51 protein-coding genes and 3 tRNA genes (1 of these 54 running past the window's edge) are annotated in these 57,671 nt (G+C 42.7%); 36 read left to right on the top strand and 18 right to left on the bottom strand.

Annotation, left to right across the window (positions count from 1 at the left end):
- The 3 genes in view from AM629_RS09625 to AM629_RS09615 are tightly spaced (at most 14 nt apart) and all read right to left on the bottom strand, a layout consistent with a single transcriptional unit that may run on beyond the window.
- A protein-coding gene (locus AM629_RS09625) for a DUF4123 domain-containing protein (protein ID WP_054478395.1) crosses the window boundary here: on the bottom strand, positions 1–615 show its 5' portion. 609 nt of this gene lie to the left of the window's left edge; only the first 615 of its 1,224 coding nucleotides appear in the window; the start codon lies at positions 613–615; the stop codon falls past the left edge of the window.
- Between the two features lie 2 nt (positions 616–617).
- The gene (gene tssI / locus AM629_RS09620) at positions 618–2,630 is read right to left on the bottom strand and encodes a type VI secretion system tip protein TssI/VgrG (RefSeq protein ID WP_054478393.1); all 2,013 of its coding nucleotides are present in this window, start codon (positions 2,628–2,630) and stop codon (positions 618–620) included.
- A gap of 14 nt (positions 2,631–2,644) precedes the next feature.
- A complete protein-coding gene (locus AM629_RS09615; protein WP_054478391.1) occupies positions 2,645–4,378 on the bottom strand; it encodes a type VI secretion system baseplate subunit TssF in 1,734 nt (577 codons plus the stop codon).
- A gap of 277 nt (positions 4,379–4,655) precedes the next feature.
- On the opposite strand from AM629_RS09615, the gene AM629_RS09610 reads away from it, so the two are divergent.
- The gene (locus tag AM629_RS09610; protein WP_054478389.1) at positions 4,656–4,919 is read left to right on the top strand and encodes a PAAR domain-containing protein; all 264 of its coding nucleotides are present in this window, start codon (positions 4,656–4,658) and stop codon (positions 4,917–4,919) included.
- 79 nt (positions 4,920–4,998) lie between these two features.
- Here AM629_RS09610 and mscM read toward each other — a convergent pair whose 3' ends face one another.
- The 3 genes from mscM to rsgA form a co-directional block, all read right to left on the bottom strand.
- Positions 4,999–8,331 carry a miniconductance mechanosensitive channel MscM gene (gene mscM, locus AM629_RS09605; protein ID WP_054478387.1) on the bottom strand — a complete coding sequence of 1,111 codons (3,333 nt, stop codon included), beginning with the start codon at positions 8,329–8,331 and terminating at the stop codon, positions 4,999–5,001.
- Positions 8,332–8,357: 26 nt separating this feature from the next.
- Positions 8,358–9,251 carry an archaetidylserine decarboxylase gene (gene asd, locus AM629_RS09600; RefSeq protein WP_054478383.1) on the bottom strand — a complete coding sequence of 298 codons (894 nt, stop codon included), beginning with the start codon at positions 9,249–9,251 and terminating at the stop codon, positions 8,358–8,360.
- A gap of 76 nt (positions 9,252–9,327) precedes the next feature.
- Positions 9,328–10,383, bottom strand: a complete 1,056-nt coding sequence (gene rsgA, locus AM629_RS09595) for a small ribosomal subunit biogenesis GTPase RsgA (RefSeq protein ID WP_054478381.1) — start codon at positions 10,381–10,383, stop codon at positions 9,328–9,330.
- Between the two features lie 94 nt (positions 10,384–10,477).
- On the opposite strand from rsgA, the gene orn reads away from it, so the two are divergent.
- From orn to AM629_RS09575, 4 genes are all read left to right on the top strand, one after another.
- Positions 10,478–11,023 carry an oligoribonuclease gene (orn, locus tag AM629_RS09590; protein ID WP_054478379.1) on the top strand — a complete coding sequence of 182 codons (546 nt, stop codon included), beginning with the start codon at positions 10,478–10,480 and terminating at the stop codon, positions 11,021–11,023.
- Positions 11,024–11,234: 211 nt separating this feature from the next.
- Positions 11,235–11,310 (top strand) — tRNA-Gly (locus AM629_RS09585).
- Between the two features lie 50 nt (positions 11,311–11,360).
- A tRNA-Gly gene (locus tag AM629_RS09580) sits at positions 11,361–11,436 on the top strand.
- A gap of 69 nt (positions 11,437–11,505) precedes the next feature.
- Positions 11,506–11,581 (top strand) — tRNA-Gly (locus AM629_RS09575).
- A 12-nt stretch (positions 11,582–11,593) separates the two neighbouring features.
- Here the strand turns inward: AM629_RS09575 and AM629_RS09570 are convergent.
- The 4 genes from AM629_RS09570 to AM629_RS09555 form a co-directional block, all read right to left on the bottom strand.
- On the bottom strand, positions 11,594–11,926 hold the full coding sequence (locus AM629_RS09570) for a type II toxin-antitoxin system RelE/ParE family toxin (protein ID WP_054478377.1): 333 nt from the start codon (positions 11,924–11,926) through the stop codon (positions 11,594–11,596).
- Entirely contained in the window at positions 11,926–12,201 is a 276-nt protein-coding gene (locus tag AM629_RS09565) for a type II toxin-antitoxin system Phd/YefM family antitoxin (protein ID WP_054478375.1), read from the bottom strand. The genes AM629_RS09570 and AM629_RS09565 overlap by 1 nt, the downstream gene beginning before the upstream one ends.
- A 333-nt stretch (positions 12,202–12,534) precedes the next feature.
- Positions 12,535–13,530 (bottom strand): DMT family transporter, encoded by a 996-nt coding sequence (locus AM629_RS09560; protein WP_054478373.1) that lies wholly within the window; start codon positions 13,528–13,530, stop codon positions 12,535–12,537.
- Positions 13,531–13,548: 18 nt separating this feature from the next.
- The gene (locus tag AM629_RS09555; RefSeq protein ID WP_054478371.1) at positions 13,549–14,739 is read right to left on the bottom strand and encodes a tetratricopeptide repeat protein; all 1,191 of its coding nucleotides are present in this window, start codon (positions 14,737–14,739) and stop codon (positions 13,549–13,551) included.
- A 145-nt stretch (positions 14,740–14,884) separates the two neighbouring features.
- Here AM629_RS09555 and AM629_RS09550 point away from each other — a divergent pair, with 145 nt between their 5' ends.
- The 3 genes from AM629_RS09550 to AM629_RS09545 all read left to right on the top strand — a co-directional run bounded on the left by AM629_RS09550 (position 14,885) and on the right by AM629_RS09545 (position 16,758).
- Entirely contained in the window at positions 14,885–15,802 is a 918-nt protein-coding gene (locus AM629_RS09550) for a LysR family transcriptional regulator (RefSeq protein WP_054478368.1), read from the top strand.
- Between the two features lie 239 nt (positions 15,803–16,041).
- Positions 16,042–16,497, top strand: coding sequence for a hypothetical protein (locus tag AM629_RS23385; protein ID WP_149617177.1), 456 nt, complete (start codon positions 16,042–16,044; stop codon positions 16,495–16,497).
- Between the two features lie 72 nt (positions 16,498–16,569).
- Positions 16,570–16,758 (top strand): hypothetical protein, encoded by a 189-nt coding sequence (locus tag AM629_RS09545; protein WP_054478366.1) that lies wholly within the window; start codon positions 16,570–16,572, stop codon positions 16,756–16,758.
- A 382-nt stretch (positions 16,759–17,140) separates the two neighbouring features.
- Here AM629_RS09545 and queG read toward each other — a convergent pair whose 3' ends face one another.
- A complete protein-coding gene (gene queG, locus AM629_RS09540; protein WP_054478412.1) occupies positions 17,141–18,298 on the bottom strand; it encodes a tRNA epoxyqueuosine(34) reductase QueG in 1,158 nt (385 codons plus the stop codon).
- A gap of 171 nt (positions 18,299–18,469) precedes the next feature.
- On the opposite strand from queG, the gene tsaE reads away from it, so the two are divergent.
- From tsaE to AM629_RS24545, 20 genes are all read left to right on the top strand, one after another.
- The gene (gene tsaE / locus AM629_RS09535; RefSeq protein ID WP_054478364.1) at positions 18,470–18,934 is read left to right on the top strand and encodes a tRNA (adenosine(37)-N6)-threonylcarbamoyltransferase complex ATPase subunit type 1 TsaE; all 465 of its coding nucleotides are present in this window, start codon (positions 18,470–18,472) and stop codon (positions 18,932–18,934) included.
- Positions 18,931–20,232, top strand: a complete 1,302-nt coding sequence (gene amiB / locus AM629_RS09530; protein ID WP_235525439.1) for an N-acetylmuramoyl-L-alanine amidase AmiB — start codon at positions 18,931–18,933, stop codon at positions 20,230–20,232. The genes tsaE and amiB overlap by 4 nt, the downstream gene beginning before the upstream one ends.
- 11 nt (positions 20,233–20,243) lie before the next feature.
- On the top strand, positions 20,244–22,145 hold the full coding sequence (gene mutL, locus AM629_RS09525) for a DNA mismatch repair endonuclease MutL (RefSeq protein ID WP_054478362.1): 1,902 nt from the start codon (positions 20,244–20,246) through the stop codon (positions 22,143–22,145).
- The gene (miaA, locus tag AM629_RS09520; protein WP_054478360.1) at positions 22,138–23,079 is read left to right on the top strand and encodes a tRNA (adenosine(37)-N6)-dimethylallyltransferase MiaA; all 942 of its coding nucleotides are present in this window, start codon (positions 22,138–22,140) and stop codon (positions 23,077–23,079) included. Before mutL ends, miaA begins: the two co-directional genes overlap by 8 nt.
- A gap of 110 nt (positions 23,080–23,189) precedes the next feature.
- Positions 23,190–23,498 carry an RNA chaperone Hfq gene (gene hfq / locus AM629_RS09515; protein WP_054478358.1) on the top strand — a complete coding sequence of 103 codons (309 nt, stop codon included), beginning with the start codon at positions 23,190–23,192 and terminating at the stop codon, positions 23,496–23,498.
- A 97-nt stretch (positions 23,499–23,595) separates the two neighbouring features.
- Complete coding sequence (gene hflX, locus AM629_RS09510) at positions 23,596–24,876, top strand: ribosome rescue GTPase HflX (RefSeq protein WP_054478356.1); 1,281 nt, start codon at positions 23,596–23,598, stop codon at positions 24,874–24,876.
- 105 nt (positions 24,877–24,981) lie between these two features.
- Positions 24,982–26,196, top strand: coding sequence for an FtsH protease activity modulator HflK (hflK, locus tag AM629_RS09505; RefSeq protein WP_054478355.1), 1,215 nt, complete (start codon positions 24,982–24,984; stop codon positions 26,194–26,196).
- A gap of 2 nt (positions 26,197–26,198) precedes the next feature.
- Positions 26,199–27,209 (top strand): protease modulator HflC, encoded by a 1,011-nt coding sequence (hflC, locus tag AM629_RS09500; RefSeq protein ID WP_054478353.1) that lies wholly within the window; start codon positions 26,199–26,201, stop codon positions 27,207–27,209.
- A 148-nt stretch (positions 27,210–27,357) separates the two neighbouring features.
- Positions 27,358–28,656 (top strand): adenylosuccinate synthase, encoded by a 1,299-nt coding sequence (locus AM629_RS09495; RefSeq protein WP_054478407.1) that lies wholly within the window; start codon positions 27,358–27,360, stop codon positions 28,654–28,656.
- Positions 28,657–28,847: 191 nt separating this feature from the next.
- Positions 28,848–29,273, top strand: a complete 426-nt coding sequence (nsrR, locus tag AM629_RS09490; RefSeq protein WP_054478350.1) for a nitric oxide-sensing transcriptional repressor NsrR — start codon at positions 28,848–28,850, stop codon at positions 29,271–29,273.
- Positions 29,274–29,320: 47 nt separating this feature from the next.
- A complete protein-coding gene (rnr, locus tag AM629_RS09485; RefSeq protein WP_054478405.1) occupies positions 29,321–31,762 on the top strand; it encodes a ribonuclease R in 2,442 nt (813 codons plus the stop codon).
- Positions 31,763–31,878: 116 nt separating this feature from the next.
- On the top strand, positions 31,879–32,616 hold the full coding sequence (gene rlmB, locus AM629_RS09480) for a 23S rRNA (guanosine(2251)-2'-O)-methyltransferase RlmB (protein WP_054478347.1): 738 nt from the start codon (positions 31,879–31,881) through the stop codon (positions 32,614–32,616).
- A 156-nt stretch (positions 32,617–32,772) separates the two neighbouring features.
- The gene (gene rpsF, locus AM629_RS09475) at positions 32,773–33,168 is read left to right on the top strand and encodes a 30S ribosomal protein S6 (RefSeq protein ID WP_015836147.1); all 396 of its coding nucleotides are present in this window, start codon (positions 32,773–32,775) and stop codon (positions 33,166–33,168) included.
- Between the two features lie 5 nt (positions 33,169–33,173).
- A complete protein-coding gene (gene priB, locus AM629_RS22115; protein WP_072161856.1) occupies positions 33,174–33,491 on the top strand; it encodes a primosomal replication protein N in 318 nt (105 codons plus the stop codon).
- Between the two features lie 4 nt (positions 33,492–33,495).
- Entirely contained in the window at positions 33,496–33,723 is a 228-nt protein-coding gene (gene rpsR, locus AM629_RS09465; RefSeq protein ID WP_000135199.1) for a 30S ribosomal protein S18, read from the top strand.
- A 38-nt stretch (positions 33,724–33,761) separates the two neighbouring features.
- Positions 33,762–34,214 (top strand): 50S ribosomal protein L9, encoded by a 453-nt coding sequence (gene rplI / locus AM629_RS09460; RefSeq protein WP_054478344.1) that lies wholly within the window; start codon positions 33,762–33,764, stop codon positions 34,212–34,214.
- 756 nt (positions 34,215–34,970) lie between these two features.
- A complete protein-coding gene (locus tag AM629_RS09455; protein WP_235525438.1) occupies positions 34,971–35,642 on the top strand; it encodes a pyridoxal-phosphate dependent enzyme in 672 nt (223 codons plus the stop codon).
- A complete protein-coding gene (locus AM629_RS09450) occupies positions 35,632–36,822 on the top strand; it encodes an argininosuccinate synthase (RefSeq protein WP_054478342.1) in 1,191 nt (396 codons plus the stop codon). Before AM629_RS09455 ends, AM629_RS09450 begins: the two co-directional genes overlap by 11 nt.
- Before the next feature lie 511 nt (positions 36,823–37,333).
- Entirely contained in the window at positions 37,334–39,031 is a 1,698-nt protein-coding gene (locus tag AM629_RS09445) for a carbamoyltransferase family protein (protein WP_054478341.1), read from the top strand.
- Positions 39,032–39,362: 331 nt separating this feature from the next.
- Positions 39,363–39,533, top strand: a complete 171-nt coding sequence (locus AM629_RS24545) for a hypothetical protein (protein WP_235525437.1) — start codon at positions 39,363–39,365, stop codon at positions 39,531–39,533.
- Positions 39,534–39,765: 232 nt separating this feature from the next.
- Here AM629_RS24545 and AM629_RS09440 read toward each other — a convergent pair whose 3' ends face one another.
- A complete protein-coding gene (locus AM629_RS09440; protein ID WP_054478339.1) occupies positions 39,766–40,476 on the bottom strand; it encodes a helix-turn-helix domain-containing protein in 711 nt (236 codons plus the stop codon).
- 324 nt (positions 40,477–40,800) lie between these two features.
- On the opposite strand from AM629_RS09440, the gene AM629_RS09435 reads away from it, so the two are divergent.
- Together AM629_RS09435 and cysQ are read left to right on the top strand one after the other, a co-directional pair.
- Positions 40,801–41,421 (top strand): BamJ family beta-barrel-assembly machinery protein, encoded by a 621-nt coding sequence (locus AM629_RS09435; RefSeq protein ID WP_054478337.1) that lies wholly within the window; start codon positions 40,801–40,803, stop codon positions 41,419–41,421.
- A 264-nt stretch (positions 41,422–41,685) separates the two neighbouring features.
- Positions 41,686–42,429 (top strand): 3'(2'),5'-bisphosphate nucleotidase CysQ, encoded by a 744-nt coding sequence (gene cysQ / locus AM629_RS09430; RefSeq protein WP_054478335.1) that lies wholly within the window; start codon positions 41,686–41,688, stop codon positions 42,427–42,429.
- 81 nt (positions 42,430–42,510) lie between these two features.
- Here cysQ and AM629_RS09425 read toward each other — a convergent pair whose 3' ends face one another.
- Complete coding sequence (locus AM629_RS09425) at positions 42,511–43,065, bottom strand: YtfJ family protein (protein WP_054478334.1); 555 nt, start codon at positions 43,063–43,065, stop codon at positions 42,511–42,513.
- A 289-nt stretch (positions 43,066–43,354) separates the two neighbouring features.
- On the opposite strand from AM629_RS09425, the gene AM629_RS09420 reads away from it, so the two are divergent.
- The gene (locus AM629_RS09420) at positions 43,355–43,561 is read left to right on the top strand and encodes a DUF1107 domain-containing protein (protein WP_015836134.1); all 207 of its coding nucleotides are present in this window, start codon (positions 43,355–43,357) and stop codon (positions 43,559–43,561) included.
- A 116-nt stretch (positions 43,562–43,677) separates the two neighbouring features.
- Here AM629_RS09420 and paeA read toward each other — a convergent pair whose 3' ends face one another.
- Positions 43,678–45,000 carry a polyamine export protein PaeA gene (paeA, locus tag AM629_RS09415; RefSeq protein WP_054478333.1) on the bottom strand — a complete coding sequence of 441 codons (1,323 nt, stop codon included), beginning with the start codon at positions 44,998–45,000 and terminating at the stop codon, positions 43,678–43,680.
- 156 nt (positions 45,001–45,156) lie between these two features.
- On the bottom strand, positions 45,157–45,804 hold the full coding sequence (msrA, locus tag AM629_RS09410) for a peptide-methionine (S)-S-oxide reductase MsrA (protein WP_054478331.1): 648 nt from the start codon (positions 45,802–45,804) through the stop codon (positions 45,157–45,159).
- Positions 45,805–45,919: 115 nt separating this feature from the next.
- Here msrA and tamA point away from each other — a divergent pair, with 115 nt between their 5' ends.
- The 3 genes from tamA to AM629_RS09395 are packed head-to-tail and all read left to right on the top strand — an operon-like array spanning position 45,920 to position 51,782.
- Positions 45,920–47,662, top strand: coding sequence for an autotransporter assembly complex protein TamA (gene tamA, locus AM629_RS09405; RefSeq protein ID WP_054478329.1), 1,743 nt, complete (start codon positions 45,920–45,922; stop codon positions 47,660–47,662).
- Positions 47,659–51,432, top strand: a complete 3,774-nt coding sequence (gene tamB, locus AM629_RS09400) for an autotransporter assembly complex protein TamB (RefSeq protein ID WP_054478328.1) — start codon at positions 47,659–47,661, stop codon at positions 51,430–51,432. The genes tamA and tamB overlap by 4 nt, the downstream gene beginning before the upstream one ends.
- Positions 51,433–51,434: 2 nt before the next feature.
- Positions 51,435–51,782: a gamma-glutamylcyclotransferase family protein gene (locus AM629_RS09395; RefSeq protein WP_054478325.1), complete on the top strand. Its 348-nt coding sequence runs from the start codon at positions 51,435–51,437 to the stop codon at positions 51,780–51,782.
- A 102-nt stretch (positions 51,783–51,884) separates the two neighbouring features.
- Here AM629_RS09395 and ppa read toward each other — a convergent pair whose 3' ends face one another.
- Together ppa and fbp are read right to left on the bottom strand one after the other, a co-directional pair.
- The gene (gene ppa, locus AM629_RS09390; RefSeq protein WP_054478323.1) at positions 51,885–52,415 is read right to left on the bottom strand and encodes an inorganic diphosphatase; all 531 of its coding nucleotides are present in this window, start codon (positions 52,413–52,415) and stop codon (positions 51,885–51,887) included.
- Positions 52,416–53,204: 789 nt separating this feature from the next.
- Positions 53,205–54,209, bottom strand: coding sequence for a class 1 fructose-bisphosphatase (fbp, locus tag AM629_RS09385; RefSeq protein ID WP_054478320.1), 1,005 nt, complete (start codon positions 54,207–54,209; stop codon positions 53,205–53,207).
- 165 nt (positions 54,210–54,374) lie between these two features.
- Between fbp and mpl the strand changes: the two genes are divergently transcribed.
- Entirely contained in the window at positions 54,375–55,745 is a 1,371-nt protein-coding gene (mpl, locus tag AM629_RS09380) for a UDP-N-acetylmuramate:L-alanyl-gamma-D-glutamyl-meso-diaminopimelate ligase (protein ID WP_054478318.1), read from the top strand.
- Positions 55,746–55,789: 44 nt separating this feature from the next.
- Here the strand turns inward: mpl and argR are convergent, their stop codons facing one another.
- A complete protein-coding gene (gene argR / locus AM629_RS09375; RefSeq protein ID WP_054478317.1) occupies positions 55,790–56,260 on the bottom strand; it encodes a transcriptional regulator ArgR in 471 nt (156 codons plus the stop codon).
- A gap of 456 nt (positions 56,261–56,716) precedes the next feature.
- Between argR and mdh the strand changes: the two genes are divergently transcribed.
- Entirely contained in the window at positions 56,717–57,655 is a 939-nt protein-coding gene (mdh, locus tag AM629_RS09370; protein ID WP_054478315.1) for a malate dehydrogenase, read from the top strand.
- The last annotated feature ends 16 nt before the right edge of the window (positions 57,656–57,671 follow it).

Here is a 57,671-nt window from a genome sequence, read left to right as displayed (position 1 = left end):
CAGGCTCAGTTCCGACCGGTTATCGGCATTCATAATGTATCGCTGCAGTTCTGGCTGATTGTCGTTGTTTTTGCTCAGTTCAATCAGATAAGGTGCGCTATCTTCCAGTGAAACCTGGGTTTCACCTTTAAATAACCCTTGCCAGCGTAAAGAAGAGGCGAGTAGATCAGGAATGATAAATCGCCCTGCTTGTTGATATACCGCGGCATCAATAACTGCGTAGAGATGTTCATTATCTTCACAAACTGGCGCGTCAGTGGTTTGTGTCAATATCAGATCGCCACGAGCAGCGGGTAGCGACGAATCTATATTTTCCTGTTGTATCAGTACCACAGCTTGCTGATCACTTATCTGTTGAAGATAACGAACTAACCGTAATTCAGGTTGGGTACTTTCTTCCAGATAGGTTTGTAAGGAGGTAATCTCCTGGTATTGGCCGTTTGTTATTCCCCGACCAATCATGTCATTGCTGAGATGAGTTAACGCCTCATGTTGAGTTAGGGCATGGATTAATACTCTGGCTGAATAGTGTCCGGCAGAATGCTGCTCATCACCTGTAGTTTGATAGGTGTAATTGGCAACCCAGTAACGATATAAATCAAGGGAAGATGGCATGCTCACTTTGATGTTTCCTTCTGTGTATCGGCTTTTCCTCGACAATCTTGAGCAATAGGCTGGCCTTCATTGGCTGCGCCGGTCAGTGTTGGTACGGTACCTGCACTGCCGCCTTGCACTGTCACCGGACCTTTTAGAAAGATGTTGCCGCTTAATGTGATGCCTTGAGCGTCTAGCGTGATGCTGCCGGCTTTACCTCTGAGGATCACGGTATCACTGGCTTGCAGGGTGTGTATTTTGGTGTGTGAGTGAATACCTTTAACCACATTTAACTGGTAATTGCCTTTGATATCACTCTGTTTGTTTTCACCAATTTGTTGGAAATGAGAGGCGTAGATCTCTTCTTTCCAGCTATTGTTGATCCGCGTAATTTTGTCTTTCTCAATGGTTTCGAACTGATTTTTATCCACCTGAATATGTTGTTCATTCATGATACGGATAAATTCATCATTGCCGATTTTATGCCGACGGTCGTTCATGACGGTGTGGCTTTCATCGTGTTCTACTCGCTGTGTTTTGTCGTGGTTAATTTGGATCAATTGGTCACGTTGAGCGTGGATGTAAATTTCCTCCCGATTTTTCTCGTCCTCAAAACGTAATTTGTTAAAACCATGACCTTTATGTGTTTTGGTTCTAAACGTAGTACGGGTTTTTTCCGCCGGTAAATTCAGCGGTGGGCGGTTAAGGCCGTTGTACGTGCATCCGGTAATAATCGGACGGTCAATATCCCCGTTGAGGTAGGAAATAATCACTTCCTGACCGACTCGCGGTGTCGCCAGAAAGCCAAATCCGTTACCATTCCAACCTTGTGCCACCCGAACCCAGCAAGACGCTTGATCGTTGGGGGCATCATACCGGTTCCAGTGGAAGTGAACACGAACCGCGCCATCTTTATTGACATAGATTTCTTCTGTGTCGGGGCCGACAACGGTGGCAACTTCATCTCCATCAGCCAGGGGCTTATAACGGTAGAGGGGACGCCAGTCGTTACGGCCTGGAATAAATTGGGTCTGTGAATGTAGCGTAGTGCCGGTTCCGCCATCACCTAAAACAGCAGGGACATGCCCGCTATGTTGAGAAGAGATGACTTGCCAGCGGTCATTCATGGTGTCAATAGGGTGGTGAGTTAATGTGAAGATCCTGCCCGGCATTAATCGAATACAATTGCTGGCCGCTTGCCCTGATTTGCTGTCAGCCCGCAAAGCTTCCAGCCTGTATTGAGTAAAGGGCATGCCCTCTTTATCTTTCAGAAAACGCCCGTAACTTTCGAAAATACGAAAGGGTGTGTTGCTCTCTGCCGCAAAATCCGTTGCGTTATGCTGTAAAGCATAATTGGGGTTGTGATAATTCCGGTCTTTCTGGGCGATAGATTCGGGGCGCATGTGGGAGCCAAGTAACCATTTGTAGATAACATTTTCTTCTATTGCACTGGTGACATCCGGGTTATACATCAACGTATCAGGCGCTCTCATATTTAAGTGGCTATCACTCACATAGAGCCCGTCATCGGCGAACCAGAAGAAAATCCCCTCTTCAGCCGCGAGGCGGGTAAAGAAATCATAGGAGGATTCCCTTTTCATGGTGACGTATTCCCGCACTGAATGTGCGTGATTTAAATGCATATTAGCCCGGAGTTTTTTTTGTTGCAGGATTTGCTGCAAGATGTCGGGAATGCTGGTCTGGTGATAGATACGGCTGTCTTGGTCGAGGGTCAGAAGCCACATTTCTGGTCTGATGGTCAGATGATACTGGGTTTGATGCCGGTTGGTGGTCCCAACAACTGCACTTTCAATTACCCCTTTCACTTCACGTTGCAGAATATCGTTACGAGTGACGGTGAACCGTGCGGTTTGGAGCAGAAGTGTATCCGTATCAATATCTGAACGCGGGGCCGCCAATGTCAGGGATAAGGTAAATAACGATGAAAGCGCCTCATCTAACGTAAAATCAACGACCGCAAACGTTTTAGGTGCCAGGTTGCCGATAGTGCAGGAAAAGCAGAGTCCGGTTTTCATGATGTTTCCTTAAGTTACATGAGCTTCTGATGCCCAGGCATGTTGTAAAATTCCCAGTTTTCATTGGTGTCGTTATTGATGACGGTTAATTTGTGAAAGCTGGTTTCAACCAGGCAGAGGGAGAAAGCGGTGTGTAATGTTTTGGCAAAAGCATACATTTCTCCTTCATGTTCATAATGTTCGGGGGTCATATGCAGCGTGATTTCCTGGCCTCGCACGGGGATACCTTTGACCAGATAGTCGTATGGAACGGTGCGGATACGACTGAGGCCGTCGGCCATACGCTGAATATGCCGACTACGTGGGGCGTCCAGATGGGCAAAGGTATCAAGTTGTTTGACCAGCGATTTGACCATGTCAATATGACTGAAAAAAAATGGCCCGAGAGACAGCAAGGAGAGTATCGGCCAATGTTGATGACTGTCTACGATGGCAGGAAAATCTTTTGAAGCGGCCACGATATTCCTGACCTGAATATGGCTGGGTATCTGTTCACTGGGTATGCAGATTTGCCCGATGCCCAGTGTCCGTGCTTGCTGATGAAATCGCTGATATTGGCAGTAAAAGTCGCGGTAATCGTGTTCCGTTACGGGTTTTGCCTGATGATCGTAAAAGGTGAGATTAATTTGACTGCCACCAAATGGCACTGCTTCCCGTATAGGGTTAAAAAGTAATATTCTGTCACTCGGCTCGGCGAAATGGTGAGTTGCCAGTTGCGCACTGTCGATAAGGGGAACCCGGTGGTCAGTTCCGCCCGATATTGCCTCAGGTTCGTATTTGAGTTTAACACTGTCAAGACTAAAGATTTCATCTGCCGGCAATACGTAACGCGATTTGCCCTTTTCAAATACTATCGGTTTTGTTCTTGCCGACACCAGATTGATAACAGGTACGCAGTGGGGAATAAATGCGGGGGTAATATCCTCTATAGGAATGTTGCTGTCGAATTCTAAAATGAGGGTAAATTGCTTGTCATCCCCCAAACGGAGCTGAGAGATTTCCTCTGATAAGTCAAATGACATAAAGTCATTAACATGTGGGAGATAAAGGTATTCGTATAGTGCCTGTAACGGCCAGAAATAGTCATGTGGTCTCGGCAATACAAGATTTTCCTTCAGACGTGGAGCGATCTCGATAGCCAGACACATGTTTTTCTCTTCAAGGGATGTTTTTAGATACGTGTTATTTAGCGATTGATCGGTGTATTTCGTCAGCAAAGACGCCAGTTTTTGATCTGCTCCCAGAAAAAGCATGATTTTTCCTGTCTTCCAGTTGCGGGTTTGCCCATGATATTGAAAGGTCAGTGATATAAGGCTTTTGTTTTCGTTGTGCGCCAGAGTTTTATGAAGCAGAGTGACCGGCTCAATGCTGACATCCTGGGTGGTTCTGAACGTCATGGTCTGGTTATGCTGTATGGCGGAAATTTCACTGCCTTTGGCAATATGTGTGGCTTCAGTTATGCTGCCAGGTTGAATATCTAACTGAATAACACTGGTTGAAGGAATAGGATGTAGCGGTATCGGCCAGACCTTTCGTAAAAGAGGATTAATCACTTCAGGGAAACCATCATGAATTTTCTGCTGAATTCCGGCAGTCATCAGCGCGAACCCTTCCAGTAATCGGAGAATATCAGGATCACCCGATTCGGCGGTAAATGGGGCAAGGTGTGGATGCTCTTGTGCCGCGTTTTGCATATCATGCTTTATTTGTGAAAGTGCTTCCCGATAGAAGTCTTCAAAATTTTTCATACTTATGCTTGTCTCTTTTGTGCTCAACAATTAATGTAAATTTATATTTTGAGCTGATGAATATCAAGGTTGATTGTTTGAATGTATGAAAATTGTGGTTTAAAACAGTTGGTGATGTAAATTTTATAGGTGTTTCGGTAACTTGATTGTGTAGTTTATTTTGATGAATTTGATTGGGGGAGGTTTGCCTTAATCTTAATTAAGAAGTGATGACGTCTTGATAGCCAGATGTCGGAAGCTGGAATTAATATTCAATTAATAGTTAAGAGGGTGAAATATGTTACGTTCCATTATTTTGGTTGGAGATTCGACTTCGCATGGTGGCAAGGTGCTGACAGGTGATGGCGATTTGGATGTGTCAGGGAAGAAAGCGGCTCGGGTTGGGGATGCGGTATCCTGTCCAAAATGTGGTGGCAATCAAACCATTGTGGAAGGAACGCCTGGCATAGTCGGCTCTAATGGGCAAACCTATGCTCTGGAGGGAATGAAAACCTCTTGTGGGGCGACACTGATTGCTTCGCAAAGTCTATTTCAGGCATAGGATGGCGGTAAAAGGTAATATTCTGCCTGAAATAGAGCGGGTTGATTCAAGTACGGGTGTTCAGTGCTTCATCATTTGTTTACAAACTACCCGGTTGACGTGGTGGATTTCGGCCTGACATATTGGTTGTAGCGCTGCGGATATTTTGACCAATTATATCAATGCTAGCCTGAAATGGCGGGAATGGCAGAGTAATACCATGTTGATGAAACTCTTGCAGAATAAGCTGGTGGACTTCATGGCGGACAGGCATTCGGTGCCCCATTTCAGCAGCATAAATTCGGAGTTCAAATATCTGAATGCCATGCTGTAGGTCGACCAGATACACCTCAGGTGCAGGGTTATCAAGGATCAGAGAGCAGCGCTTAGCCGCAGTTAACAGGATTTGGGTGACTTCTTCGCTGTTATTTTCTGTCGGTGCAGGGATTGTCAGTACGATACGGGTGATCGTGTCAGACAATGACCAGTTAATAAACTGCTCAGTGATAAATGCTTTGTTGGGAACAATAATCTCTTTTCTATCCCAATCTGAGAGTGTTGTTGCCCGGGTGTTGATCTTTGTGATGCTTCCGGTCAGGTTACGGATGGTGACGGTATCACCAATACGGATGGGTTTTTCAAATAGGATCATCAGACCAGAGATGATATTGGCGAAGATTTCTTGTAAACCAAAACCAAGCCCAACCCCTAGCGCAGCAACAAGCCATTGCAGTTTTGACCATTCAATACCAATCAGCGAGAAACCGACTAAGCTCCCGATTAAGGTAATGGTGTATTTAGTCAGTGTGGTAATGGCAAAGCCAGTACCTGGAGTCAGTTCCAAATGCTGCAATAAGGCCAGTTCAAGTAGTGCGGGCAGGTTACGTACTAATTGAGCTGTGATAATAATGACCAGTATGGCAATCAATACAGAACCCATGGTGATGGGCTGGATAGTTTCTATATTGTTCATTGTGGTGGTGACATCCCACAAACGGATGTTTTCCAGGAATGAGAAAGCTGAATGGAGTTCTGACCAGAGCCAAATCAATGAAACCAGTGCAAACATGGTTAGAATTGAACGTATCAGTCCCAATGATTGAGCACTAATTGCATCCAAATCAATAATCGGTTCGTCAACTTCAATGGCGCCTTCGATGCTGCTTGACCCCGTTGAATCATCTTCTCCTTTGGCACGTTGAGCCAGAATTTCTGCCCGTCGCTGTTTTGCCCGTTCGAAGGCGATCTTGCGTCGCTGAATTAACATCCAGCGACGGATAATATAGTAGATAACCAGTAAGAAGAACCAGATAGCAACAGAGGTCTCCAAACGCCCCAGCAATGCTTGTGATGTATTGAAATATCCTAGGATGGAAGCTAGAGCCGCGATTATCGGAGCAGAGAGTAAAATCCACCAGAGAGCTGTATTGATAACGTTTTCACCAGAACCGTTTTTATCCAGATAAAGTGGGACTTTTGCTCGTTTCAGGCTATTGGTAATCAGGCTTAATGATACACACAATACCAGGAAGCAGAGCCTGCCAAGTGTGGAGGAGAATTCTCGATCACTGTAATGTTCGAAAGTTATTAATGCCATCACTAATGGCACAATAGCAAAGATAGAGAGTTGGTAGAATCGTAGTGCCCGTTTGACCCGCTCTTCTGGCCAGCGAAAATGAGCAATGAATAATCCGTTTGGATGTGCAAAAGTGGCACTTAATATAAAGATCCATAAGACGGGAGTTGTCGCGCTGACACCATAACCAATGGCGGTTGCCATAGGGTATTGCCAGGCGCTTTGTAACCCGTAGCCAACCGCGGACCAGAGCATTGGCAAAGGTAGAGCAACAATAATCGACCAGAACACAGTGCGTAAAGTGAGGGAAAAGTGATCATATGTTACTTTGCCAATGCGATTACTCGAGCGTTCAAGAAATGCGTGGTAATGGCGGAGAGAACTGATACTGAATATGACAAGAAATAGTGTTCCAAGCAGATATAACAATGTATCTTGAGTGGTCAGCATGACTATCAGGGCGCCGCTTAACTGAGAGAAAGTATCCAGAGATAATAAACGGGTGAGATCATGCACAACACTGATAGGGTAATCGAGAGAAACTGGATTAACATCTGCGACCCAGAATAGGTAGCGGTGTGTGGCTTCTTTTACTTCTGTCAGTGCATCATTTAACTGGTTGGTCGCCACTTTGAGTTTGGTCAGTTCAAGAATTTCACTGTCATAACCAGACAATAATGAATTAAGTAATTCTTTACGGGTGCGGATAAGGGAGTCGTAAATCCGTTCTTGTTCGATTGTCAGTGCAGTGTTATTTCCCGGCGCTGGTTTTGCTTCTTTTTGTAATCGCTCCAGCATATCTTCGTATTTCAGTCGATCGACTCTGAATTTGATAATGTTCCGATCAAGTTGTTGGGGTTTAGACATGTCAGGCAAGCGGGCAAGCTGGGTTCGGAGTGCTTCTCCAAGCGTTGTGGAGCCACCAAGCCATTGTGCTTGTTCTCGAATGGTACTCAATGCCTGCCGAACCTGAATAATATCACTGGCTGCCTGGCGTTGTTTTGAGCCTATGATGTTCATTCGTTGGGCTTGCTGATTGAGCTCCTGAGATAAATTTCGGTTTAGTTGTAATTCATCAAGCAGAAATTTGGGTAGTTGATCACTTTGTTCTGCCAGCATCTCTGTATGTTCCAGTGCTAATTCTGCTTTTTGCTGGCGTTGTGCATTGAGTTGACTGCGGAGTTGTTGAAGCTCAAGATCAAGTCGATGATACCGCTTTTTGAATAGCTCAACCCGCATACGGGAAATTTCCTGCCGATTATTAGCAGAAAGTTGAGCTATTTCGAGTTCATTGACTGTCGCTTTGTGGGCATTAACTTCGGCTTGAGCAAAGGCAAATTGAGCCTCTCCTAATGGAGTGGATGGTGTTCCTAATGATTGCAGGCGAGAGGATGCTTCAGTTAGCAGGCGTCGCGCTTCTGATTGTTGTTGTGGTAATAGTACCAGAGAGTCGCTGATTTCCCGTCCTTTATCCTGCTCTTGCTGTAATTGTCCCCCTTGTTCTATTAACCGGCTACTGACCTGAATAATCTGTTGCTCAATGTTTGCGATGGGTTGGTTAGCAGGAATTGGACGGGGAGTATCACTTTCAGAGAGTAATTTTTGACGAAGTTCTTTAGTTATTTTAGGGAAATCATCGATGGCAGTCTGATACTTTTGCATTCTGTCATTAGCAGATTTAGTATCGGCAATCCAACTGAGAGCGCCTTGCAGCGCCTGAGCAACTTCTGCATCCTGCGGATTTTTGCTGGATTCAATTTGTTGCAGTTCTTGTTTGAGCTGGTTTTCATCAAGCTGAATAGCAGCAAAAGCCGGACCAATAATGAGCAGGCTAAGCAATAAGATAATCAGGCGCACGATAGAGGGCTCTCCTTGGAAGGGGATTAGCTTATGTTGTCAGTGGGTTTGTTAGGTATGATAGCTTGGGCTAACAGTTCACCCATACAGGTTGTTGAGCCACTGCTTAAGTTCCCGGCTAACTGTACCTGATTTGGTGCAAACAGGTTAATAACGGTAGAACCTAATTTGAAACGCCCCATTTCTTCGCCTTTCTTGAAAGAAATCGCGCCAGTTGCACCGGCTTCAGGGTAAGTCCAACGTTTTATGATGCCTTCCCGTGGTGGTGTCACTGTACCACACCAAGTCAGCTCAATACTGCCGACGATGGTTGCACCAACCAGAATCTGTATCATTGGTCCAAAGTGAGTATCAAACAGGCAGATAACTCTTTCATTACGAGCGAACAGATTTGGCACGTTGGCGGCAGTCAGTGGATTTACAGAGAATAGATCACCTGGAACATAGATCATCTCTTTTAGCAATCCATCACAAGGCATATGCACACGGTGATAATCTTTAGGTGATAAGTAAGTAGTTACAAACTGCCCATCACGGAATATTTCTGCTAACTGGTAATTTCCGGCTAGCAAGGCTTCAAGTGTATAGTGGTGACCTTTGGCCTGGAGAATTTGGTCTGATTGGATATTACCTAACTGACTAATGATACCATCAGCAGGTTGCGCTAATTGATGTTCTTCGCTGACAATCGGGCGAATACCATCTTTTAACGGACGGATAAAGAATTCATTGAATGTAGTATAGGCTGAAAATTCAGGCGCTTTCGCTTCATTCATATTCACTTTATAAACACGGGCAAACGCCTTGATTGCTAGTTGGGTGAGCCAGCCAGCCTTTTTGTTTGCAAACCAGCCTGCCAGATTAGTAATTCCCTGTTTAGGGAGTAAATAATGCAACCTGATTTTAATGTTATCCAGCACGTCAACCTCTTGGATTTTATTATCGGCAAATTAGACAAAAGGGTGCTATTGTACCTGCCCTTTTATTTGATGTCAGTTAGCTATTGTCGTTTGTAAATGTCTTGCGTGGTTTAATTTGGTCCATGCTGTCGAGAATACGGTGATAATTCTCAAAACGCTCTTCAGCTATTTCATTATTTTCTACCGCTTTTCGTAACGCACACTCTGGGTCATCCCGATGTTTACAATCACGGAATTTACAGCTTCCCAGATAATCACGGAATTCCACAAAACCTTGAGTGACTTGTTCTGGTGTTAAATGCCATAGCCCAAATTCCCGTACACCGGGAGAATCAATAACATCACCGCCATGTGGAAAATGATAAAGGCGGGATGCCGTCGTCGTGTGCTGACCCAAACCAGAAACATCGGAAACCTGATTGACCAATATTTCTTCTTCATCTTCCGGCAGGAGTGTATTGAGTAAGCTTGATTTACCCACACCGGACTGACCAGCAAAAATACTGATTCTGCCAGCGAGCATTTTTACCAACTCTTCCATACCTTCACCAGTATGGCTTGATAGCTGTAATACTCGGTAACCAATATTATGGTATGTAGACATCACTTCGCTGACCCACTCACGGCTTTCTTCGTCCAGTAGATCGATTTTATTCAGTACAATCAATGGCTCGATACCCAGTGTTTCACAGGCAACAAGGTAACGATCGATAATATTGAGTGAAAGCTCAGGAAGAATTGCCGAAACGATGACTATTTGGTCAATATTGGCGGCAATAGGTTTGATGCCATCATAGTAATCAGGGCGTGTAAGTACGGAAATACGCTCGTGAACCGCTTCAACAATGCCATTCACTTTAACATCCGTTTGTGTTTGTAGTGAAGGACGCCATACCACTTGATCACCGGTTACCAGTGAACGAATAGTTCTGCGGATATTACAGCGTTGTATAGAACCGTTTTTTGCCTCTACGTCAGCATGTTGACCGAAACGGCTAATGACCAGACCTTCTTGGGGTTCACCTAACTGGCTGTCATCCATTTCAGGTTTATTATCCTGTGTTTTCAGTCTGCGCTGATGATTTGCCTGTACCCGCCGTTGTTGGCCTTTGGATAGTTTATGTTTAGCCACCAAACCTCACTTGTTCCACATTTATCGCTGCTATTTCTTAAAAGCGTTATGATACACCATTAATGAGAATTATCTCTCTAACCTAGGATATAACATGTCAAAAAGTGAGCACAATCTTATCTGGATAGATTTGGAAATGACGGGTTTAGATCCAGAGCGGGATCGCATTATTGAAATTGCGACAATTGTCACTGATGCAAATTTGAATATCTTGGCTGAGGGACCTGTCATTGCGATTCATCAGTCTGATGAACAACTTGCTCTGATGGATGAATGGAACGTGCGTACTCATACTGGCAGTGGGTTAGTTGAACGTGTTAAAGCAAGCAAAATTGATGCGCGTGGCGCCGAAAAGGCGACGATTGAATTTCTGGAAAAATGGGTTCCGGCGGGTGTTTCACCTATTTGTGGTAATAGTGTTGGTCAGGACCGCCGTTTCCTGTTCTGTTATATGCCAGAATTGGAAGCCTATTTCCACTACCGTTATCTGGATGTCAGCACATTGAAAGAGTTAGCCCGTCGCTGGAAGCCAGAGATCCTGACTGGATTTAAAAAACAAAATACTCATCAGGCACTGGATGATATCCGCGAATCAGTTGCTGAATTGGCTTATTATCGGGAACATTTTATTCAATCGTAACAAGAACGTTTGATTTTTGTCCTTTGCTGGTATGATAATGCAAGCCCGGTATGATGATTAATTAATCCGCATTGGTGTTTAAATCACCATTTAACCGAAAAGTTTATTTTTTTGTGTTGAAGGGCTTGCGAGCGCAAGGATTTCTCGTATAATGCGCTCCCCGTACCGATGAAGAATTTCATAAGGTATGGATGGCATACTAAAAAAGATTGCGGGAATAGCTCAGTTGGTAGAGCACGACCTTGCCAAGGTCGGGGTCGCGAGTTCGAATCTCGTTTCCCGCTCCAAATTTAGACGTTAGTATGTTGTTTCAGGCTGTCATTAGCCCATCAGTGACGCGGGAATAGCTCAGTTGGTAGAGCACAACCTTGCCAAGGTTGGGGTCGCGAGTTCGAGTCTCGTTTCCCGCTCCAAGTTCAAGCCTGAAATCGATATCGTGAGATTAATGTCTTGTCTCAAGTTATCACCAGCCAGTCAGTAATGCGGGAATAGCTCAGTTGGTAGAGCACGACCTTGCCAAGGTCGGGGTCGCGAGTTCGAATCTCGTTTCCCGCTCCAATCCTTCCTTAATCATGCAGATACACTTAGCAACCGATGCGTAAGCAGGGTTTGCATATCCCGTCGACCATCGGCAATCACAAAAATGACCACCTGTTGATCTGTGATTTGATAAATGACCCGGTAAGGTTTAAAAAATGTTTGGCGGAAGTCACGAATCCCTAACTCCTGCAACTCCTTGGGATAATTGCCTTTTTCAGGAAAGTTAGCCAGACTGTCTGCTGTTTTCAGCAACTGATCCAATACATAATCGGCTTTCTCTGAACTGTCATTTTCGACAATGTAATCGTAAATATCCTCTAAATCCGCTTCGGCATTTTTAGTCAGCGCTATATGATATGGCATTAGGAGAACTTCTGCTTGTTCTTTAAACGTTGAACCACATCCTTTACTGGTGTGACTTCACCTGCTTTAACTTGTTGTTGTCCTAAAGCTAAAATCTTTAACAACGCTATAGTTTCCTGAGTCTGCTCATAAGAGGCGATATCTTGAATCACCGCTTTTGCCTCGCCATTTTGCGTAATAATCATCGGTGAGCGGGACTCAGCGAGTGTCGTCATCACCGTAGCTGCATTGGCTTTTAGGTAACTAATGGGCTTAATCTGTTCTGAATAACGCATAGAATCCCTCATATCAAAAAAGACTAAATATAGACTATAAAAAGTCAATTAATTGATTATAAAATGACTTAATCAATTAAGCAAATGCCGATTCTGGAAAAGTGGAACAAACAAGTCTATTGACATAAGGTAATGTAGGAAAAATTATTATTTTGGGGTTTGTTAGAGAGAGGTTGTACATTGCATTGCTCCGTTCCAATTTTTGATATGCAAATGTCCGTTGAAGTTTCTTACATTCACGGTTTTTAAGTCCAGAAATCAGGTTTGCTATCAGTCTTTGTAAGATCGACGCTTTTGTTCTGTACCAAAGCGTCGATAGGGTAAGATTCTGGCTTATTTTTTGTAATTCTTTGTTTTCACTATATGGCCGATCCTAGGTTTAGATTTGAGTGGAATAAGTTTCTTCTCGGTTGATGTCTTATTGCAGATCAGGATACCGCCAATAACGAGGGCACCTCCGACGCACATTGGGAACGTTAATCCTTCATTTAATAGTACTGCGCCAAGCAATACCGCAGTGAAAGGATTAAGCGCAATGAATACGCCAGAGCGAGTGGAACCAATTCTTTGGATTCCGTCGTAATACCAGATGTAGGCTACTGCTGAACCCACTACGCCAAGATAAAGTACGCTGTAGAGATCGGTAATGGATAATGCATGTATTGCCGATAAATTCATTTGCTCGGTGAAAATGGCAGTTGCTGTCAGCATGATTGCTCCCGCCAGAATGGAGTATGTCACTGTGTGTAGTGGGCCAATTTGGTTTACGATGTTCTTGCAGAAGACACTATAAGCAACCCAGCTTAAAACACAGCCGAAGATCAACGCGTCACCTAACCAGTTGCTCCCTTTTCCAACAGTAAATTGCGGTGCTTTACTGAGGATCACGATCATTGCACCAAGCAGGCAAAGCGTAATTCCCAGTGCTTTTAATGGCGATAGCCTTTCCTTATAAAAGAAATATGAAAAAATCGCCATTATTGCTGGATTCAGCGCTACGATAAGTGAAGCTCTGGATGCGGTGGTGTGATGCAGACCATAAAAGAAGAAAAGGCTGTAGGTGTATATCCCGCAGAAGCCAAGCCCAATGATTTTCAATAGCTGATGTCGATTAATCTTGACGAACATTTTTCCCGATAGAATAAGGAAGATGATTAGTGTCATGGCCGCAAGAATGAATCTCAGGCTCGCTGAGAGTAAAGGGGGCGTTTCGGCAGAAATATATCGACCTGCAACAAATGTCCCGCCCCAGATAATAGCGACAAGAGACAGCTTGATATAGGTTGAATGGTTGTTGACCGACTGCGTTAATGTGTGATTGCTTTTCATGTTTGTCAGTGTCGAAATTTATATGATGGGAGATGCTTTTAAGGCAGCGTATTCCATGGTCTGGTCCAATATTTCACGTTGAGCACGGCTACCTCCTAATAATGGCCACTTCTCATGGCTGAGGTAGAGTTTGTTTAGACACTCCTCGTAGTGTTTAGCTGTGAATAGTAAGATCGCTTTAAGGACGTCTATACCTGTGGAATGTGTGTCTGGTTCGATGCCAAATCCATCACTTTCTGCGATTAGCTTCTCGATAAGAAAAGACTGGTTTGTTGCAGAAAAAGCTAATGCTGCATGGATCTTGTGGAAGTAAGATGTGGATGCGCTGATGCTTCCTGTCCAAAGGATGGCAAGGTGCTCCCATATTGGTTGGAACTTGGTGTCAGCAGATTTGAGTCTGAGCCGCCATAAGAATCCTACGGCGTCCAGGTCTTGTTTGGCGAATGGATTGTCTTTTAGCGCATATAATTCATCAAAAGCTTGCAGCGCCAGTGTGATTTCATTGGATCGTTCGTAAGCAATAGCCAGATGCCAGTACACATGCATTCGCATCCCTGCGTTGGTTATCCAATTCTCTTTGCAGTCAGTCAGGAAGTGGCAAAGGTCTTTCCAGCGACCTAGCTCATGCAAGGCATGTGCGACAGCATGAATGCCATATATGTTGTTTGGCATTAATTTAACAGATTCAATACCAATCTTTAAGGCATCATTAAGACATTGATCTTCACAAAGGACGAAGGATTTTATGGAAAGATAGTATGGATAGAGGTAATAAGTTTTAGGAATGTATTCGTCACAATAAAGCAGAAGAGGTTTCAGTTTGGCTGTTTTTCCTGTACAAAAATCAAGCATATGAATAAAGAAGATCGCAACAATATCCGATGGGTATGCTCGAATATGCTGTGTCAGAAGCGATCTCGCGTTCTCGTAATCAAATTTCACCCAGGCAGTGAATGCTTTATGGATAAGGCAAAGCTCAGGGCGAGAGATTTCTTGCTCGTCCATTTGAGCTAATATGATTTTGAATCTATAAAGTTCTTTCATTTCGCAAGTGGTGATTGCATCAAGTCCCATCAGGAGTTTTTTGTAGGTTCTCTGAGTCTCATTCATTGGAATGAGTTCGTCTGAAAATCCACGGAGAGATAAGAATGTTCTGTTGATCTCCGGCCATATGGAAGATATTCCGTCTGGAGGCCATTGGTAACTCATAAAATCCCCTTTTTAATTAATTATGGTTTGGAAACTCTGTTGAGTGCTGGCGAGCATGCCTTGCCTATTGCTTTATACCCGCATTGCATATACTTATTCAGATGTATGATCATGAGGAAATGAGTGATTACTCAAGGGGGAGATAATGACTTTAACTCAGCTCGAAATTTTTGCTGTTGTTGCCGAACGGAAGGGCTTTACCTTAGCAGCAGCTCAGCTCAAGATCTCTCAGTCTGGGGTTTCCCATGCCATCAGAGTCCTTGAACAGGAGCTTGGCGTAGAGCTGTTTCATCGATATCAAGGAATTATTGAACTGACAGATATAGGGGAAAGTTTGCTTCGGAAAGCCCAGGCAATTCTTGGTCTGGCGGAGACTATGCAGCAAGAAGCATCTGATGTAAGAGGAATGAAGTGGGGGACGTTGCGGATCGGATCGTTTGGTCCAACCTCATCTCTACGACTGTTGCCAGAGGTACTAGCTGACTATCGCAGGCTTTATCCCGGTATTGAGATTCATGTTGATGAGGGACCTGACAGGCAAGTTGTGCAATGGCTTATGGATAGGCGAGTAGATGTGGGATTCGTGACGCTACCGGAAGATCAATTCGATACCTATCCGATTCTTGAAGATCAGATGGTGGCGTTGCTGCCGACAGATCATCCTTTGGCATTGGAAGATGCCGTGACGTTGAAGGATCTGTGTATCGGTCCATTCGTGTTGACAGAAGCGGGATCGGCTGAACTGGTTTCCAGACTTTTTTTATCAGCAAAGTTGCAACCCAATATTCGTTATCGAACGTCTCAATTGTTAAGCACCTTGGCCACGGTTGCACGTGGGGATGCGGTGACGATTGTTGCTGAGTCATCTCTGCCGCTGACTATCGAAGCTCGCTATGTCAAGAAAGCTCTGAATCCAAAAGTGAAACGACGCGTTGGATTAGCTGTGTTTGATGAACGTCAATCGTCACCAGCTACTAAAGCATTTATCACATTGATGACTAAAAAATTTCGTGTAGCGAGTCCGACTTCCTCTTTAATTTCTAGGGTGCTCGTCAACGAATGAGCGCGGGTGGTGTCATTTTGTTGCTAATGGCTCAGGTTTTGCCGGAATCGATCGTTTCGTTGATAATTAGTTGAAGGCGCACGTATAAGCTAAGAAGCGGGAAGTTGTGTATGGAGTATTCTCGGTGGAAATTAGGTGCGCCGAAGTTTTGTGTTTTTTCAGGTAGATGTTGTTCGGTTGAAGGTTGTTTGTTCGAAAGTAACTAACTTAATTTCAATAAAGAGCAATAGGGGTAAGAAATGAAAAAACTACTTTTCCTAGCATTATTGGGGGCAGTATCTCCTGTATTAGCTGTGTCACACACTATTGTTAAGACTGTGAATCCACCTATTCTAATGGTGTTCTCAACGGGTACCGGTTCTTCTCTTAGTCAGTTTTCATTGTTATCGACAGATTTCCCTTCTGGGACATTGAACGCAACCAAAAAGTTATCATCAGTTAACTGGAGGACTTCGTCCTATCCCACTACAACTGGAGAACGAGCGGAACTCTGTTATTCTCAACCTTACTCTTCGACAGAGATTCTTTGCATTCCCGTTGCGCTTAATTCGGCGGGAAGTACGGATGTATTCAACAACTATCGGTTTGACAATGGCGTTAGAGTCATCATCCGGCATGTGGTGACAAACGGCACACCTTCATATTATCACAGCCCAGCTGGGCAGGAGCAGGTATCGTTCACTTACAGTTACTAATTGTGTATCTGAGATAGTTTGAACAACAAATGTCAGCCCTTTTACTATGGGGCTGATATCAAGAGGTTGTCAATGGAGGGAATTAACTTTGGTTTATTGTTGTTTGGTGTAGAGAGTATAGGGAAGGGTATTATGCTTAATTCCAAAAGATTTTTTCAACTTCTGCTTGCCAAATTTTCCAAGGTAGTACATAATGCACTCCTTTCGTTGCTTGGTAGTAATAAAAATATCTTTTTAATCAATGAGTTATATGGGATTTGATAGGTTTGCCTCTCGTCCTAAGTTTCTTCCTCAATGACAATACTCGCTTATTTTGATTCGATTTTGGGGCTATCCCGTTCGGTGCAGGTTCCTGTTTTTTATCCACAGAGTGGAAAGTCATTGCCCGATAACTAAGTACGACACCTTAAAATTATCACACAGACTTATCCACAGGCTGTTTCCTTTAGATTTTTCTTATTCTAAATTTTATAAAACAGATGTTTCTTCTGTAACCTATTGATAATTTTTCGGAATGCTCCTTTGTTAAGAAATGACATATTGATCACTTGCGCTTTTTTTGCACATTGATCAGCAAGGGGTTTTTATTTTATTCACAGGAGAATTATCTGACTCTTTTGTATATTAGATAAATGGCTAATAATTAAGCGTCTCTGGGCAGTCCCTTGATTATCGCTTTAATAAGCCGTTTTTGTTGTGAAGTCTGTACATTGATAATGTTAGCTTTGCGGCGAGTCATTTGTTGTTCAATAGCCCAATGAATGTGTTCATCAAGCATGGTGTTTAATCCTAATTTCTGTTGTAGAGATAGAACGATATCGTCTTGATATGGCGCGTTTCCTAAAGCAACAATAATGTTACGTAACCAGCGTAAATGACCAATACGGCGGATTGCGGAACCTTCCGTTATCCGAAGGAATTTTTCTTCACTCCAATTAAATAAATCCAATAACTTCGGTGCATGTAGTGCTGCTCGTGGACTGAAATCATCTTCATCTGTCAACTGAGAAAAGCGGTTCCATGGGCAGATAATCTGACAGTCATCACAACCATAAATGCGGTTTCCCATTAGTGGGCGTAATTCTTCAGGAATAACACCTTCCAGTTCAATCGAGAGATAGGAAATACAACGGCGGGCATCAATGATATAAGGGGCGGTAATCGCACCTGTTGGGCAGGTTGTCATACAGGCTACACAGCGGCCACAATGTTCTTCTTGTGGAGCGTCTACAGGCAGAGGAAGATTAATCAGCAGCTCACCAAGGAAAAACCATGAGCCAGCTTCTTTATTAAGGATAAGTGAGTGTTTGCCAACCCAGCCTAATCCGGCTTTAGCGGCTAGTGGACGCTCCATTATCGGCGCTGAATCAACAAAAGGCCGGAAATTAAGGATTCCCTGATATTCAAAATTATGGCAATAATCTTGAATTTGTTCACCCAATTTCTTCAGGCGTTGGCGTAGTAGTTTGTGATAATCTCTTCCCAAGGCATAGCGGCTTACATAGCCGAGTTCGGGATCATTTAACGTGCTAGCAAAAGAGGCTCTGGCAGGAAGATAATTCATTCTTACACTGATAACTCTCAATGTCCCTGGTAGTAGTTCATGAGGACGTGTACGCATCATACCGTGGCGCTCCATCCATGCCATCTCGCCGTGATACTGCTTATCCAGCCATTCCTGAAGTTTTGGCTCTTCCACTGATAAATTAGTATCGCAAATGCCAACTTGCTGGAAACCAAGAGAGAGGCCCCATTGTTTGATATTTGTGGTCAGGAGATTGAGGTCGAGAGGAGTTGCCATGGTGGAAATTAGTTTATGCTGCAAGGAGCCACAGTGTAGCATGATCTGTTGCAGGCTAAAAATAATGAGTTTGGTAATGAAACTGAGTAGAAGACGTTAGATGTTGATAATAGGGCTGTGTTAGGGTTATCGTTTTAACTGATGAGTTAATAAAACAGCAGATATTATTCGATGAAAGAACTTGTTTTGTCACTTCAAAATGAAGATGCGACTGTTTCTCTTGGGCGTGCGGTTGCGGTTGTCTGTAATCGTGGCAGTGTAATTTATTTGTATGGTGATTTAGGTGCCGGTAAGACCACATTTAGTCGTGGTTTTTTACAATCTTTGGGTCATAAAGGACATGTAAAAAGCCCAACTTATACTTTGGTTGAACCTTATGCTTTAACGCCTAGGCCGGTTTACCATTTCGATCTTTACCGATTAGCTGATCCAGAAGAATTAGAATTTATGGGAATACGTGATTATTTTCATCAGGATGCTATTTGTCTGGTTGAATGGCCTCAGCAAGGAGAAGGCGTGTTACCGGATGCAGATATTAAATTATATTTGAGTTACCAGTCTGAGGGGCGGCAGGCGCATTTTATTGCTTTGTCTGAATATGGTGAGAGCCTGTTAGATAATTTGAAATATTTATGAGAGATCACCCGAGTATGATGCGTGCTTTAGTCGCAAAAATGATAAAGAAATGGCAAATTCGTTTTATGATGATTTGCTGGTTATTTGTCATGATGAGCAGTTTAGTGGTGACAACAGCAACAGCGGCAACGTTATCCAATATTCACGTCAGTAATAGTAGAAGTGAATCTAAAGTGACCATGGTTTTTTCAGGTGGTCGCCCTGATTATAGTTTTTTCCCACTACATTCACCGGAACGTTTAGTCGTAGATATCCACCAGTCTGGAAATATTATTGGCTTGCCAATGAGCTTGCCGGGACAGGATTTAGTGAAGAAAATCCGATCCAGTCAATCACCAGTGCCACAAAAAAAACGTATCGTGCTTGAACTAAATCATAAAGTTAAAGTCAACTCTATAATGCAGAAATCGGGGAGTGAACATCGAGTTATCTTTACCTTACGGGCTTCCGGCATGTCTGTTAGCAATCCTGTTTTCAGAGAAAGTTCACAGGTGGCAGCAAGTAAGCCGTTACTTACTAACAATAAATTGCCTGCGACAAAAAAGGCAGCTCCACAAATAATACCTAAAGGCCGTCAGCAGGTCGTTGTTGCTATTGATGCAGGCCATGGCGGGCAAGATCCTGGAGCAATTGGACAGCGTGGACTGAAAGAGAAGAACGTTACTATCAGTGTAGCGCGTAAACTTGAAATGTTGTTACGCAATGATCCTATGTTCAAACCTGTTCTGACCCGTAACGGAGACTATTTTATTTCTGTCGTTGGTCGTTCCGAGGTTGCGCGTAAGCATAGTGCAAATATGCTGGTTTCTATTCATGCGGATGCTGCACCTAATCACAGTGCGCGTGGTGCCTCGGTGTGGGTATTGTCAAACAAACGTGCAAACAGTGAATTGGGTAATTGGCTTGAACAGCATGAGAAACAGTCTGAGTTATTGGGAGGGGCAGGTGATGCATTGGCAAATGGGGCTGATCCTTATCTGAGCCAAGCTGTGTTGGATTTGCAATTCGGTCACTCTCAACGGGTGGGTTATAATGTTGCTGTACAGGTTTTGAGCGAATTGCGTAAAATTGGTTCATTACATAAACGTTTGCCAGAACATGCTAGTCTGGGTGTATTACGTTCACCGGATATACCTTCAATTTTGGTAGAAACAGGATTTATCAGTAACTCAGCTGAAGAAACATTACTTGGTTCTAGTGATTTTCAGGATAAGCTGGCAAGTGCTATCCACAGAGGATTGCGTAACTATTTTCTGGAAAATCCATTACAGGCTGCACCTAAAACAGCTGGGAAGTAAAGGTTAAAAATATGGCGATCAAGATCTTACCTCCTCAATTAGCAAACCAAATTGCTGCAGGAGAAGTAGTAGAACGTCCTGCATCAGTAGTAAAAGAGTTGGTGGAGAATAGCCTTGATGCTGGAGCTAGCCGCATTGATATTGAAATTGAGCGCGGTGGAGTAAAGCTTATTCGTGTCCGTGATAATGGCTGTGGAATTAATCACCAGGATCTTGCTCTGGCTCTGGCTCGTCATGCCACCAGTAAGATTGCAACACTGGATGATCTGGAAGCTATTATTAGTATGGGATTTCGTGGAGAGGCGCTGGCCAGTATCAGCTCAGTATCGCGTTTGACATTAACTTCTCGTACAGAAGAACAGAATGAAGCCTGGCAAGCATACGCTGAAGGGCGGGATATGGAAGTGGCTGTGAAGCCGGCTGCGCATCCGGTGGGCAGTACTGTCGAAGTGTTGGATTTGTTTTATAACACACCGGCACGACGCAAATTCCTTCGAACAGAGAAAACGGAATTTGGTCATATTGACGAAGTTATCAGACGTATTGCGTTGGCACGTCTGGATGTATCAGTCAATCTGCATCATAACGGCAAACTGGTTCGCCAGTACCGGCCAGCAAAAGATGAATCCCAGCATGAACGGCGGTTGGCTTCTATTTGTGGTACCGCTTTTATGCAGCAGGCGCTTTCTCTTTCGTGGCAACACGGAGATTTATCTATCAAAGGGTGGGTTGCTGACCCAATGAATGCTACTGCGAGTGGAGATATTCAGTACTGTTATGTGAATGGACGCATGATGCGTGATCGCTTGATCAATCATGCTATTCGCCAAGCTTATCAAGATTTTATACGGGGAGAACAACAGCCGGCTTATGTTTTGTATCTGGAAGTTGATCCGCATCAGGTGGATGTTAATGTGCATCCGGCAAAGCATGAAGTTCGTTTCCATCAAGCCCGTTTGGTACATGATTTTATTTATCAGGGTGTGACAGCCGTATTAAAACAACGCAGCGGCAGTGCTGAACTGGATATGGCATGCTGTGAGCCTGCACCGGTTTGGGAGCCGGAAAACCGCCCATCAGCGGGAGAAAATCATTTTTCCCGGCAGAATAACGCTGCATCTGTGGCAACTTCATTACCAAAAGAAGCTCCGTCAGGTAAGGGGAGCTCGGGTTTTTCTCGTAGTGGTGAAAACTACCAGTATCATGGGAACGTTTATCAGAAACGTCAGGGTGAGTTGTATCAAAAGATGATGCAATCTGCACCGGAGACTGAAGAGAAAAGAGAGTTGTTTCCGGCAAGAACCGTTCCTGTTATGGCGGAAAAGGTGACTTCTGCTCCTGTTTCGGTTAGAAATAACAGCCATAGTTTTGGTAAAGTGTTAAGCATATATCCGCCATGTTATGCTCTGATTGAATCTCCATTAGGCATTGGCTTGTTATCCTTACCAGTTGCTGAACGTTGGTTAAAACAAGTACAGTTAACACCAACGGAGCAAGGACTGAAATCACAGCCACTTTTGATACCGCTAAAACTTTCTCTCAGTAAAGAAGAAGCTGGTGCTTTAAATCGTTATAGTGACTTATTAGGCTCTTTTGGTGTTGAAGCATCTGTATCTCATGGAAAAGCAACACTACGTGCGGTATCGTTACCATTGCGTCAGCAAAATTTGCCTAAATTAATTCCTCAGTTGCTGGGTTACTTGGCACAGCAGCCATCAGTATCGGCAGAACAGGTTGTAACTTGGCTTGCTTGCCATATTGGTAGTGAGCATGAAACGTGGAATGTTGCTCAGGCAGTACAGTTGTTGGCTGATGTTGAGCGGCTTTGCCCACAACTGGTGAAATCTCCGCCAGGTGGGTTATTACAATTAATTGATTTACAAGCAGTGGTGGCATCCCTTACTCATGAGTGATCAGAAAACTCAACATTTGCCGACGGCAATCTTTGTTATGGGCCCGACGGCTTCTGGCAAAACAGCCTTATCTATTGCTTTACGCCAGCATCTTCCTGTGGAACTTATCAGTGTTGATTCTGCGCTGATTTATCATGGAATGAATATCGGCACGGCTAAACCGACAGCGGAAGAGCAAACATTGGCACCTCATCGTTTGATCGATATTTTGGACCCTTCTCAACCCTATTCTGCGGCTGATTTCCGTCGTGACGCGTTGAGAGAAATGGCAGAAATTACAGCTTCCGGCCGTATTCCTCTATTGGTTGGTGGAACTATGCTCTATTTCAAAGCATTACTTGAAGGTTTATCACCGTTGCCTTCTGCTGATCCGGTTATTCGGGCGCAGATAGAACAACAGGCGGTAGAACAAGGATGGGATATATTACATCAACAATTACAGAAGATTGATCCTGTGGCTGCATTAAGAATTCATCCGAATGATCCGCAAAGACTTTCCCGGGCGTTGGAAGTTTTTCTTATTTCAGGTAAAACGCTTACTGAACTGACTAAATTGTCAGGTGAAGAGCTTCCTTATCGTGTCCATCAATTTGCTATTGCTCCCGCAAAGCGTGAGATCCTTCATCAACGTATTGAAGCGCGTTTTCATCAAATGCTTGAATCAGGGTTTGAAGAAGAAGCTAAAGCACTTTATGCTCGTAATGATCTGCATGTGGACTTACCTTCTATTCGTTGTGTTGGTTATCGCCAGATGTGGTCCTACCTTTCCGGCGAGATTGACTATGATGAAATGGTTTATCGCGGTATTTGTGCGACGCGCCAGTTGGCAAAGCGTCAAATAACTTGGCTCAGAGGTTGGAAGTCGGTTCATTGGTTGGATAGTTCCCAACCTGAACAGGCTTTAAGCACAGTAATGCAGGTTGTTAGTGCATAGGTTTATTGATTGTGTACAATTGATGAGTACCAAAGCGCAATTTTTGAGTAGTTCATTTTTTCGAACCTCCAGGTTCTTAGTTAAAAACAACAAAATAAGGAAAATATAGAATGGCTAAGGGGCAATCTTTGCAAGATCCGTTCCTGAACGCATTACGGCGTGAAAGGGTCCCGGTTTCTATTTATTTGGTCAACGGCATCAAATTGCAGGGTCAGATTGAATCTTTTGACCAGTTTGTCATTTTACTGAAAAATACGGTTAGCCAGATGGTTTATAAACATGCCATCTCTACTGTTGTACCTTCTCGTCCGGTTTCTCATCACAGTAGCAATACAGGTGTAGGGGCCAGTGTAGGTAATTATCACTCCGGGGGAGCCTCAGCTCCAGCCGCACAACAGGACAGTGATGGCGCTGAATAAGCTTGAGAATAGTGACTGAATGAAGAAAAACATAGGTAGGGAGGTTTTACCTATGTTTTTTCCTGTAATTTTTGACTCAGCCTGAGAGGTCGCACCTTTGTTTGAGCGTTATGAAGGCGGTGAACAAGCCGTTGTGGTGCATGTGTTCTTCTCGCAGGATAAAGACACCGATAATCTCAGTGAGTTTGAATCACTGGTAACTTCTGCTGGTGTAGTTCCTGTACAGATTGTCACGGGGAGTAGAAAAGCCCCTCATCCGAAATATTTTGTCGGAGAAGGTAAGGCTGAGGAGATTGCTGAGGCTGTACAGGCCAGTGGTGCTGATGTTGTGTTGTTTAATCATGCACTCAGTCCTGCACAGGAGCGCAATCTTGAACGGCTCTGTCAATGTCGGGTGATCGACCGTACCGGCGTGATTCTAGATATTTTTGCCCAGCGGGCACGGACTCACGAAGGGAAGTTACAGGTAGAATTGGCGCAGTTACGCCATCTTTCTACCCGTCTTATTCGGGGATGGACTCACCTTGAACGCCAGAAAGGTGGGATTGGCCTAAGAGGGCCTGGGGAAACTCAGCTTGAGACGGATAGGCGTTTATTGCGGGATAAAATTCGCCAGATTTTGAGCCGTCTCAACCGGGTTGAGAAACAGCGAGAGCAGGGGCGTCAGGCGCGGAATAAAGCGGATATACCGACGATTTCACTGGTGGGATATACCAATGCCGGTAAATCGAGCTTGTTTAACCGTATGACTTCCGCTGAAGTTTATGCGGCTGATCAATTATTTGCTACTCTGGACCCAACGCTGCGGCGGATTGAAGTTGATGATGTTGGCACTGCTGTGTTGGCTGATACTGTTGGTTTTATCCGTCATTTGCCTCATGATCTGGTTGCGGCATTTAAAGCCACATTGCAGGAAACCCGGCAGGCAACATTATTGCTGCATGTCGTTGATGCTGCGGATAGTCGTATAGACGAAAATATTGCCGCAGTTGACAGCGTACTGGAAGAGATAGACGCTCATGAAATTCCGGTACTGCTGGTGATGAATAAGATTGATATGTTGGGAGATTTTACACCGCGTATTGATCGCAACGAAGATAACTTACCGGTCAGAGTTTGGTTGTCTGCGCAAACCGGTGAAGGTATCCCGTTGTTGTTACAAGCGTTGACGGAGCGCCTTTCGGGTGAAATCGCACACTACGAATTGCGCTTGCCGCCAGAGGCGGGCCGTTTACGCAGCCGCTTCTATCAACTTCAGGCAATAGAGAAAGAGTGGATAGAAGAGGACGGCAAAGTTGGTATCGAAGTGAGAATGCCGATTGTTGACTGGCGCCGTCTGTGCAAACAAGAACAGGATTTGCTTGATTACATCGTCTGATTTGTCTGGCAGATGAATATCAGAAAACTTGTGTGATTGAGAGTTAGCTTGTTTACAAGCAGCTCTTAGCCTGAAAAACCAATCATAAAAGAATGGAGCTAAAACATGGCGTGGAATCAGCCCGGGAACAACGGACAGGACCGCGACCCGTGGGGGAGCAGCAATAATAATAGCGGCAACTCTGGCGGGAACAAAGGTGGTCGAAACCGTGGGGCATCTGATCTCGACGATCTGTTCCGTAAGCTGAGTAGTAAACTTGGTGGTTTCGGTGGGAATAAGGGCGGTAATGGTTCTGACCAAGGAACAAAATTTGGCGGGCGTATTATGAGCCTTGCTGCTGTTGCTATAGTCGTTATTTGGGCCGCTAGTGGTTTCTATACGATTAAAGAAACAGAACGTGGCGTTGTTACCCGTTTGGGCAAATTGAGCCATATTGTGCAGCCAGGTCTGAACTGGAAACCAACGTTCATTGATGAAGTTGTTCCAGTTAACGTAGAGTCTGTTCGTGAGCTGGCGGCATCTGGTGTGATGCTGACTTCTGATGAGAACGTTGTTCGTGTAGAAATGAACGTTCAATACCGTGTGACTAATCCAGCTGCTTATCTCTATAGCGTAACAAGCCCTGATAACAGCTTGCGTCAGGCAACAGACAGCGCAGTGCGTGGTGTGATAGGTAAATACACCATGGATAAAATTCTGACTGAAGGTCGTACTATTGTACGTAGCGATACCCAACGGGTACTGGAAGAAACTATTCGTCCATACAACATGGGTATTACTCTGTTGGATGTTAACTTCCAGACTGCCCGTCCACCAGAGGAAGTAAAAGCTTCATTTGACGATGCGATTGCCGCCCGTGAAAACGAACAGCAATACATTCGTGAAGCGGAAGCTTACGCTAATGAAGTTCAGCCACGTGCAAATGGTCAGGCTCAGCGGCTAATTGAAGATGCTAAAGCTTATAAAGCTCGAGTGGTATTGGAGGCACAGGGTGAGGTAGCAAGTTTTGCCAAAATGTTGCCTGAATATAAAGCAGCCCCAGAAATTACTCGTGAGCGTCTGTACATTGAGACTATGGAAAAGGTGCTGAGTCATACTCGTAAGGTTATTGCTAGTGAGAATAATAATAATCTGATGGTCCTGCCATTGGATCAAATGTTCCGCAGCGATACAGCCAGCGGTAAAGGTAAAACGGGCGTGGAAAGCCAGCCAGGTAATTCAGCAGGTCTCAGCCCACGAGTTACTCGTCCGACAATACCGTTAAGTTCGAACCGGACAGATAATCTGCGTAATGACACTGTTAGAGTAGGGAGACAATAATCATGCGTAAGCCATTCATTGTTATTATTGTCGCTGTACTGGTAGTTTTATATACCTCAGTGTTTGTCGTGCATGAAGGACAGCGCGGTATTGTTCTACGTTTTAGTAAGGTTGTCCGTGATGCGGAAAATAAACCGATTGTGTATGAACCTGGTTTTCATTTTAAAGTGCCATTCATTGAAACAGTGAAAACCCTTGATGCCCGTATTCAAACTATGGATATTCAGGCGGATCGGTTCCTGACCAGTGAAAACAAAGACTTGATTGTCGATTCTTACCTGAAATGGCGCATTATCGATTTTAGCCGTTATTATCTGGCTACTGGTAATGGTGATATTTCTCAGGCTGAAGTTTTGCTGAAACGTAAGTTCAGTGACCGTTTACGTTCTGAAATTGGTCGTTTGGATGTTCGCGGTATTGTTACTGATTCACGTGGCAAATTGACTACCGATGTTCGTGATGCGTTGAATAAAGGTACCACTGACAGTGAAGTAGCAACGACCAGTGAAGCGGATGATGCTATCGCATCTGCTGTAGCTCGAGTAGAGAAAGAAACGGCGGGTAAACAATCGGCTATTAATCCGAACAGTATGGCAGCTCTGGGTATTGAGGTTGTTGATGTGCGAATCAAGCAGATCAACCTGCCGTTAGAAGTTTCAGAAGCTATTTTCCAGCGTATGCGTGCGGAACGTGAAGCGGTAGCTCGTCGTCATCGCTCTCAGGGCCTGGAAGAAGCAGAGAAATTGCGCGCAGCAGCGGATAAGCAGGTCACCGAAACGTTGGCAAAAGCGGAGCGTGAAGCCCGTACTTTGCGTGGTTCCGGTGATGCAGAGGCGGCTAAACTGTTTGCTGATGCATTCAGTCAGGACCCGGATTTCTATGCTTTTATCCGTAGCTTACGTGCTTACGAGAAAAGCTTCAGTGAAGATGGAAAAGATGTTCTGGTGTTAAGTCCAGATACTGATTTCTTCCGTTATATGAAGGCACCTGAAAAACGTGCAGTTCAGCGCTGATAGATTTTTGAATCTATAAGTAAGGCCCGCATTAGGCGGGCCTTGTCATGTCAGGTGGTTAACAAAGATAACCGATGTGATAAAAATTACTGAAAGGTGTGGAATGAGATGTTAGAATCCATTTTTAAGCAACCGAGTGAATTTTGAAATGGGTAAGAACGTTGTCGTATTGGGCACCCAATGGGGTGACGAGGGCAAGGGCAAGATCGTCGACTTGCTGACTGAACGAGCTAAGTATGTTGTTCGTTATCAAGGTGGCCATAATGCTGGTCATACACTGGTTATTAACGGTGAAAAAACCGTTCTCCACTTAATCCCATCCGGGATCTTGCGTGAAAATGTTATTAGCATCATTGCAAACGGGGTCGTGTTAGCGCCTGATGCACTGATGAAAGAGATGAACGCATTAGAGTCCCGTGGTGTTCCTGTTCGCGAACGTCTGCTTATTTCAGAAGCTTGTCCGCTTATTCTTCCATACCATGTTGCATTAGATAATGCCCGCGAGAAAGCCCGTGGTGCGAAAGCTATTGGTACGACTGGTCGTGGTATCGGTCCTGCGTATGAAGACAAAGTTGCACGTCGCGGCTTACGTGTTGGTGACTTGTTTGATAAAGAAGCATTCGCAGCTAAACTAAAAGAAATTATCGAATATCACAACTTTCAACTGGTTCATTATTACAAAGAACCTGCGGTTGATTACCAAAAAACTCTTGACGAAATCATGGCTGTTGCCGATATCCTGACGAGTATGGTCGTTGACGTTTCTGACCTGCTGTACAAAGCAACTCAGAAAGGTGAATTGATTATGTTCGAAGGAGCACAAGGCACTTTGTTGGATATCGACCACGGTACCTATCCATACGTGACCTCTTCCAACACTACGGCTGGTGGCGTTGCAACAGGTTCCGGTTTAGGTCCATGCTATGTTGATTATGTTCTGGGGATCATTAAGGCTTATTCTACCCGTGTAGGTGCTGGCCCATTCCCAACGGAGTTGTTTGATGAAACTGGCAACTACCTGCGTGAAAAGGGTCAAGAGTTTGGTGCGACTACTGGCCGTAGCCGTCGTACCGGTTGGCTGGACATCATTGCTATCCGCCGTGCGGTACAGATCAACTCGCTGTCAGGTTTCTGTATGACCAAGTTAGACGTGCTGGATGGCTTAAAAGAAGTAAAAATTTGTGTTGGCTACCGTATGCCTGATGGCCGAGTGGTTGAAACGACCCCTTTGGCAGCAGATGATTGGGAAGGTATTGAACCCGTTTATGAGACAATGCCTGGCTGGGACGAAAGTACTTTCGGTGTGAAAGAGCATAGCAAATTGCCTCTGGCAGCGTTGGACTATATCAAACGTGTAGAAGAGCTTACTGGTGTTCCTGTTGATATTATTTCTACAGGTCCAGATCGTTCAGAGACAATGATTCTGCGTGATCCGTTTGATGCCTGATTATGTGAGATAATTAGGTAAAGCCGGGCTTTTCAGCCCGGTTTTTTGCTATTTATTATGGCCTTTTTTGCTTAACTACCAGAAGATCAACAGAATTTTGGCCAATTCATGGTATATAATTTGAACAAATACTTATTTTTTCAGTTTGTTCTCGGATATATTAACTTATATCTCATTATCCAGAGGTTGATGTGCAGTTAACGAGTTTTACAGATTATGGCTTGCGCGCGCTAATTTATATGGCTGCTTTACCGCAAAGCCAGATGACCAGTATTTCTGAAGTTACTGATGTTTATGGTGTTTCTCGTAACCACATGGTAAAGATCATTAACCAATTGAGCCATTTAGGATTAGTGGATGCTGTCCGTGGTAAAAACGGCGGCATTCGTCTGGGTAAACCGGCAAAAGATATCAGAATTGGTGATGTAGTTCGTGCGCTAGAACCATTGTCATTGGTTAACTGTAGCCAGGAATCTTGCCATATTACGTCTGCATGTCGTCTGAAGATGGTATTAAATCAGGCAATAGAGAAGTTTTTAGAAGAACTGGATAAGCATACTTTAGCTGATATGGTTGAAGGCAATATCCCCCTTTATAAGCTGCTTCTGACCGAATGAAGAAATGGCGTAAGCAGCTTGCTGATGACAACGGAGGAACAACTACCATGTCACAAGATCCTTTTCAGAAACGAGAAGCGGAAAAATATGAATCGCCTATTCCAAGCCGTGAGTACATCTTAGACATTATCTCTAAATGTGCTGTACCTGTAAGTCGCCAGGAACTGGCACAAGAGCTGAATCTGACCAATGATGAGGATCTTGAAGCATTACGTCGCCGTTTGCGGGCAATGGAACGTGATGGTCAACTGGTTTTCACCCGCCGTCAATGTTACGCCTTGCCAGAAAGACTGGATTTATTAAAAGGTAGCGTTATTGGTCACAGGGATGGTTATGGTTTCCTGAGGGTGGAAGGATACAAAGACGATTTTTATCTTTCTGCTGAGCAGTTGAAAATGGCTATTCATGGTGATGTCGTATTGGCGCAGCCATTGCCTTCAGATCGTAAAGGGCGCAGTGAAGCGCGTATTGTTCGTGTATTGGTACCTAAGACCAGTCAGATTGTTGGCCGTTATTTTCTTGACTCTGACATGGGGTTTGTCGTACCGGATGACAGTCGCTTGAGCTTCGATATCTTGATCCCGAGAGATGAGAGTTGTGGTGCTCGTATGGGGAACGTGGTCGTGGTGGAATTAACTGCACGCCCAACGCGCCGCACAAAAGCGGTTGGTAAAATTGTTGAAGTGTTGGGTGAAACCATGGGAACGAATATGGCAGTGGAAATTGCCTTGCGTACTCATGAAATTCCACACAATTGGCCACCACAAGTGGAAAATCAGGTGGCATCTCTGGATGAACAGGTGCCTGAATCTGCGAAAGAAGACCGTGTTGATCTGCGTGCTCTACCATTGGTGACTATTGATGGTGAAGATGCTCGTGATTTTGATGACGCCGTTTATTGCGAGAGGAAGCGAAGCGGTGGTTGGCGTTTATGGGTTGCTATTGCTGATGTCAGTTACTATGTTCGCCCACAAACGGCATTGGATACAGAAGCCTGTAACCGGAGTAACTCGGTTTACTTCCCGTCTCAGGTTGTTCCTATGTTGCCAGAGGTGCTTTCCAATGGCCTTTGTTCGTTGAACCCACAGGTTGATCGTCTTTGTATGGTGTGTGAGATGACAGTTTCAGCTCAAGGAAAATTGTCATCTTATAAATTTTATGAAGCAGTCATGAATTCTCATGCCCGCCTGACATATACCAAAGTATGGCGTATGTTGCAGGGAGATGAAGAGTTGCGTGAGCAATATAAGCCTTTGGTTCAGCATATTGAGCACTTACATGAACTTTATCAGGCATTGGAAAGTGCCCGGGAGCAGCGTGGTGCGATCTCTTTTGAATCGGAAGAGGCGAAGTTTATCTTTAATGCTGAACGCCGAATTGAGCGGATTGAACCAGTTGTTCGCAATGACGCGCATAAACTGATTGAAGAGTGCATGATTCTGGCGAATATTGCTGCTGCGCGTTTCGTAGAGAAAAACAGAGAACCGGTGCTTTACCGTATTCATGATCGACCAAGAGAAGAAAGCATTCTTAACCTGCGTTCTGTTTTTAGCGAATTGGGATTGACTTTGCCGGGTGGCATGACGCCAACGCCGAAGGATTATGCACAACTGATGCATCAAGTGGCGGAACGTCCCGATCGTGAATTACTGCAAACCATGTTGCTGCGTTCAATGAAACAGGCAATTTATGACCCGGAAAATCGAGGTCACTTTGGCCTGTCATTAAACTCTTATGCGCACTTTACTTCACCTATCCGACGCTATCCTGATTTGGTACTGCATCGGGCGATAAAATATCTGTTGGCAAAACAGGAAGGTATTGTTGAGCAGTGCGGAACAGCAACCGGTGGATGGCATAGCGATGTGGAGCATATGCTGCAACTGGGCGAACACTGTTCTATGACTGAGCGCCGTGCAGATGAAGCGACGAGAGATGTTGCTGATTGGCTTAAGTGTGATTTCATGCAGGATCAGGTGGGCAATATTTTTACCGGAATTATCACCAGTGTGACAGGCTTCGGCTTCTTTGTTCGCTTGAATGATCTGTTTATCGACGGCTTAGTACATGTTTCCACACTGCATAATGATTATTATCGCTTTGATAATGTGGGGCAGCGTTTAATTGGTGAATCTTCTGGTCAAACTTACCGGTTGGGGGATGAAGTTGAAATCCGAGTGGAAGCTGTCCATATGGATGAGCGTAATATTGATTTTAAATTGCTTTCCACTACCCGCAAAGCCCGGAATGCAGGTAAAACAACGCGTGACAAGCTGAAAAAAGCAGAGCCTGGCCGTAGGGACGGTAAGAAAGGGCGTGGTTATAGCAAAGAGACTCGCTTTGAACCTGATGGTGCTTTCCGTAAAAAGAAACCTGCGGATAAGCCGAAAGGGAATAAGAAAAAAGATAAGAAAAAACCTTCAGCCGAAACACAAAAAATTGCCTCTAAATTCAAAGCGAAACGGGCTAAGAAAAGTGCAGAGAAGTAATCAAAGGGCTATTCCTTCCGAGGTAGCCTGAATATTTTAGTGTCTTGAATACAGAGAGCCTGATGGATAGGCTCAAAGTATCAGTCAGTACTGTATAACAGTGAAATAAGAAGATTATGAGTGAAATTATCTACGGTATTCATGCCGTTAAAGCTTTACTGGAGCGCGATCCTCAGCGTTTTATAGAAGTTTATGTACTGAAAGGGCGCGAAGATCGTCGTTTGATGCCTCTGATTAATGAACTGGAAAACATTGGGATAGTTGTCCAATTGGCAAATCGTCAGTGGCTGGATAATCAAACGGAAGGTGCTGTGCATCAGGGGATTATCGCCAAAGTGAAGTCGGGGTGTCAATATCAGGAAAATGACTTACCAGATTTACTGGCACAGGTGGAAACGCCTTTTTTGCTGGTGCTTGATGGTGTGACAGATCCACATAATCTGGGCGCTTGTTTGCGTAGTGCTGATGCGGCAGGTGTGCATGCGGTTATTGTTCCCCGAGACCGTTCCGCTCAGCTTAATGCTACGGCGAAAAAGGTGGCATGTGGCGCTGCGGAGAGCGTACCACTTGTTCGTGTAACTAATCTTGCCCGAACTCTGCGTTTGTTGCAGGAACATAATATTTGGGTGGTTGGTACAGCTGGGGAAGCTGACCATACGCTATATCAGAGCAAACTAACAGGCCCCATTGCTTTGGTGATGGGGGCGGAAGGGGAAGGTATGCGCCGTTTGACCCGTGAACACTGTGATGAATTGATTAGTATTCCTATGGCGGGTTCTGTCTCATCCCTTAATGTGTCTGTTGCAACGGGTGTTTGCCTGTTTGAAGCGATGCGTCAGCGTAGTTCGCAGTAACGAAAAATATAAAGCGTTGTTCGCTCCTTGAGTTTTTTATGCGAGGCGGGTATAGTTACGCGTCAATTTTTCAGCCGCACTTAAACAAGTTCCTTGCCTCCACGGGCCGCGGTTGACCCTGACAGGAGGCTGAATAATCCGTAAGGAGCAATACTAATGCGTCATTACGAAATCGTTTTTATGGTCCATCCTGACCAAAGCGAACAGGTTCCGGGCATGATCGAGCGTTACAGTGCGACTATCACTAACGCGCAAGGTCAGATTCACCGTCTGGAAGACTGGGGTCGCCGTCAACTGGCTTATCCAATCAACAAACTGCACAAAGCCCACTACGTTCTGATGAACGTTGAAGCTCCGCAGGAAGCGGTTGATGAGCTGGAAACTAACTTCCGCTTCAACGATGCCGTTATCCGCAGCATGATTATGCGCGTTAAGCACGCGGTAACTGAAGCATCTCCAATGGTTAAAGCCAAAGATGAACGTCGCAGCCGCGATTACTCTCTGGAAGACGCCGGCGTTGATGCTGAAGAAGCTGGGGATTCTGAAGAGTAATAACTGTGACGACTAATCGTTTGGTGCTTTCTGGCATAGTGTGCAAAGCCCCTATTCGAAAAGTCAGTCCAGCCGGCATCCCTCATTGCCAGTTTGTACTTGAGCATCGTTCACAGCAACAGGAAGCCGGTCTAAGCAGGCAAGCATGGTGCAGAATGCCAGTCATTGCCAGCGGACAAGCGTTACAAGTTTTAACTCACAGTATAACGGTCGGCAGTCGATTAACCGTTTCAGGATTCATTAGTTGCCATCAAGGTCGCAATGGTCTTAACAAACTGGTTCTTCATGCCGAGCAGATTGAATTGATAGATTCTGGAGACTAGCCAAATGGCACGTTATTTCCGTCGTCGCAAGTTCTGCCGTTTCACCGCGGAAGGCGTTCAAGAGATTGATTATAAAGACATCGCTACGCTGAAAAATTACATCACCGAGAGTGGTAAAATTGTACCAAGCCGTATCACTGGCACCCGTGCAAAATATCAGCGTCAGCTCGCTCGTGCTATCAAGCGCGCACGCTACCTGTCTTTGTTGCCTTACACTGATCGTCATCAGTAATCGGCACAGTCCATTAACGACTCTGAGAGGATAAGGTAATGCAAATTATTCTGCTTGATAAAGTAGCTAACCTGGGTAGCCTGGGTGATCAAGTTAACGTTAAACCGGGCTATGCCCGTAACTACTTAGTACCACAGGGAAAAGCTGTTCCTGCGACTAAGAAAAACATCGAATTCTTCGAAGCTCGCCGCGCTGAACTAGAAGCTAAACTGGCTGATGTTCTGGCAGCAGCAGAAGCTCGCGCTGAGAAAATCAGTGAGCTGGGTTCTGTTACTATTGCTTCTAAAGCAGGTGACGAAGGTAAACTGTTTGGTTCTGTTGGTACTCGTGATATCGCTGATGCAGTTACTGCGGCAGGTATTGAAGTATCTAAAAGCGAAGTTCGCTTGCCTAATGGTGTTCTGCGTACCACTGGTGAACATGAAGTTCACTTCCAGGTACACAGCGATGTATTCGCGAAACTGAACGTTAACATTGTTGCTGAAGCTTAATATCTAATTAACGGATGCAAACAAGTAAAAAACGCTGGCAATGCTGGCGTTTTTTGTTTTGCCAATTCAATATTACCTTATTCGGCTATAAGATTTTCTCTGATAGTTTCCGTTAAATCTGATTGCTATTCTGCCTATGCTTTTTCCAGAGTATTCTACTATTGTTTTACCTTTTAGTTCGTTTTATTTCTTGGTATTAGTAAAAAAACCGTTGATTAGTGGGTAATAATTGAATTGATTTTTCCCTTCTCTAATAATATGGTATTACCAATCCAATTGTAATATGGGGATTTATTGCTGGATATTTTCTAATTTACCTGCTTGAAAATATAATTTATATTCTTATTATATAAGATTAATTAGTAATATTTTTTTATATGATTATTACTATTATCTTTATAATAATCGATTTTTATATAATTATATAGAAATAAGAAAATTAATAATCTTTATATTCCAATAATAATTTTAAAGACTTATATGGTTTTTTAGACTAAACTGTCAATATTGACAGTAGACTTCTGGGCGGGAATTTATAATCATTATCTATGTTAATTAATTATTTTATAAGAGCGTAGATAAATGAAATTACTTATAATAGGAATGATATTATTTTATGGGATTATTTCTAAAGTAGGTAATTTCATTGATGAATTAATCTATTAATGAAACATAAAAGTACTTTGCTTATTTTAGAATAAAAATACCTTGTCATCGTTGTATATTTTTCACATTAGTCAGAAAATGAGAGACAAAATGGGTATGAAGACAGGTAGAAATATTATAGATTTAGCCAAAAATATTGTAAAAACATATCCAAATGCGTTCAGTCCCATGCAATTTGAGAATCCGGTTAATCCCGATGAACATTATCACTCTACAGGACGTGAGTTGTGTGAAACCTTTGGTGATAATTTGGCAGCTTGTTTTACGACGGCAGGAGGTTGTGGAACGCTTACTGGGGTCTCCCGTTATTCGAAAGAGAAAAACCCACAAGTGCGAATTTATGGTGTTGAACCTGTTGGATCTATTATTTTCGGTGGTGAACAAGGAAAATTTTTGGTACAGGAAGCGGGGCTGCCATTTACACCTTCTATTCTCGATATCAATCACATCGATTTTACTTTAAAGGTTGCAGATATTGATGTATTCGGGAAGGCAAAAAAATTAGCTAGAAGTGAAGGCATTTTGATTGGAGAAACGGGAGCGTGTTCGGTTTATGCTGCATTAGATCCTTTAGATGATTTTAATCCTGGAGATAATATTGTTGTCATTATTCCTGATGGTGGGGAACGTTACATAGACACCATTTATAACAACGCCTGGTTATCTGAAAGTAATTTCTCAGAATTAATTCAGCAAAGCACAATGGAGCCTGGCTTAGAAGAAATTATTATAAGAGAGGGGGACTCGCTAAATGAATTCTAATAGTGTTTTGGTGATTTATTATAATCGCCGCTACAATCCTCTTATCATCAGAAGTCTTAAGTATGAATTTAAAGAGGTGATTTCTCTTTATATTGATGAGGGTAAAGTAAGAGATATTGAGGATATTGAAGACATTGAATTGGAGTGCATGGTTGCGGGTGCTGATAAATTTATTTATAAAGATTATAGAATACAATATGTTGAAAATTTTATTTCAAAAGCGATAAAAGCGAATGCTACTTATCAAAATGGTTGTTTTCTTAGTACTGAACTTTCCCGATCAGCAATTGCTGAAGCGGCAGTTGAAGTGGCAAATGATCTTAATATTGATTATATTGCACATCAATTCAGTGGTAATGATCAAGTCAGAATAGATATGAATATAGAAATTCTGAATAAAATACCTATTGCTGCATTGAGAGAGTTTAAATACGATGAAAATATCGTATATAATTATGCTATGCGGTATGGTATTCCTCAAGAATCTGATTGTAATAACCCTTATTCTATCCATGAAAATATAGGCGGATTCAGTATCGAGTGTAGTCCGTTGGAAAATTCAGAAATGTTACTTCCTGAAGATATCAAAGAGAAATTATTTGAGCGTGCACTATCAGCTACTGAACCAATATTTTTGTCATTAGATTTTGAGAATGGTATACCTATATCACTTGATGGTGAAAAAAAATCATTATATGAAATTATTGAAATATTAAATGAAATTGGTAAAAGACTATCAATTGGTATTTTTGAAATTGTTGAAGATGGTGTTGTTGGCTTGGAAACACGTGCAATTTATCAATCACCTGCTGCACATATCTTAATTACCGCTCACCGTGATTTGGAATGCTATTGTAGTAATTGTAACGAAAATTGGTTTAAAGAGATAATCGATAAAAAATGGGGTGAACTAGTTTATTCTGGCCTTTGGTATAATCCTTTATTAACTCATTTAAACCATTTTATTGATAGCATGAACCAAAATGTCAATGGTGAGGTTACGCTTGAGTTAGGTTATAAGTATGTCAATGTTTGCTTTCGTACTTCAAAGACCCGTATTTATGGTCATAATCTAGCAATATATAACCGGGGAGGGTTATATAGTCAAAATCATACCGAGGTATTTGAAAAGAAATTTAATATCTATAATAAACAAAGCGCTAAACCTAAAATGAGATGAATTTTTTGATGAATCTTAATAACAAATTTTTTGCCAGTAGTTTCCGGTATGCTGATCGTTAGGGTGAAAGTCAGTACTATAGATTATTTGGAAAAATTGGGTTATAGTCTTGGATCATATAAAGAAGTAATAAATAAAAAAGGGTATCCAGAGCTGAGGGATAAATCTTAGTTGCATATTCAGGATAATGTTTTTTTATATGGTCATAGAATTTCAATTTATTGATGAGTGCACTGTCATTTATTACCCAGAAATACTTACTAAAGAAAACTAATATTATATTGCTGAAACATTTGAACGAAGAATATCAATGTCATAATATGATGCCAAATAATTATTTTCATGTAATAACATTTCAATAGGTAAACATACTCTAATGCATGATTGTTCTGTAAATGTTGAACGTTATGGTTACAATTTCGTCAAATGCAATATGATTAAATTCTTAGCGATTGGTGGTAGCTTGTGCTGCTTGATATTCAAGATAAAATAACTATGAGGATAATAGGCCATGTATGTTTTAGGTATAAATTCTGTTTACCATGAATCAGCAGTTTGTTTATTAAAAGATGGAGAAACTATTTTTGCTATTGAAGAGGAGCGATTGAATAGGAGGAAACACGGTAAACCAGCAAATATTGATAATCCAGATGAATTACCATTAGCTTCCATTGAAGTTGCATTAAACTTTGCAGGTATTAGTTTGGAAGATGTGAGCCATATCGGATATTCTATTGATCCGATAGAACGAAGAAAGTCAATCTTCATTGATGAAGTAACGAATGAAGGAAGCTGGGGAAGTGAATCAGGTGAATCAATTTTCTATCGTAAAATCACTTCAGTGCCAGAGATTTTACAATCAATGGGATTTCGTGGTCAATTTCATTGGGTTCCACATCACACCGCCCATGCGGCATCTGCTTATTTTGTTTCGCCATTTGATAAAGCGCTAACATTATCACTGGATGGTGTTGGAGAGGATAATACCGCAGGGGTATATCTGGGCGATGGTAATAGCATGAAAAAAATTAAAACCATTGAATATCCTAATTCAATCGGTTTTATGTGGGAGAAATTGGCAGAATTTCTGGGTTTCTCTGTATACGATGCTTGTAAGGTGATGGGAATGTCCGCTTATGGTAAACCTGAAGGTTTTATGCCGGCGTTTCGACAATTAGTTAAGATTGGTGAGAAAGGCGAGTTTACTATCGACCACACCATTCTTGATTTCCGCATCGAAGAATTTTCTAAATTAGAATCCCTGTTTGGTATTGAGAAAAGAGTGCCTGGTGGAGAAGTTGCACAGGAATACTATGATATTGCTGCATCTCTTCAGCAAATAACTGATGAGATAGTTTTAAATATGGCTCGTCATTATTTGCAGGAAACAGCAACGAATAAACTCTGTCTTGCGGGTGGTGTTGCATTAAATTGCATAACGAATAAACGATTATATGAGGAATTGGATATCGAAGATATCTTTGTTCAGCCTGCCGCACATGATGCAGGGACTGCTACAGGTGCCGCATTATTTATTTGGCATCAGATTCTTGAAAATAATCAACGTTATCCTTTGACTCACACATATTGGGGGCTTGAATATAGTGAAGATGATTACCAGCGTAGTTTGAAAGCCTATGGTTTGGAGTGGACATATGAAGAGAATATTTATGAAGTAGTGGCCGGTTTATTGGCTGAAAATAATGTGGTTGGCTGGTTCCAGGGGAGAATGGAGTTTGGGCCGCGAGCGCTTGGTAATCGTAGTTTGTTGGCAGATCCGAGAAATAAAGATATTCGGGATTTGATGAATCGTAAAGTTAAACATCGTGAAATGTTCAGACCGTTTGCGCCTAGCGTACTACGTCAGCATGTGGCTGATTGGTTCCATGTTCGGAAAGAATTACCTGAAGCTGCAAAATATATGCTGTTGGCGATGGATGCTAAAGTAGATAAAGCATTGCAAATTCCGGCAGTCGTTCATGAGGATGGTACTGCTAGAGTTCAGGTTGTAGATAGCGGGTCAAATTCAGGTTATGCTCAGTTGATTGAAGAATTTTATCGGAAAACAGGTGTTCCTATGTTGCTGAATACCTCTTATAACGATAGTGAACCAATCGTTTGTTCTCCTGATGATGCTATTAAAACTTTCATGAAAACAAATATTGATTATTTAGTTCTGGGCAATTATTTGATTAAATCTATTCATTAATTTTTTAGTGGTAAAAGTCTATCCCAGCAGGCGTAATTGGTTCAGTTAATTAGAGAATTATTTGTTATACCCTATGGATTTCAAGATGGATCGCGACGGCAAGGGAACGAATCCCCGGGAGCATAGATAACTTTGTGACCGGGGTAAGTGAACGCAGCCAACAAAGCAGTAACTTGAAGGATGAAGGGTATAGCTTAATGGGATAGATAATAAGGTTGAGGTAATACTAATGATACACAGAATTTTCATAAAATTATTATGTTTACTGTGCTTGTATAGTGTATACCTCGACCAATAGTGCTTCATTTTTATCTTTAATGAAGTTCAGTAGTTGGAAGAGTTTTATGATTTTGTTCCGTATGGTGTGATGATTAAACCTAACTGCGGTCGGGGAAATCTTGGTGTCGTGGCTGTCAAAGGTAGAAGTAAAATTCCTGTTGTTTTTGCTCAATCGGTTACGCAGCGTGGCGGCAATCAAATTTTTGTAGGAAATTTTGGTTGATCATTTAGATTATGAAATAATTGCAATGAAAATTAATTTGGATAAGAATTCATACACTTAATAAATACTTAAGAGTAATAATGATTTCTGTGATTATATTTGTGTGCATATTAATGATGAATATATCAAATGTGAATCCCTGGTGAATGAGATTAATGATGGTTGTCAAAGCATTTTGGCGAACTATATTTCATAGTTCCATCTGATTAGAGCCTCAATTTGGTTATAATTATTATATAATCAGGTTATACGCTATTGCTTTGGCAACCGCAGCAACTTTGTTGGGGACAACTAATTTTTCCATAACATTATTAATGTGGAAATTAACTGTTCTTGTTGATATATCCAGTATATTGGCTATTTCAGCAGATGTTTTTCCTTCGCAAGTCCATCTTATTACTTCGACTTCTCTTGTGGACAGTGTTGGAACGATTATCTTATCCTTTTTATTTTTTAAGTTATTAAACGTTTTTATGCATTCATTCGCTAATATTCCTAACATTCCTGCTTTGTTAAGTATTTCATTGTGGGAGATAGCGCCTTCTTTTCTGGACACTGAAAAAATTGATCTTTCTCCATGGTAGCCTTTGATTTTAATTGAAATACTGTTTCTAATCTCATTTTGATTGGTTTTTTTAATCATGAAATCAGTATGCTCTGATGTTTTATCATTACAAATTGAAGGGATAGAGAAAATAAAATCACCATTCATTAGTTGATCACTGTCATGATGGTCATTTCTATTATAACCACCCATGGATTCTGTGTTTAAATTGGTTATTAGAACATATTTTTTTGTCGTGAATGGGTATTTTTCTTCTTGATAAATTGAGTAGAATTCAAAGTCAAGATAATTTATAGCATTTAGTACCTTATCTTCTAATTCTGGTATGGTTTTGGTCTTCTGAATTTCCAATAAGGCTTCATTAAATAAAGTATTCATAAGATTTCTCCCATTAAACAATATTTTCAATAAAACTAATTTTATATCAGTAATATTTTATTCATATAATCAATTATAAGTAAAAATATTTTTAAAGAGAGTATTTATATTGAAATTTTAAGAAGTAAAGACGCTAATCTTGAGCAATATTCTTAATTGAACTCTATATTTTTTAGTGAAAAAACTACCGTAATCCTTTGTTCTACCTCCAGAGAGTGAAAAATCGTGGCTTGAATATTTCCCTCTGATGATATCTACAGTTTACCCTGTTACATAGCACTGCTATGCTTGCAAGCCTAATTTGATTTAATCACAGGTATTTTCATGGCAAAACTTTCTTTTGACTCTATCGAAGCACAAGCAAGTTATGGGGTTGGCTTGCAAGTTGGTCAGCAATTATTGGAATCTGGCCTGCAAGGTCTGGAGCCGGAAGCACTGTTAGCAGGGTTATGTGATGCGTTGGAAAGTCAGTCTCCAGCGGTGCCAGTTGAAACACTGCATCGTGCTTTACGTGAAATGCATGAACGTGCGGATGGTGTGCGCCGTGAACGTCAGCAGGCTATGGCAGAAGAGGGTCAGAAGTTTCTGGCAGAAAACGCTCAGCGTGATGGTATAAGTACGACAGAATCTGGTTTGCAGTTCTCTGTACTGAAACAGGGTGATGGTGCAATTCCTGCCCGTACTGACCATGTACGTGTTCATTATACTGGCCGCTTAATTGATGGCACTGTGTTCGACAGTTCAATTCAACGTGGTGAACCTGCTGAATTTCCAGTAAATGGTGTGATTGCCGGATGGATCGAAGCATTAACCTTGATGCCTGTTGGTTCTAAATGGGAACTTTATATCCCACATAATTTGGCTTATGGTGAGAATGGTGCTGGTGCATCGATTCCTCCATACAGCGCGCTGATTTTTGAAGTGGAGTTACTGGATATTCTATAATTTTATCCAGGAATATGACTTAAAAATGGCCGGTATATCCGGCTGTTTTTGTTTTGATGATGGTAATAAAATTCTTACAATTCCAGAAAAGCTCAATCAGTAATATAGTCTATACCTTATGGATTTCAAGATGGATCGCGACAGCAAGGGAGCGAATCTCCGGGAGCATAGATAACTCTGTGACTGGGGTGAGTGAGTGCAGCCAACAAAGGGCAACTTGAAAGATAACGGGTATAAAATGATAACTAACCGCAGAGGTGTATGATGCTAGAACAAATCTGCCAACTGGCCCGGGAAGCTGGCGCGGCTATTATGACAATTTATCAGGATGAACATCCTTTGAAAGTTGAGCATAAGCAGGATGATTCACCGGTTACTGTGGCTGATATTGCGGCTCATAAAATAATTAAAGCTGGATTATCCCTCATTGCACCGGAAATTCCGCTGTTGTCGGAAGAAGAGCCGCCTGCTTGGGAAGAAAGGCGTTATTGGAAGCGTTATTGGTTAGTTGACCCTCTGGATGGGACTAAGGAGTTTATTAATCGTAATGGTGAGTTCACGGTTAATATTGCTTTGATTGATGAGGGAATCCCGGTGATGGGGGTGGTATATGCTCCTGTGCGGGATTCCCTTTATTCAGGGCTGGGGCGGCAGGCATGGAAAAAAACCGGTGGTGGTCAGTGGCTACCGATTAAAATTCGTGATGCCAATCCCCCGATGGTGGTTGTTAGCCGCTCTCATAGGGATACAGAATTGGAAGATTATCTCAATCAGTTAGGTGAACATCAGACGGTTTCTGTTGGTTCTTCATTGAAATTCTGCTTGGTGGCCGAAGGAAAGGCACAACTTTATCCTCGCTTTGGACCAACTCATATCTGGGATACCGCGGCGGGCCATGCTGTAGCAATTGCTGCTGGTGCTCATGTGACAAACTGGAAAGGCCAAACTCTGGATTATACGCCTCGTGAATCATTTTTGAATCCGGGATTTAGAGTAACAATTTTTTAGCTGCGGCGGTTTTTTAGTAAAGATCGTGGTGATAATTGCAAATCGAAACGTATCTGCACGTCGTTATCACCACGAATGTTTTTATTGTAATTCTTTACGAACTAATTCAATGACGTGTTTGACTTCGCTACCACTTAATGCCCCTTCTTTGGCAAACTTCGCTACGCCGTTTTTATCCAGGACAATAATGGCAGAACTTTTAGGCTCCAACTGCCATAATTTTTTGGCTACGCCATTGCTATCAGCGATAAATTGGGACCATGGAAACTCTCTTTTACTGTCTTCAATACTGCTACGGACAAATGGCCCAGTACCGAATATTGCATCATTAGTATTGATGATAGTGGTTGTTTGATATTTTTCCTTTGGAAAATCAGCATGTTTTATCTCTTCTATCAATGGAGCATTCATCTCTTTAGCTGCACTGCGACCTGCAATATGTTGTATGACTCTCACTTTTCCAATCAGTTTTTCACTATCCCAATTTTGGTAGCTAAACTTGTTATTATTGAGTAGCAATTCTCCTTTATCAGAAATACTGACCGCAGGAACTTGTTGTTCCAGGGAAATGTTGTGAGCGAATGCTAAAGTGGGAGAGCAAAGTAGCGCAGCATATAACATGAAATTCTTTATCATAATTTTTCCTTTGTAGGTTAATGTGACGATGCACGGGTTTTTAGCATAGCGGTTATTAATGGATTTATCCCTTTAAAGAAGATCAATTTTTTAACATTAAGTAAGACATAAAGTTACATAGTTATGTATATCTAAATATCTGTCATTTTATGTAAATTCAGTGAGTAAAACTCAAAATAGGAGGAACAAAATTCGATAAATTCAGTCTATTATTCTACATAACGGTGTGGTGTATGTAATTGGTTCACCAAATGTAACCGTAAGAAGCATTAAGAGGAAAAAAGCAGAGATGAAAATTTTTCACCAATATAACCCACTGAAAATTGCTCTCTATGTTAAAACCTTGTTCCGTGGACGTTTATACATTAAAGATATGGGGGCTTTTGAGTTCGACTGCGGTAAAATTTTACCACCGAAGGTGAGAGATAAGCGCCATTTTAGTGTGATGAGCGAAGTTAATCAGCAGGTGTTACGTTTGCAGGCCGAAATAGGATAGATAACGAGAAAAGCCGAGCAATAGCATACTGAATAATCCGCGCCACAAATTAAGTGGCGCTTAATATAGAAATATTAAACGGTTTAGATAGATGAACCGTTTTTACTTATTGATTATCACCGAATGGGCGATTCTTGTATTGGAGCTGTGGTTAATGTATCTGTGATTTTTGTGACTAATAGCTGATCGATTTTGTAGTTATCAATATCGACAACTTCAAACTTATAACCAGCAAACTTGACAGAATCGGTACGTTTTGGAATTTTTCGCAGCCGAAACATCATAAAACCCGCTATAGTTTCGTAGTTGCTGGAGTCAGGGAAATCATCGATATCCAGTACCCGTTGCACATCATCAATAGGTGTGCCGCCTTCAACTAGCCATGAATTCTCGTCACGGGCGATAATCTGTTCTTCCTGTCCCTGACCAACTAAATCGCCCATTAGTGTGGTCATAACATCATTGAGAGTAATTACACCCATCACCAGTGCGTATTCATTCAAGATGATAGCGAAATCTTCACCAGCAGCTTTAAAACTTTCTAGTGTATCTGAGAGCGTCAGGGTATCTGGAATGATTAGAGCATTGCGGATCTGGACACCTTTATTGAAGCTCAGGCTCTGACCACTTAGGACACGGTTAAGTAGGTCTTTTGAATCCACATAACCAATAACATGATCGATATCGCCATCACATATCAGATATTTGGAATGGGGTTGGGTGGAAACCTGTTGTTTGATACTTTCTTCACTTTCATTTTTATCAAAATAGATGACACTTTCTCGTGAGGTCATGGCCGAAGGAACAGTACGAGATTCAAGCTCGAATACGTTTTCAATCAGTTCATGTTCTTGTTTACGAAGGATACCCGCAACTGCGCCTGCTTCTACAACAGCAAAAATATCATCAGATGTGATGTCTTCATTTCGAGCCATCGGAATTTTAAAGATCTTAAAGATAAGATCAGCCAGGCCATTAAACAGCCAGACTAATGGGCGGCAAATTGCCAGGCAAAAACGCATTGGGTTAACGATTTTCACTGCGACAGCTTCTGGTTTGATCATGCCAATACGCTTTGGTGTCAGGTCAGCAAGTAAAATAAACAGACTTGTCACGATAGCAAATGAACAGATAAAGCCGAGTTGTTCTGCCCATTCTGGGTTCATAAATTTAATGAAAAAAGCTTTTAGTGAAGGAGAGAATGCAGATTCACCGACAACACCTGCCAGAATGGCAACGGCGTTTAAGCCGATTTGTACGACAGTGAAAAACATTCCTGGCGTTTCTTGTAGTTTGAGGACATAAGCTGCGTTGATATTACCTTCATCTGCCATCAGCTTTAATTTGATCCGCCTTGAGGCGGCAAGAGAAATTTCAGATAACGAAAAAAAGGCGCTTATTGCACACAATAAAAACACCACTAATAGACTATTTAACATAAAGTATCCATGTTTTACCTCCGGTGATAGAGTAGATTGTCATTGAAAGAACACCGGAGGAAACAGTAAAAATCGTATAAAACAAAAAGTTGAAATAAATACAGAGATAAACTATTTGTTATCGTAATAATTATAACATTAACTTAAATAAATCGACTAGTTTTTATCCATTTGTGGCAAGCAAACACCAATACCACCTAACCCACAATACCCTTCAGGATTTTTAAACAGATATTGCTGGTGATAGTCTTCTGCAAAATAGAATGGCCCAGCTTCTGTGATTTCTGTCGTAACAGCACGGTTATCTCCTTGCTGTTGCATTGCCTTTTGGAAACGTTCACGGCTAGCTAATGCCAGTTCATGTTGTTGAGGTGACACAGTATAAATTGCGGAGCGGTACTGAGTACCAATATCCCCGCCTTGGCGCATTCCCTGAGCCGGATCGTGGTTTTCCCAGAAAAGCTTTAATAGGTTTTCATAACTATTTGTTGCCGGATCATAAACAATTCTGACAACCTCAGCATGTCCAGTCAGACCGCTACAGACTTCTTCATAAGTTGGGTTCGGTGTTGTGCCACCGCTATAACCCACGGAGGTTGTGTAAATATCAGGTTGCTGCCAGAATAGACGCTCTACGCCCCAGAAGCATCCCATACCAAAATAGGCAACTTCCATATTTTCTGGAACAGGTTTTATCGCATGATTGGTGACAATATGGCCTGGTGAAACCTTAAGTGGTTCTGTTTTGCCTGACAGTATGTGTTGAGAATCAACAGATTGGATCTTGTTAGTTGAAGTTGGCAAAATTCCCTCTCGTAATTATTAGGTTTTCAGATATTAATAGATTGTATATATTATAAACTTTAATCAAAATAAATTTCATTATAGTCAAATTATTCCGATCAGGTTAGGAGTTCGCGTGTCGAGATACCCCGTTTTATGTTTTCTTTGTGTGTCTGTCGCAACTCCCATCGTTCATAGTGCTAGTCTTCGCCTGAAAATGGAAGGATTAACAGGCAATTTAGAAAAAAATGCTCGGGTTCATCTTTCAACTATCAGCACTGACGAAGTTGCTGCTGATGGTCGTTTCCGCTCTCGCGTAGATAAAGCGATTCGTGAAGGTTTGCGCCCTCTTGGTTATTATGAACCTATCATTGAATTTACCTATCAGGAAAATAAACCTCCCACTCGTTCGGTATTAACAGCAAAAGTCATCGTGGGTGAGCCTGTACGGATTGCCGGTGTTAATGTTGTTTTGGCAGGTGGAGCTAAGACAGATGGAGATTATGCCAAACTTGTCAAAAGCAAAAGTCCGACAAAGGGGACAATTCTTAATCATGGTGAATATGAAAGCTTCAAAAGCTCTTTAACTGGACTTGCTATTAGAAAAGGTTACTTTGACGCCGTCATGAAGAAGAACCAATTAGGTGTTTCTAAAGAGCGGCATGAGGCATTCTGGGATTTTGATTTTGACAGTGGGGAACGTTATCGCTTTGGTCCGGTACATTATCAAGGCTCACAGATTCGCGAAGATTATCTGAGTAACTTAGTTCCGTTCAAAGAAGGGGATTTTTATACCTCAGAGCAATTGGCAGAGCTGAACCGGCGATTGGCAGAGACCGGCTGGTTTAACTCGGCACTAGTGACACCTGATTTTGCTCCGGCCAGAAAAAGTGGTAATAGGACTCTCCCTCTTGATGCGGTCTTAACACCACGTTCCGGAAATTATGTTGAACTCGGGGGCGGCTATGGCTCAGATGTGGGGCCACGGGTGAAGGCTAAATGGGCAAAACCGTGGCTTAATTCCCGTGGACACAGCCTTAACACCAGCGTCAACCTTTCTGCACCCGAACAGATTATTGATGCCAGCTATAAAATGCCGCTAAAAGCGAACCCTCTGGAGCAGTATTATGCGTTGCAGACCGGTTATAAACGCAAGGATCTCAACGATACCGTATCAGATACTGCGACGGTGAATCTTTCTCGTAATTGGGATCTTTCTACTGGCTGGCAGTATGGAATCAATCTGCGTTGGAGTCTCAGCCACTTTACTCAGGCGGATGTCACTAACACCACGATGTTGTTGTATCCGGGAGTGAATGTCAGCCGTATCCGTCAGCGTGGTGGTACGATGCCTTCTTGGGGCGATAGTCAGCGCTATTCCATTGATATTTCTGATACTACTTGGGGTTCTGATGTGGATTTCTTGGTATTACAGGCGAAAAACGTTTGGATAAGAACTTACTGGGATAATCATCGCTTTGTTGTTCGAGGTAATCTGGGTTGGATAGAAACTAATGAATTCCAGAAAGTTCCACCTGATTTACGTTTCTTTGCTGGTGGTGATCACAGTGTTCGTGGCTACAAATACCAGAAAATTTCTCCTAAAGACGATAAAGGAAAATTAACGGGGGCATCCGCGTTGATAGTGGGTTCTCTTGAGTATCAATATAACGTAACGGGTGATTGGTGGAGCGCGGTTTTTGTTGATACAGGTGAAGCAGTCAATAATATTAAAAACAGTGACTTCAAAACCGGCGCAGGAATTGGTGTGCGTTGGGCCTCTCCTGTCGGGCCAATTAAGTTTGATCTTGCCAAGCCAATAGGGGATTCAGAATCCCATGATATCCAGTTTTATATTGGATTAGGATCTGAATTATGAGATGGATTAAAAAGATCAGTATTGCTTTTTTACTGATGGTTACTCTGTTGGTCATTACTGCGGCTGGGTTGATAGGAACGCAATCTGGCTTGCATTTTATGATTAACAGTGCTGCCCGTTGGGTTCCGGGGCTGGATATAGCTAGCGTTAGTGGTGGTTGGCGTGATTTAACCCTGAAAGAAGTTAGGTATCAGGTGCCCGGTGTTGATGTCAATGTGGATCAATTCCACCTTTCGTTACGTCTTTCTTGTTTGAAAAACAGTCATTTATGTATTAATGCATTGACGACGGAAGGAGTGAAAGTTGCGATTAACACTAAACAATTTCCTGTTTCGGAGGAACCATCACCAGAATCAGAACCTCTGACTGAGCTAAGGACTCCGTATCCGATTTCACTTGATTTGCTATCTGTTAAAAATGCCACTGTTACCGTAGATGATATGGTGATTGCCCTTGATGAATTCAGAACAGCGGCTCAGTGGCAGCAAAAGGTGTTAACTTTTAAGCCAACTCAAATTAATAAGTTGTTAGTTGGATTGCCAAAAACTACCCCTGAACAATTGAAAATTGCGGAAGCAGCAAAGAAAGTCAAACAGGAGGTTGAACCGGAAAAGTCGCTGGGAGAAATCCTGAAAGAATTGTTTTCTCAGCCGTTGCTGGCAAAGTTACCGGAAGTGCCTATTCCACTGGATATTACTGTTGAAGAGATCAGTGGTAAACAATTACAGCTGATCAGTGATACCAATATCACCATCAATGACTTATTACTGCAATTGAGCAATCAGGGGCAGCAGATTCAGCTCAATAAACTGAATATTAATGCGCCGGAAGGTTCTTTAGCTATTAATGGCTCAGCGACTCTGGCACAGCAATGGCCAGTAAAATTGACAATAAAAGGTGAATTGAATCGGCAAGAGATACAAGGGCAAAAAGTTGATTTGAAGCTTGATGGTGCCTTGCTGGAACAACTCAACTTGGGTCTAAATTTGTCTGGTCCTGTCAGTGCTAAACTTGATGCTCAAGCAGAGTTGGCTCGGGCAGGTTTGCCGATGCGTGTAACGCTTGAAAGCCAGCAATTTAGCTGGCCTTTAACCGGAGAGCCTGAGTATCAGCTTGATAGTATAAAAATGCGGTTGAATGGTAAGGCTAGTGGTTATGATTTGTCATTACGCTCCGATATTAAAGGTAATGAAATTCCACCGGCATTACTGGTTCTGGATGCTAAAGGTAATGAAGAACAGTTCAGGTTGACTCGTTTACGTCTGTCTGCTTTACAGGGAAGGGCTGAATTAACCAGTGTGGCAGATTGGAGTAAAGCGGTAAGTTGGAATACGGTGCTGACACTCTCTGGGATCAATACTGCGAAACAGTGGCCGGAATGGCCTGCCAGAATAGATGGCAAAATTGTTACCCGTGGTAGTTTGCACGGTGGTAGTTGGCAGCTCCAGATCCCGGAAATCACACTGGATGGCAATGTAAAACAGAACTTGGTAAAAGCCAGAGGTAAGGTTTCTGGTAATGCTGCTGGTCAGTGGAATATTCCTCAGTTTGAGCTGGCTTTGGGGCGTAATAAAATGAATTTCCAGGGGCAGTTGTCCAAACAATGGAAACTTGATGGCAATATCAATGCACCGAGACTGGATGGTCTATTGCCGGGGCTTGGCGGTGTGGTTAATGGAACACTGAAACTACGTGGTAGTATGCAAGCACCGCAGCTTTTGGCGGATCTGAATGCTAATGGATTGAAATGGCAAGATTTGCGCATTGATAGCGTAAATGTGAAAGGGAATGTGCGTTCTGCTGAGCAGATCCAGGGTGATCTTGCTGTCAATGTCCGTCAGTTAAAACAGGTTGACTTGATCATCCGTAATCTAACGCTGAATGCTAAAGGCAATGAAAAGCAGCATGATTTGCAGCTGAAGATCGATGGGGCACCTGTTTCCGGTCAGCTTGCACTTAATGGTAGTTTTGATCGCAAGCAACAACGATGGAAAGGTAATATCAATAATACTCGTTTTGACACTCCGGTTGGAGAATGGCGTTTAACTAAACCTATTATTATCGATTACCTCAACCCGCAGCAGAAAGTGACTGTGGGTACTCATTGCTGGCTGAATCCACATGCGCAACTCTGCGTACCTAAACCGATTGAAGCTGGTACTAACGGCAGCGCATCTGTTGTTCTTGAACGTTTTGATCTCGCCATGATTCAACCATTACTGGGACCTGAAACACAACTGAAAGGCGTATTTAGTGGTAACGCAGATGTTAAATGGAGTGCGGGACATGGATTGCCTCAAGCTAATGTTAATCTGCGCGGTAGCGAGGTACAGGTTAAACAGATGGTCGATGGCGTCGCATTACCCGTAGATTTCCAGACACTGACACTCAAGGCTGGTTTGAAGAATGGTACCGCGGAGCTAGATTGGTTGTTTAAAATCATGGGAAATGGTCAGTTTAACGGTGACGTACAGATTGCAGATCTTGAAGGGCGCCGCAAACTATCTGGCAATGTAGGTATTCAGGATATCTCACTGGCATTGATTAAGCCAATCCTTGATAAAGGCGATAAAGCTGAAGGTCATTTGAATGCTAATTTGCGCTTGGGGGGAAATGCCAAAAATCCATTACTGTTTGGCCGACTGGCTCTAAGTTCACTGCAAGCTTCGGGTCATTGGATTCCATTTGATATTACTCAAGGGCAACTTGGGGTGAATTTTGATGGAGTGCGCTCTGCCCTTGAGGGGGTTATCAAAACTCCAAAAGGGCAACTTAACCTGAGTGGTGATGCTGACTGGCATGATTTGGATACATGGCATGCAAGAGTTGCCGCTAACGGTAATAAGCTGAGGGTAACTTTTCCTCCAATGGTAAAAATTGATGTTAGCCCTGATCTGGTATTTGAGGCTTCACCTCAGTTGTTGAAACTAGATGGTAATGTTGATATTCCTTGGGCGCTGATTACAGTTAAGGAATTACCAGAATCGGCGGTTGAAGCTTCATCGGATGAGGTTATATTGAATGAGAATTTTCAGCCATTAGAAGAGAAAAAAACATCCATTCCGATTCAAAGCAATTTGACGATTCACATAGGGGAGGATGTTCGCTTCAGTGCTTTTGGCCTCAAAGCTCAACTTAAAGGTGATCTGAAAGTTGCTCAAGATAAGCAAGGTCTGGGCTTGAATGGACAAGTTGATATTCTTGATGGTCGTTTTCATGCTTATGGGCAGGATTTGATCGTTCGTAAAGGGCTGATTATGTTCTCTGGTCCACCGGATCAGCCATTGCTTAACATTGAGGCTATCCGTAACCCAGAGTCAACTGATGGGGGTGTTATTGCTGGGGTAAGAGTGACTGGTCTGGCAGATAAACCCAAAGTGGCAATTTTTTCAGAACCTGTTAAATCACAACAGGAAGTGCTTTCTTACTTATTGCGTGGTGAAGGATTAGAGAACAGTGGTTCTGACGACTCACAAATGAGGGCAGTATTGATAGGCTTAGGAATTGCACAGAGTGGTCAGCTGGTGGGTAAAATCGGTGAAACATTCGGTGTTTCCGATTTGGCACTGGATACACAAGGGGCTGGCGATAAATCACAGGTGGTTGTTAGCGGAAGGATTACAAAAGATCTGCAAGTTAAGTATGGTGTTGGTATATTTGATTCGCTGGCAACGTTAACCTTACGCTATAGGTTAATGCCTAGATTGTATCTGGAAGCAATGTCTGGTATTGATCAGGCATTGGATTTGCTCTATCAGTTTGAGTTTTAAAAATGCGAATTATTGTTTATGGCAGCTTACGGCGCAAACAGGGCAATCATCACTGGATGACTGATGCTCAATGGTTAGGGGATCATAAGCTGGAAGGCTATGAGTTGTACGACCTTGGGCATTATCCTGCGGTAGTCCGTGGTGACGGGAGTATTGAGTGTGAGGTATATCGTATCAATTCTACTATCCTGACAGAGTTAGATGATTTGAAAGATAATTCTCGGGAATATGTAAGGGAATTGATTCAGACTCCGTATGGCAGTGCATGGATATATCTTTATCAGTTTCCAGTAGCGGGTTTACGACGGATAAAAAGCGGCGATTGGCTGAAACGCCACGAAAAAGAGTAAAGCGAGGTTCCCTTTTATACTGAAGGTAAAGGGGCTGTGATATTAAAAACCTCTGTCAGAGATCTTCTGGCAGAGGTTTTTAACTATGCAGGCAGAGAAAAATTATTTCTTAGCAGCACGTTCGAAAGAGGAGATAATTTCTGCTTTAGCAGCTTCGACATTATCCCAACCGTCAACTTTAACCCACTTACCTTTTTCCAGATCTTTGTAGCGCTCAAAGAAGTGAGTGATCTGAGCGCGCAGCAATTCTGGCAGATCGTTCACATCTTTAATGTGATCATATTCTTTGGTCAATTTGCTGTGTGGAACCGCAACCAGTTTCGCATCTTCACCTGATTCATCAGTCATTTTCAGAACGCCAACCGGACGGCAACGGATCACAGAACCTGGCTGCAGCGGGTATGGAGTTGGAACCAGAACATCAACTGGATCTCCATCCAGAGACAGAGTGTTGTTGATGTAACCATAGTTGCATGGATAGAACATTGCGGTAGACATAAAACGATCTACAAACAATGCACCAGATTCTTTATCAACTTCATATTTAATTGGATCTGCGTTTGCAGGGATCTCAATGATGACGTAAATGTCTTCAGGCAGTTCTTTCCCTGCCGGTACTAAGTTCAGACTCATGAAAGTTTCCTTTATTTCAAACCAGAATGGAGTAGAGGCTATTATAGCCAGAATAGTGATGAAATCTCACTATCTCTATGGCCTTAATCTGTAAAAATCTCCAAAATAAGAAAGGTGAGGGAATCCCGTTGTAGATTGCTGACAAGGTGCTGTTTTTTAGTTAATGCTTTGTCAGCAATCTGATTCCCTATCTTTCGATAGGGAATTTGTGTAGAAAAGGTAGGAGTTACAGCCTGGGGGAATAACTGCTTTGTGGAAGGATATTATCAAGTTTTTGGTAGCAATCTGATTATCACGAATTCGATTTTACTAATAATGGAATTACTAATTCCAGTAAAGTGAACAGCACATTACATTACCAAATAATGGATATGTTATGGCAGTAATAATCTCCAAAATGATATTATTGCTTGTTCGGTAAAAATTTCCAATTAAATTATTATCACTCGTTGAAATTTATTTTATATAAAATCACTTATTCTACATTGGAAATATTCTATAAGAAAATTTGAAAACATTGAGATACGTCTAGGTATTGGATTTCTTTTGGTTCGAATTATTTGTATCGGGTGTATTGGTTCATGCCATTCTGACAAAATATTTACTAATTCTCTCTTGGCAAGATGTTTTTGCACGCTCCAAGAAGTTAGCTGTTTTCTAATTCTCGCGAGAAGAGTTACCGAAGAAAAACTCTCGTTTGGGGTTTGTAAGTAGAAATTCTTTTTCAAGATACTGGCATAGAATTAAGAGGCGGAATTCCGCCTCTTAATTCTTCATTTCCAGATGAAATTATTCATCTGGAAATTCAGCCATAAAACTTTCGGCTTTCTCTACCATGGATTTACTGCCAACAAAGAAAGGTACGCGCTGATGCAGTTTGGATGGGACAATATCCAGAATGCGGTTGGCACCATCACTAGCTTTGCCTCCGGCTTGTTCAGCCAGAAATGCCATTGGGTTACATTCATACAGCAGGCGCAATTTTCCTGATGGGTGGCTGGCGGTACTTGGATAGATGTAGATGCCGCCTTTCAGTAAATTGCGGTGGAAATCAGCAACCAATGAGCCGATATAACGAGTGGTATAAGGACGCTGAGTCGCTTCATCCTGTTCTTGGCAATACTTGATGTATTTCTTTACCCCCATAGGGAATTTGATGTAGTTCCCTTCGTTGATGGAGTACATATTGCCTCTTGGCGGAAACTGTACTTTTTCATGGGACAAGCAAAATACTCCAAGAGATGGATCGTAAGTAAAGGCATGCACACCGCAACCAGTTGTATAGACCAGCATAGTTGAAGAGCCATAAACAACATATCCGGCTGCGACTTGGCGGTTACCCGGTTGCAGGAAATCTTCTTCAGTAACAGGTTTGCCGATAGGTGTAATACGGCGATAGATAGAGAAGATAGTACCAACGGAAACGTTTACATCAATATTGGAAGAACCATCTAGTGGGTCCATCAAAACAACATATTTTGCATTTTCAGCGCGGTCGCCTTCAAAAATAACGATATCGTCTTCTTCCTCTGAAGCGATACCGGCAACTTCACCGCGTGCTTTTAGTGCTGCTTTGAGTTTTTCGTTAGCATACAGGTCCAGCTTCATCTGCACTTCACCCTGGACGTTGGATACGCCGCTGGTTCCTAAGATATCCACTAAACCGGCTTTATTGATATCACGGTGAATAATCTTTGCTCCGAGCTTAATAGCGGAAAGCAATGCAGTGAGTTCACCTGTGGCATGAGAAAAATCGTGCTGCTTTTCGACGATGAATTCGCCTAATGTTTTCATGACGAAAGTCCTGAATGTGATTTGATAGTGGTTTCTGAGTGTCCATTGCACTCTTGCGCGGGCAGTTTAGCCAAAGAAAGGGATGATTCATAGGCTCTTCCATTTCTTATCTTGCTTTTGATGGTTAGAATAGTGATTAACTTCATGCTATGGAATGGGAAATCAATGCGTATTCATATTCTTGGTATCTGCGGCACTTTTATGGGTGGACTGGCAATTCTGGCACGTTCTCTTGGCCATGAAGTGACGGGTTCAGATGCCAATGTTTATCCACCAATGAGTACCTTACTGGAAAAATATGGGATTAGTCTGATTCAGGGATATGACCCGGCACAGTTGGAGCCTGCGCCAGATATGGTCATCATCGGTAATGTTATGAGCCGCGGTAATCCTTGTGTAGAAGCTGTGTTGGAACGTGGTCTTCCTTATACTTCTGGCCCACAATGGCTACATGACTATGTTTTGCCAGAGCGTTGGGTTCTGGCAGTTGCAGGTACTCATGGCAAGACAACAACTGCGGGTATGTTAGCTTGGATTTTGGAAGCTTGTGGCTATAAACCGGGTTTTTTGATCGGCGGTGTCCCGGGTAATTTTGAAACATCAGCTCAGATCGGGGAAAGCCCGTTTTTCGTCATAGAAGCCGATGAATATGACAGTGCTTTTTTCGATAAACGATCTAAGTTTGTTCATTACAGCCCACGCACTCTGATCATGAATAACCTGGAATTCGATCACGGAGATATTTTCGGAGATCTGGCTGCTATTCAAAAACAGTTCCATCATCTTGTTAGGATCGTTCCCGGTAGTGGCAAGATCTTTGTCCCAGATAACGATATTAACCTGAAGCAGGTTTTGTCTATGGGGTGCTGGAGCGAATTGGAACAGATGGGTGAAACCGGTAACTGGCAGGCAAAAAAGGTAAGTACAGACAGCAGCGATTATCAGGTGTTTTATTGTGGTGAAGTTGTCGGAGAGGTGAATTGGTCGTTAGTTGGCGAACATAATATGCGTAATGGGCTGATTGCGATTGCAGCTGCACACCATGTTGGTGTCCAACCAATTGATGCTTGTCGTGCTTTGAGCGATTTTATTAATGCCCGTCGTCGTCTTGAACTACGTGGTCAGGAAAACGGCGTTACGGTTTATGACGATTTTGCCCATCACCCGACAGCAATTCTGGCAACACTCGAGGCCCTGCGTAGTAAGGTTGGAGGAACTGCCCGTATTATTACCGTACTGGAACCGCGTTCAAATACGATGAAAATGGGGATAAGTAAGAATGAGATCGCACCAGCGTTGGGACGTGCTGATGAAGTGTTCTTATTCCAGCCAGCGAATATTAAATGGCATGTATCAGAAATTGCAGATCATTGTGTTCAGCCTGCGTATTGGAGTGCTGATATCGATTCACTGGTACATATGATTGTTGATAAGGCGCAGCAGGGGGATCATATTTTGGTTATGAGCAATGGCGGGTTTGGTGATATTCATGAAAAATTACTCTCTAAGTTGAGTCAAAAAGCTTATCAATCCTGAAAATGGCAGCAGGAAAATGAATCGCGCCATGTTGGCGCGTTCATTTAAAGCTCTTGTTCGAAAAATCTGAGGATGGTTCCTCGCAGTTGTTCTGCGGTGAAATCTCTGGCAGGTGTAATGAAAATGGTGTCATCACCTGCAATACTGCCGAGTATACCTTCTGCCTTGCCAAGAGAATCCAGCTGACGAGCAATAAGCTGAGCAGCACCAGGGCTTGTGCGAATGACAACTATGGAATGGTTGTGATCAACGTCTAATACTAGATTTTTTATTGGGCTAGTAGCAGTAGGAACACCAAGCTCGGCAGGCAGGCAGTAAACCATCTCCATTTTAGCATTGCGGGTGCGAACAGCGCCAAATTTAGTGAGCATTCTGGAGACTTTGGATTGGTTAATGTTCTCAAAACCTTCTTCCAGTAGAGCGGTGACGATTTCGCCCTGAGAGCTAAATTTTTCCTCTTTCAATAACGCTTTGAAAGCTTTTATTAAATCTTCCTGCTTAGAGGGAGTACGCATATTCCACCATATTCAATCAATTATGAAAGTTGCATTATGCATATTAGTGAATTTTTATGCAATCAAAATGATTGTTAGACTTAAGTTATGAAGAATAAATTAGTCTTATGATAAATAGAAATTCACAAAATATGAATATGATGAATTTGTTTTCTACAGTTGGTTATCTGGTGAATGTATTGTTAATCAAATGATGTTGTTTGGTATTGTTGTTGGATGTAAGGTATTTAACCGATTTTTTCATAAAATCAAAGGGCAATTCTTAAAATAGTGTCCGTTATCTCATTAACAGATAAGCATTTTGCCTAGAATACCGCGACTTTGACGTCCCATGATTAGAGCGTAAGTCCACAATTTGGCTGTTAATAGATTGTTTTTCAAAACGTAGTAATCTATGGTTTGTAACCAGATGAATTCACAGCATTTTAAAGTATAAACGATTTAAGGAGTATCAGGATGAAAGTTGCAGTTCTCGGTGCAGCCGGTGGTATTGGTCAGGCTCTTGCTCTTCTGTTAAAAACCCAGCTTCCTTCAGGTTCAGAACTCTCTTTATATGATATCGCTCCAGTTACCCCTGGGGTGGCTGTTGATCTGAGCCACATTCCAACGGAAGTAAAAATTGAAGGTTTTGCAGGTGAAGATGCTACTCCAGCGTTGGAAGGAGCGGATGTTGTGTTGATTTCTGCAGGTGTTGCTCGTAAACCAGGTATGGATCGTTCAGATCTGTTTAATGTTAACGCGGGTATCGTTCGTAACCTGGTAGAGCAAGTGGCTAAAACTTGTCCGAAGGCATTGGTTGGTATCATTACTAATCCAGTTAACACAACTGTAGCTATTGCGGCTGAAGTGCTGAAAAAAGCAGGTGTATATGATAAAAACCGTCTGTTTGGTATAACAACCTTGGATGTTATCCGCTCCAATACTTTTGTTGCTGAATTGAAAGGTAAGAAGCCACAGGAGATTGAAGTGCCGGTAATCGGTGGTCATTCTGGTGTGACGATCCTTCCTCTGTTGTCTCAGATCCCTGGTATGAATTTTACTGATGAAGAGTTGGTCGCTCTGACTAAGCGTATTCAGAATGCAGGTACTGAAGTTGTTGAAGCTAAAGCAGGTGGCGGATCTGCAACTTTGTCTATGGGACAAGCTGCTGCTCGTCTGGGCCTCTCTTTGGTCCGTGGCTTACAAGGCGAAAGTAATGTTGTGGAATGTGCCTACGTTGAAGGTGATGGCAAGTATGCCCGTTTCTTCGCTCAGCCGGTTCGCTTGGGCAAAAATGGTGTAGAAGAGCATTTGGACATCGGTAAGCTGAGCGATTTTGAACAGAAAGCATTGGAAGATATGTTGGATGTATTGAGAAAAGATATAGAATTAGGTGAAAATTTTATTAATAACTAATTAATATATTTTATAA

Origin of the sequence: Photorhabdus heterorhabditis, from assembly GCF_001280945.1 — a bacterium.
Classification (GTDB): domain Bacteria; phylum Pseudomonadota; class Gammaproteobacteria; order Enterobacterales; family Enterobacteriaceae; genus Photorhabdus; species Photorhabdus heterorhabditis.
This window is presented reverse-complemented; position numbering and strand designations above follow the sequence as displayed.

Bases quoted from the DNA above. Each gene is read 5' to 3' on its own strand.
- rplI (WP_054478344.1), top strand. From the start codon at position 33,762: ATGCAAATTATTCTGCTTGATAAAGTAGCTAACCTGGGTAGCCTGGGT.
- queG (WP_054478412.1), bottom strand. From the start codon at position 18,298: ATGGCAACTCCTCTCGACCTCAATCTCCTGACCACAAATATCAAACAA.
- ppa (WP_054478323.1), bottom strand. From the start codon at position 52,415: ATGAGTCTGAACTTAGTACCGGCAGGGAAAGAACTGCCTGAAGACATT.
- AM629_RS09615 (WP_054478391.1), bottom strand. From the start codon at position 4,378: ATGAAAAATTTTGAAGACTTCTATCGGGAAGCACTTTCACAAATAAAG.
- rpsR (WP_000135199.1), top strand. From the start codon at position 33,496: ATGGCACGTTATTTCCGTCGTCGCAAGTTCTGCCGTTTCACCGCGGAA.
- argR (WP_054478317.1), bottom strand. From the start codon at position 56,260: ATGCGTACTCCCTCTAAGCAGGAAGATTTAATAAAAGCTTTCAAAGCG.
- fbp (WP_054478320.1), bottom strand. From the start codon at position 54,209: ATGAAAACATTAGGCGAATTCATCGTCGAAAAGCAGCACGATTTTTCT.
- tamB (WP_054478328.1), top strand. From the start codon at position 47,659: ATGAGATGGATTAAAAAGATCAGTATTGCTTTTTTACTGATGGTTACT.
- mutL (WP_054478362.1), top strand. From the start codon at position 20,244: ATGGCGATCAAGATCTTACCTCCTCAATTAGCAAACCAAATTGCTGCA.
- AM629_RS09560 (WP_054478373.1), bottom strand. From the start codon at position 13,530: ATGAAAAGCAATCACACATTAACGCAGTCGGTCAACAACCATTCAACC.
- AM629_RS09395 (WP_054478325.1), top strand. From the start codon at position 51,435: ATGCGAATTATTGTTTATGGCAGCTTACGGCGCAAACAGGGCAATCAT.
- tssI (WP_054478393.1), bottom strand. From the start codon at position 2,630: ATGAAAACCGGACTCTGCTTTTCCTGCACTATCGGCAACCTGGCACCT.
- hfq (WP_054478358.1), top strand. From the start codon at position 23,190: ATGGCTAAGGGGCAATCTTTGCAAGATCCGTTCCTGAACGCATTACGG.
- rnr (WP_054478405.1), top strand. From the start codon at position 29,321: ATGTCACAAGATCCTTTTCAGAAACGAGAAGCGGAAAAATATGAATCG.
- AM629_RS09440 (WP_054478339.1), bottom strand. From the start codon at position 40,476: ATGAATACTTTATTTAATGAAGCCTTATTGGAAATTCAGAAGACCAAA.
- hflK (WP_054478355.1), top strand. From the start codon at position 24,982: ATGGCGTGGAATCAGCCCGGGAACAACGGACAGGACCGCGACCCGTGG.
- AM629_RS09435 (WP_054478337.1), top strand. From the start codon at position 40,801: ATGGCAAAACTTTCTTTTGACTCTATCGAAGCACAAGCAAGTTATGGG.
- mpl (WP_054478318.1), top strand. From the start codon at position 54,375: ATGCGTATTCATATTCTTGGTATCTGCGGCACTTTTATGGGTGGACTG.
- tsaE (WP_054478364.1), top strand. From the start codon at position 18,470: ATGAAAGAACTTGTTTTGTCACTTCAAAATGAAGATGCGACTGTTTCT.
- AM629_RS09545 (WP_054478366.1), top strand. From the start codon at position 16,570: ATGGAGGGAATTAACTTTGGTTTATTGTTGTTTGGTGTAGAGAGTATA.
- paeA (WP_054478333.1), bottom strand. From the start codon at position 45,000: ATGTTAAATAGTCTATTAGTGGTGTTTTTATTGTGTGCAATAAGCGCC.
- rpsF (WP_015836147.1), top strand. From the start codon at position 32,773: ATGCGTCATTACGAAATCGTTTTTATGGTCCATCCTGACCAAAGCGAA.
- mdh (WP_054478315.1), top strand. From the start codon at position 56,717: ATGAAAGTTGCAGTTCTCGGTGCAGCCGGTGGTATTGGTCAGGCTCTT.
- AM629_RS09555 (WP_054478371.1), bottom strand. From the start codon at position 14,739: ATGAGTTACCAATGGCCTCCAGACGGAATATCTTCCATATGGCCGGAG.
- AM629_RS09450 (WP_054478342.1), top strand. From the start codon at position 35,632: ATGAATTCTAATAGTGTTTTGGTGATTTATTATAATCGCCGCTACAAT.
- miaA (WP_054478360.1), top strand. From the start codon at position 22,138: ATGAGTGATCAGAAAACTCAACATTTGCCGACGGCAATCTTTGTTATG.
- AM629_RS09420 (WP_015836134.1), top strand. From the start codon at position 43,355: ATGAAAATTTTTCACCAATATAACCCACTGAAAATTGCTCTCTATGTT.
- orn (WP_054478379.1), top strand. From the start codon at position 10,478: ATGTCAAAAAGTGAGCACAATCTTATCTGGATAGATTTGGAAATGACG.
- AM629_RS09570 (WP_054478377.1), bottom strand. From the start codon at position 11,926: ATGCCATATCATATAGCGCTGACTAAAAATGCCGAAGCGGATTTAGAG.
- AM629_RS09455 (WP_235525438.1), top strand. From the start codon at position 34,971: ATGGGTATGAAGACAGGTAGAAATATTATAGATTTAGCCAAAAATATT.
- AM629_RS09425 (WP_054478334.1), bottom strand. From the start codon at position 43,065: ATGATAAAGAATTTCATGTTATATGCTGCGCTACTTTGCTCTCCCACT.
- AM629_RS09445 (WP_054478341.1), top strand. From the start codon at position 37,334: ATGTATGTTTTAGGTATAAATTCTGTTTACCATGAATCAGCAGTTTGT.
- cysQ (WP_054478335.1), top strand. From the start codon at position 41,686: ATGCTAGAACAAATCTGCCAACTGGCCCGGGAAGCTGGCGCGGCTATT.
- AM629_RS23385 (WP_149617177.1), top strand. From the start codon at position 16,042: ATGAAAAAACTACTTTTCCTAGCATTATTGGGGGCAGTATCTCCTGTA.
- hflC (WP_054478353.1), top strand. From the start codon at position 26,199: ATGCGTAAGCCATTCATTGTTATTATTGTCGCTGTACTGGTAGTTTTA.
- AM629_RS09550 (WP_054478368.1), top strand. From the start codon at position 14,885: ATGACTTTAACTCAGCTCGAAATTTTTGCTGTTGTTGCCGAACGGAAG.
- AM629_RS09495 (WP_054478407.1), top strand. From the start codon at position 27,358: ATGGGTAAGAACGTTGTCGTATTGGGCACCCAATGGGGTGACGAGGGC.
- AM629_RS09610 (WP_054478389.1), top strand. From the start codon at position 4,656: ATGTTACGTTCCATTATTTTGGTTGGAGATTCGACTTCGCATGGTGGC.
- rlmB (WP_054478347.1), top strand. From the start codon at position 31,879: ATGAGTGAAATTATCTACGGTATTCATGCCGTTAAAGCTTTACTGGAG.
- AM629_RS09565 (WP_054478375.1), bottom strand. From the start codon at position 12,201: ATGCGTTATTCAGAACAGATTAAGCCCATTAGTTACCTAAAAGCCAAT.
- amiB (WP_235525439.1), top strand. From the start codon at position 18,931: ATGAGAGATCACCCGAGTATGATGCGTGCTTTAGTCGCAAAAATGATA.